Source organism: Rhizobium sp. 01N424 (assembly GCF_056399485.1).
On sequence record NZ_JBFTRK010000002.1, the window covers coordinates 669,061 to 725,043 of the forward strand.

54 protein-coding genes, 1 other RNA gene and 2 pseudogenes (2 of these 57 cut by a window edge) are annotated in these 55,983 nt (G+C 61.5%); 30 read left to right on the forward strand and 27 right to left on the reverse strand.

The genetic code is table 11. The annotated features are described in order from the left end of the window. Both AC1DNK_RS09050 and AC1DNK_RS09055 read left to right on the forward strand, forming a co-directional pair. Positions 1-62, forward strand: the 3' portion of a protein-coding gene (locus AC1DNK_RS09050; RefSeq protein WP_477940569.1) for an invasion associated locus B family protein. It extends 427 nt beyond the left edge of the window; only the last 62 of its 489 coding nucleotides appear in the window; the start codon falls outside the window, past its left edge; its stop codon occupies positions 60-62. A 1-nt stretch (position 63) separates the two neighbouring features. Continuing rightward, complete coding sequence (locus AC1DNK_RS09055) at positions 64-621, forward strand: SH3 domain-containing protein (protein WP_477940571.1); 558 nt, start codon at positions 64-66, stop codon at positions 619-621. Here AC1DNK_RS09055 and AC1DNK_RS09060 read toward each other — a convergent pair. Continuing rightward, positions 618-1,619 (reverse strand): LLM class flavin-dependent oxidoreductase, encoded by a 1,002-nt coding sequence (locus AC1DNK_RS09060; protein ID WP_477940573.1) that lies wholly within the window; start codon positions 1,617-1,619, stop codon positions 618-620. The two genes, AC1DNK_RS09055 and AC1DNK_RS09060, sit on opposite strands and share 4 nt — an antisense overlap. Positions 1,620-1,979: 360 nt before the next feature. Here AC1DNK_RS09060 and AC1DNK_RS09065 point away from each other — a divergent pair, with 360 nt between their 5' ends. Further along, entirely contained in the window at positions 1,980-2,147 is a 168-nt protein-coding gene (locus AC1DNK_RS09065) for a hypothetical protein (RefSeq protein ID WP_477940574.1), read from the forward strand. Positions 2,148-2,214: 67 nt separating this feature from the next. Here the strand turns inward: AC1DNK_RS09065 and AC1DNK_RS09070 are convergent, their stop codons facing one another. Beyond that, complete coding sequence (locus tag AC1DNK_RS09070) at positions 2,215-4,530, reverse strand: methyl-accepting chemotaxis protein (protein ID WP_477940576.1); 2,316 nt, start codon at positions 4,528-4,530, stop codon at positions 2,215-2,217. A gap of 231 nt (positions 4,531-4,761) precedes the next feature. Here AC1DNK_RS09070 and ruvC point away from each other — a divergent pair, with 231 nt between their 5' ends. The 8 genes from ruvC (at position 4,762) to AC1DNK_RS09110 (ending at position 9,123) form a co-directional block, all read left to right on the forward strand. Beyond that, positions 4,762-5,274: a crossover junction endodeoxyribonuclease RuvC gene (gene ruvC, locus AC1DNK_RS09075; RefSeq protein ID WP_112385449.1), complete on the forward strand. Its 513-nt coding sequence runs from the start codon at positions 4,762-4,764 to the stop codon at positions 5,272-5,274. 56 nt (positions 5,275-5,330) lie between these two features. Continuing rightward, positions 5,331-5,582, forward strand: coding sequence for an AbrB/MazE/SpoVT family DNA-binding domain-containing protein (locus tag AC1DNK_RS09080; RefSeq protein WP_477940578.1), 252 nt, complete (start codon positions 5,331-5,333; stop codon positions 5,580-5,582). 1 nt (position 5,583) lies between these two features. After that, a complete protein-coding gene (locus AC1DNK_RS09085; protein WP_477940924.1) occupies positions 5,584-5,997 on the forward strand; it encodes a type II toxin-antitoxin system VapC family toxin in 414 nt (137 codons plus the stop codon). Between the two features lie 10 nt (positions 5,998-6,007). Further along, positions 6,008-6,622, forward strand: coding sequence for a Holliday junction branch migration protein RuvA (gene ruvA, locus AC1DNK_RS09090; protein ID WP_112518025.1), 615 nt, complete (start codon positions 6,008-6,010; stop codon positions 6,620-6,622). 76 nt (positions 6,623-6,698) lie between these two features. After that, positions 6,699-7,739: a Holliday junction branch migration DNA helicase RuvB gene (gene ruvB, locus AC1DNK_RS09095; protein ID WP_112385455.1), complete on the forward strand. Its 1,041-nt coding sequence runs from the start codon at positions 6,699-6,701 to the stop codon at positions 7,737-7,739. A gap of 8 nt (positions 7,740-7,747) precedes the next feature. Continuing rightward, on the forward strand, positions 7,748-8,260 hold the full coding sequence (locus AC1DNK_RS09100) for an NUDIX hydrolase (RefSeq protein WP_477940581.1): 513 nt from the start codon (positions 7,748-7,750) through the stop codon (positions 8,258-8,260). Positions 8,261-8,310: 50 nt separating this feature from the next. Then, positions 8,311-8,529, forward strand: a complete 219-nt coding sequence (locus AC1DNK_RS09105) for a hypervirulence associated TUDOR domain-containing protein (protein WP_477940583.1) — start codon at positions 8,311-8,313, stop codon at positions 8,527-8,529. 30 nt (positions 8,530-8,559) lie between these two features. Continuing rightward, positions 8,560-9,123, forward strand: coding sequence for a DinB family protein (locus AC1DNK_RS09110; RefSeq protein ID WP_477940585.1), 564 nt, complete (start codon positions 8,560-8,562; stop codon positions 9,121-9,123). A gap of 9 nt (positions 9,124-9,132) precedes the next feature. Here AC1DNK_RS09110 and AC1DNK_RS09115 read toward each other — a convergent pair whose 3' ends face one another. From AC1DNK_RS09115 to gnd, 4 genes are all read right to left on the reverse strand, one after another. Further along, complete coding sequence (locus AC1DNK_RS09115; protein ID WP_477940586.1) at positions 9,133-10,512, reverse strand: virulence factor family protein; 1,380 nt, start codon at positions 10,510-10,512, stop codon at positions 9,133-9,135. Beyond that, positions 10,509-13,112 (reverse strand): bifunctional lysylphosphatidylglycerol flippase/synthetase MprF, encoded by a 2,604-nt coding sequence (gene mprF / locus AC1DNK_RS09120; protein ID WP_477940588.1) that lies wholly within the window; start codon positions 13,110-13,112, stop codon positions 10,509-10,511. Before mprF ends, AC1DNK_RS09115 begins: the two co-directional genes overlap by 4 nt. Positions 13,113-13,315: 203 nt before the next feature. After that, the gene (locus AC1DNK_RS09125; RefSeq protein WP_477940926.1) at positions 13,316-15,469 is read right to left on the reverse strand and encodes a mechanosensitive ion channel family protein; all 2,154 of its coding nucleotides are present in this window, start codon (positions 15,467-15,469) and stop codon (positions 13,316-13,318) included. Positions 15,470-15,558: 89 nt separating this feature from the next. Next, positions 15,559-16,578 carry a phosphogluconate dehydrogenase (NAD(+)-dependent, decarboxylating) gene (gnd, locus tag AC1DNK_RS09130; RefSeq protein WP_112385460.1) on the reverse strand — a complete coding sequence of 340 codons (1,020 nt, stop codon included), beginning with the start codon at positions 16,576-16,578 and terminating at the stop codon, positions 15,559-15,561. A 578-nt stretch (positions 16,579-17,156) separates the two neighbouring features. On the opposite strand from gnd, the gene AC1DNK_RS09135 reads away from it, so the two are divergent. From AC1DNK_RS09135 to AC1DNK_RS09145, 3 genes are read left to right on the forward strand one after another with little or no spacing between them, the layout of a single operon-like run. Continuing rightward, a complete protein-coding gene (locus AC1DNK_RS09135; protein WP_442210124.1) occupies positions 17,157-18,455 on the forward strand; it encodes an HlyD family secretion protein in 1,299 nt (432 codons plus the stop codon). 54 nt (positions 18,456-18,509) lie between these two features. Further along, on the forward strand, positions 18,510-19,799 hold the full coding sequence (locus AC1DNK_RS09140; protein ID WP_477940590.1) for a hypothetical protein: 1,290 nt from the start codon (positions 18,510-18,512) through the stop codon (positions 19,797-19,799). Continuing rightward, positions 19,784-21,952: a glycosyltransferase family 2 protein gene (locus AC1DNK_RS09145; protein ID WP_477940592.1), complete on the forward strand. Its 2,169-nt coding sequence runs from the start codon at positions 19,784-19,786 to the stop codon at positions 21,950-21,952. Before AC1DNK_RS09140 ends, AC1DNK_RS09145 begins: the two co-directional genes overlap by 16 nt. A 1-nt stretch (position 21,953) precedes the next feature. On the opposite strand, the gene AC1DNK_RS09150 is transcribed toward AC1DNK_RS09145, so the two are convergent. Beyond that, complete coding sequence (locus tag AC1DNK_RS09150; protein WP_112538697.1) at positions 21,954-22,328, reverse strand: VOC family protein; 375 nt, start codon at positions 22,326-22,328, stop codon at positions 21,954-21,956. After that, positions 22,325-22,819 (reverse strand): SRPBCC domain-containing protein, encoded by a 495-nt coding sequence (locus tag AC1DNK_RS09155; protein ID WP_477940594.1) that lies wholly within the window; start codon positions 22,817-22,819, stop codon positions 22,325-22,327. Before AC1DNK_RS09155 ends, AC1DNK_RS09150 begins: the two co-directional genes overlap by 4 nt. Positions 22,820-22,875: 56 nt before the next feature. On the opposite strand from AC1DNK_RS09155, the gene AC1DNK_RS09160 reads away from it, so the two are divergent. Next, positions 22,876-23,202, forward strand: a complete 327-nt coding sequence (locus AC1DNK_RS09160) for an ArsR/SmtB family transcription factor (RefSeq protein WP_112385466.1) — start codon at positions 22,876-22,878, stop codon at positions 23,200-23,202. A gap of 38 nt (positions 23,203-23,240) precedes the next feature. Here the strand turns inward: AC1DNK_RS09160 and AC1DNK_RS09165 are convergent, their stop codons facing one another. Continuing rightward, complete coding sequence (locus tag AC1DNK_RS09165) at positions 23,241-24,434, reverse strand: MFS transporter (RefSeq protein WP_477940596.1); 1,194 nt, start codon at positions 24,432-24,434, stop codon at positions 23,241-23,243. Positions 24,435-24,710: 276 nt separating this feature from the next. Between AC1DNK_RS09165 and AC1DNK_RS09170 the strand changes: the two genes are divergently transcribed. Then, the gene (locus AC1DNK_RS09170; RefSeq protein ID WP_112538695.1) at positions 24,711-25,112 is read left to right on the forward strand and encodes a hypothetical protein; all 402 of its coding nucleotides are present in this window, start codon (positions 24,711-24,713) and stop codon (positions 25,110-25,112) included. Between the two features lie 4 nt (positions 25,113-25,116). On the opposite strand, the gene AC1DNK_RS09175 is transcribed toward AC1DNK_RS09170, so the two are convergent. Continuing rightward, positions 25,117-26,037, reverse strand: a complete 921-nt coding sequence (locus AC1DNK_RS09175) for a LysR substrate-binding domain-containing protein (RefSeq protein ID WP_477940598.1) — start codon at positions 26,035-26,037, stop codon at positions 25,117-25,119. 85 nt (positions 26,038-26,122) lie between these two features. Between AC1DNK_RS09175 and AC1DNK_RS09180 the strand changes: the two genes are divergently transcribed. Beyond that, complete coding sequence (locus AC1DNK_RS09180) at positions 26,123-26,275, forward strand: hypothetical protein (protein ID WP_162698732.1); 153 nt, start codon at positions 26,123-26,125, stop codon at positions 26,273-26,275. 9 nt (positions 26,276-26,284) lie between these two features. Here the strand turns inward: AC1DNK_RS09180 and ssrS are convergent. The 3 genes from ssrS to AC1DNK_RS09195 all read right to left on the reverse strand — a co-directional run bounded on the left by ssrS (position 26,285) and on the right by AC1DNK_RS09195 (position 27,170). Then, a non-coding RNA gene (gene ssrS / locus AC1DNK_RS09185) (6S RNA) lies at positions 26,285-26,443 on the reverse strand. A gap of 60 nt (positions 26,444-26,503) precedes the next feature. Further along, a complete protein-coding gene (locus tag AC1DNK_RS09190; RefSeq protein ID WP_112385469.1) occupies positions 26,504-26,881 on the reverse strand; it encodes a cell division protein ZapA in 378 nt (125 codons plus the stop codon). 13 nt (positions 26,882-26,894) lie between these two features. Then, positions 26,895-27,170 carry a DUF4164 domain-containing protein gene (locus AC1DNK_RS09195; RefSeq protein ID WP_112385709.1) on the reverse strand — a complete coding sequence of 92 codons (276 nt, stop codon included), beginning with the start codon at positions 27,168-27,170 and terminating at the stop codon, positions 26,895-26,897. Between the two features lie 342 nt (positions 27,171-27,512). On the opposite strand from AC1DNK_RS09195, the gene tkt reads away from it, so the two are divergent. The 7 genes from tkt to AC1DNK_RS09230 all read left to right on the forward strand — a co-directional run bounded on the left by tkt (position 27,513) and on the right by AC1DNK_RS09230 (position 36,762). Further along, positions 27,513-29,486 carry a transketolase gene (gene tkt, locus AC1DNK_RS09200; RefSeq protein ID WP_477940600.1) on the forward strand — a complete coding sequence of 658 codons (1,974 nt, stop codon included), beginning with the start codon at positions 27,513-27,515 and terminating at the stop codon, positions 29,484-29,486. Positions 29,487-29,554: 68 nt separating this feature from the next. Continuing rightward, entirely contained in the window at positions 29,555-30,565 is a 1,011-nt protein-coding gene (gene gap / locus AC1DNK_RS09205; RefSeq protein ID WP_112385471.1) for a type I glyceraldehyde-3-phosphate dehydrogenase, read from the forward strand. 147 nt (positions 30,566-30,712) lie between these two features. Next, a complete protein-coding gene (locus AC1DNK_RS09210; RefSeq protein WP_477940928.1) occupies positions 30,713-31,156 on the forward strand; it encodes an N-acetyltransferase family protein in 444 nt (147 codons plus the stop codon). Between the two features lie 280 nt (positions 31,157-31,436). After that, complete coding sequence (locus tag AC1DNK_RS09215; protein ID WP_477940602.1) at positions 31,437-33,305, forward strand: potassium/proton antiporter; 1,869 nt, start codon at positions 31,437-31,439, stop codon at positions 33,303-33,305. A gap of 70 nt (positions 33,306-33,375) precedes the next feature. Further along, the gene (locus tag AC1DNK_RS09220) at positions 33,376-34,575 is read left to right on the forward strand and encodes a phosphoglycerate kinase (RefSeq protein ID WP_477940604.1); all 1,200 of its coding nucleotides are present in this window, start codon (positions 33,376-33,378) and stop codon (positions 34,573-34,575) included. Positions 34,576-34,811: 236 nt separating this feature from the next. Further along, positions 34,812-35,732, forward strand: a complete 921-nt coding sequence (locus AC1DNK_RS09225) for a fructose bisphosphate aldolase (RefSeq protein ID WP_477940606.1) — start codon at positions 34,812-34,814, stop codon at positions 35,730-35,732. A 112-nt stretch (positions 35,733-35,844) separates the two neighbouring features. Continuing rightward, a complete protein-coding gene (locus tag AC1DNK_RS09230; protein ID WP_477940608.1) occupies positions 35,845-36,762 on the forward strand; it encodes a PhzF family phenazine biosynthesis protein in 918 nt (305 codons plus the stop codon). Here the strand turns inward: AC1DNK_RS09230 and AC1DNK_RS09235 are convergent. Next, positions 36,759-36,923, reverse strand: a complete 165-nt coding sequence (locus AC1DNK_RS09235; RefSeq protein ID WP_310297279.1) for a hypothetical protein — start codon at positions 36,921-36,923, stop codon at positions 36,759-36,761. The two genes, AC1DNK_RS09230 and AC1DNK_RS09235, sit on opposite strands and share 4 nt — an antisense overlap. A gap of 174 nt (positions 36,924-37,097) precedes the next feature. Between AC1DNK_RS09235 and AC1DNK_RS09240 the strand changes: the two genes are divergently transcribed. From AC1DNK_RS09240 to rcdA, 3 genes are all read left to right on the forward strand, one after another. Then, a complete protein-coding gene (locus tag AC1DNK_RS09240; protein WP_112385475.1) occupies positions 37,098-38,378 on the forward strand; it encodes an MFS transporter in 1,281 nt (426 codons plus the stop codon). Between the two features lie 31 nt (positions 38,379-38,409). Beyond that, positions 38,410-38,601, forward strand: a complete 192-nt coding sequence (locus tag AC1DNK_RS09245; protein WP_477940610.1) for a DUF1192 domain-containing protein — start codon at positions 38,410-38,412, stop codon at positions 38,599-38,601. Between the two features lie 379 nt (positions 38,602-38,980). After that, on the forward strand, positions 38,981-39,496 hold the full coding sequence (gene rcdA, locus AC1DNK_RS09250; protein ID WP_112385477.1) for a protease adaptor protein RcdA: 516 nt from the start codon (positions 38,981-38,983) through the stop codon (positions 39,494-39,496). Positions 39,497-39,643: 147 nt separating this feature from the next. Here the strand turns inward: rcdA and rpmE are convergent, their stop codons facing one another. After that, on the reverse strand, positions 39,644-39,865 hold the full coding sequence (rpmE, locus tag AC1DNK_RS09255; RefSeq protein ID WP_007527409.1) for a 50S ribosomal protein L31: 222 nt from the start codon (positions 39,863-39,865) through the stop codon (positions 39,644-39,646). Between the two features lie 192 nt (positions 39,866-40,057). On the opposite strand from rpmE, the gene AC1DNK_RS09260 reads away from it, so the two are divergent. After that, on the forward strand, positions 40,058-41,860 hold the full coding sequence (locus AC1DNK_RS09260) for an ABC transporter transmembrane domain-containing protein (protein ID WP_477940612.1): 1,803 nt from the start codon (positions 40,058-40,060) through the stop codon (positions 41,858-41,860). A gap of 6 nt (positions 41,861-41,866) precedes the next feature. On the opposite strand, the gene AC1DNK_RS09265 is transcribed toward AC1DNK_RS09260, so the two are convergent. Continuing rightward, a complete protein-coding gene (locus AC1DNK_RS09265) occupies positions 41,867-43,087 on the reverse strand; it encodes an adenylate/guanylate cyclase domain-containing protein (RefSeq protein ID WP_477940614.1) in 1,221 nt (406 codons plus the stop codon). Positions 43,088-43,317: 230 nt separating this feature from the next. Between AC1DNK_RS09265 and AC1DNK_RS09270 the strand changes: the two genes are divergently transcribed. Both AC1DNK_RS09270 and AC1DNK_RS09275 read left to right on the forward strand, forming a co-directional pair. Then, positions 43,318-44,307, forward strand: coding sequence for a Bug family tripartite tricarboxylate transporter substrate binding protein (locus tag AC1DNK_RS09270; RefSeq protein WP_477940616.1), 990 nt, complete (start codon positions 43,318-43,320; stop codon positions 44,305-44,307). 65 nt (positions 44,308-44,372) lie between these two features. Then, on the forward strand, positions 44,373-44,561 hold the full coding sequence (locus AC1DNK_RS09275; protein ID WP_112385480.1) for a YegP family protein: 189 nt from the start codon (positions 44,373-44,375) through the stop codon (positions 44,559-44,561). A 36-nt stretch (positions 44,562-44,597) separates the two neighbouring features. Here AC1DNK_RS09275 and AC1DNK_RS09280 read toward each other — a convergent pair whose 3' ends face one another. The 11 genes and pseudogenes from AC1DNK_RS09280 to AC1DNK_RS09330 form a co-directional block, all read right to left on the reverse strand. Then, positions 44,598-46,235 carry an FAD-binding dehydrogenase gene (locus tag AC1DNK_RS09280; protein ID WP_477940617.1) on the reverse strand — a complete coding sequence of 546 codons (1,638 nt, stop codon included), beginning with the start codon at positions 46,233-46,235 and terminating at the stop codon, positions 44,598-44,600. A 121-nt stretch (positions 46,236-46,356) separates the two neighbouring features. Then, the gene (locus AC1DNK_RS09285; RefSeq protein ID WP_112385482.1) at positions 46,357-47,388 is read right to left on the reverse strand and encodes a peptidoglycan -binding protein; all 1,032 of its coding nucleotides are present in this window, start codon (positions 47,386-47,388) and stop codon (positions 46,357-46,359) included. Positions 47,389-47,391: 3 nt separating this feature from the next. Then, a complete protein-coding gene (locus AC1DNK_RS09290; protein WP_477940618.1) occupies positions 47,392-48,471 on the reverse strand; it encodes a flagellar motor protein MotA in 1,080 nt (359 codons plus the stop codon). 113 nt (positions 48,472-48,584) lie between these two features. After that, positions 48,585-49,385, reverse strand: coding sequence for an inositol monophosphatase family protein (locus AC1DNK_RS09295; protein ID WP_112385484.1), 801 nt, complete (start codon positions 49,383-49,385; stop codon positions 48,585-48,587). Between the two features lie 185 nt (positions 49,386-49,570). Then, entirely contained in the window at positions 49,571-50,668 is a 1,098-nt protein-coding gene (locus tag AC1DNK_RS09300) for a protein-glutamate methylesterase/protein-glutamine glutaminase (RefSeq protein ID WP_112518045.1), read from the reverse strand. A 12-nt stretch (positions 50,669-50,680) separates the two neighbouring features. Beyond that, the gene (locus AC1DNK_RS09305; protein ID WP_112385486.1) at positions 50,681-51,535 is read right to left on the reverse strand and encodes a CheR family methyltransferase; all 855 of its coding nucleotides are present in this window, start codon (positions 51,533-51,535) and stop codon (positions 50,681-50,683) included. A 27-nt stretch (positions 51,536-51,562) separates the two neighbouring features. After that, complete coding sequence (locus AC1DNK_RS09310; RefSeq protein ID WP_112385487.1) at positions 51,563-52,039, reverse strand: chemotaxis protein CheW; 477 nt, start codon at positions 52,037-52,039, stop codon at positions 51,563-51,565. A 2-nt stretch (positions 52,040-52,041) separates the two neighbouring features. Beyond that, a pseudogene (locus AC1DNK_RS09315) lies at positions 52,042-53,190 on the reverse strand (methyl-accepting chemotaxis protein); the annotation flags it as partial. 132 nt (positions 53,191-53,322) lie between these two features. Further along, positions 53,323-53,874 (reverse strand): annotated as a pseudogene (locus AC1DNK_RS09320) (MCP four helix bundle domain-containing protein); the annotation flags it as partial. A 264-nt stretch (positions 53,875-54,138) separates the two neighbouring features. Then, positions 54,139-55,845: a methyl-accepting chemotaxis protein gene (locus AC1DNK_RS09325; protein WP_477940620.1), complete on the reverse strand. Its 1,707-nt coding sequence runs from the start codon at positions 55,843-55,845 to the stop codon at positions 54,139-54,141. Between the two features lie 32 nt (positions 55,846-55,877). After that, on the reverse strand, positions 55,878-55,983 hold the final stretch of the coding sequence (locus AC1DNK_RS09330; RefSeq protein WP_112385490.1) for a chemotaxis protein CheW. It continues 398 nt past the right edge of the window; the window shows 106 of its 504 coding nt (coding positions 399-504); its start codon lies beyond the right edge, outside the window; its stop codon occupies positions 55,878-55,880.

Consider the following 55,983-nt stretch of genomic DNA (forward strand, 5'->3'; position numbering starts at 1 on the left):
GCTACACCTATTCGCTCGATGGCATCACAGCAGCGCTGAAACAGGTGACCAGCTGTAGCTGACATGCGCCCGTTTTCTCTTCTGCGCCGCACGATGGGGCTGCTTGCCCTCTGCAGCCTGTTTGCCGCCTGCCTGCCCAGCCAGGCATCGGCAGTCCCGGTTGAGACAAGCGCACCAAAAGGTCGGGAAACCGGTCTGCCGGTTCCCCGTTTCGTCTCGCTCAAATCGGCCAACGCGCGCATGCGCATCGGCCCGTCGCTGGATTACGGGACCAGGTGGATCTACGTGAAATCAGGCCTGCCGCTGGAGATCACCGCCGAATACGACAATTGGCGTCAGGTGCGCGATAGCGATGGCATCACCGGCTGGATGCATCGCGCCCTGCTCTCTTCGCGCCGGACCGCGGTGATCGGCCCCTGGCTGAGAGAGCCCGCTGCACTTCACACCGGAGCCCGGGAAAGTGCAGCTGTATCGGCGGCGTTGATGGCCCGCGTCCTCGTCCATGTCGGACGCTGCGACGGAGCCTGGTGCAGCATCGGCCTGCCACACCAGAATCTCACCGGCTTCGTCGAGCAGTCGGCCCTGTGGGGCGTCTATCCCGGCGAGACAATCGCCGATTAGGCGGCGGCGCTCATAAAGCTGCCGAGCCCCGCGAAGAGCTCGACCGACCTCAGCCGCGCCTCGATATCGTGAATCGGCATCGAGATGATCAGCTCGTCGGCCTCCGTCTCTTTCAGAAATTCCTTGAGCTTGGCTTCAGCCGTCTGCGGCGAACCGACGACGGCATAGCGCAGCGTATGCTCGACATTGAGCTTTTCCATCGGCGACCAGAAGCTCTCCATATCCTTCACAGGCTTCGGGAACTGGCCGCGCACATTGCGCCGGAGATTGACGAACTGCTGCTGCGCCGAAGTGAAGTGATACTCGGCCTCTTCATCGGTCGGCGCCACCGACCCCATCACGCCGGCCATCACATAGGGCTGATCGAGGACGGCGGAGGGCTGGAACTTGCTGCGGTAGATATCGATGGCATCGAGCAGCGAATCCGGCGCGAAATGCGAGGCGAATGCATAGGGCAGGCCGAGCATGGCGGCGAGCTGGGCGCTGTAGAGGCTGGACCCCAGAAGCCAGATCGGCACATGCGTCCGGTTGCCGGGCACCGCTAGGATCGCCTGGTTCTCGACAGGCTCTCCGAGCAGCTGCTGCAGTTCGACGACATCATGCGGGAAGCTCTGTGCGCCGGCATCGAGGTTGCGGCGCAGCGCCTGGGCGGTGCGCATATCCGTTCCCGGCGCGCGGCCGAGACCGAGATCGACGCGGCCGGGGAAGAGTGCGGCGAGCGTGCCGAACTGTTCGGCGATAACAAGCGGCGAATGGTTCGGCAGCATGATGCCGCCCGATCCGATGCGGATCCGCTTCGTCGCCGCACCGACATGACCGATGACGACGGCAGTCGCCGCGCTGGCAATCCCCGGCATGCCGTGATGCTCGGCAAGCCAGAAGCGCTTGTAGCCATACTCTTCCGCCTTCTGCGCCATCCGCGCGGAACCCGCGAGAGATTGGCTGACGGTCGTGCCCTCTGGAACGGGCGAAAGATCGAGGATGGAAAAGGGAATCATGAAAACCTGCCGTCGGTATGATGGGGCTACCGGCTATGTAGGTGGTAACGGCGCCGCATCCAAACCCTGCGGCGAAGAAAAAGGGCCGATCGGCCGCCTGCCATCAACGCAGATGTGGAAACCAAATTCCGGCATTCCGCATGTCGTTGTCATTGCAGGCCCTAGGCGGTGATTCCTGAGCCAGCAGTACAGGCTAAATAACCACCACCTACTATTACATATCTGCGTTGCATAATCGGAAGTAGGCGCTTGCCCGCGATGGGATCATAAGGAGCGCAGCTTATGCATATGAGAGTGTTTGGTATGGATTGGGTCCCTGTAGTCTTCGTTACATTCAAGGTTCTTGCCTTAGGAATAGCGATGTTCTTCGCCATCAAGTGGCATTATGACCGTGCGGAGAAAAGCGACAGGCGAGCGCTACTGCGATCGGGCGGCATGATGGCCGCCGTCTTCGCGCTGGCGGTACTCGGCGTGGGGCTCGCCGCCTTCCTGCTCAGCAGGAAGCTCGGCTTGGACCTGAGCCTCTGATGAGGCCGCTGTTTCAAGCGACTCCAGATCCAACTGATGGCTGGAGTCGCCTGCTCCTCTGAGGGCGTTAAGACGCGCGGCGGTGCCGGAGCACATGCACTTCAGCGCTTTGGTGGTGATGGCCCTGCGGCAGCGTGAAGTTTCCGAGCTGGCGGTCCATCTCCAGCGCCTCGCTGGCAAGACGATGGATCGCTGCCGTGCTTTCCTCGACCATCGCCGCATTCTGCTGCGTCATCGAATCCAGTTCGGAGACCGCGCTGTTGATCTGGCGCAGCGTATCGGCCTCTTCGCGGGTCGATTCCATGATATCGTGGATCTGGCCGTTGATCGCCTCGACACGGCTGCCGATACCGGTCAGCGCAACCCCCGCCCGCTCGACGAGCGATACGCCGCTTTCGACCTCATGTGTCGACTTCTGCAGCAAGCTGGCGATTTCCTTGGCGGCGCTCGAGGAGCGCTGTGCCAGTTCACGGACTTCCATCGCGACGACAGCAAAGCCCTTGCCGGATTCACCGGCACGCGCTGCCTCGACACCGGCATTCAGTGCCAGCAGGTTCGTCTGGAAGGCGATTTCGTCGATGACAGAGATGATCGAGTTGATCTGGCGCGAGGACGATTGGATCGCCTCCATCGCCGCGATCGTCTCGCGCATGATATCGCTCGAGCCGGCCGTTTCCTTCTTGGCGTCACGGGCGATCCGCTCGGCCTGCTCGGCGCGTTCGATCTGGATGCGGACCGACTGGGTGATGGCGTCGATCGCATTGGCGGTCTCGGTGATCGAGGCGGCCTGCCGCTCGGTGCGGCCGGCCAGATCATCGGCGCCGTTGCGCATCTCTTCCGAGCCTGAACGAACTGCCATCGAATTTCCGCCGATCGCCGTCATCGTTTCGCTCAGCGTTGCCAGCGCCTCGTTGAAGTTGACGCGCAGGCCCTCAAGTTCGGTCGGGAAGCGCGTCTCGATCTGATAAGCGAGATTGCCGCTGGCCAGATGATGCAGGCCCTCGTCCAGCGCCTGCACGACATCCTGAAGGCTCTTCGCCTCGGCTTCGCGCAGCGCCATGTTTTCCTGGCGGTCGCGCTCGGCACGGGTGCGGGTCTCGGCACTTGCGGCTTCGAGCTCGCGGCTTTCGAGCAGCGATTGCTTGAAACGGGCAAGAGCCTTGGCCATCGTGCCGATTTCGTCGTGGCGGTTCTGGCTGCCGATCTCGGTATCGAGCTTGCCGTCGGCGACGTCGCGGGTGTTGCCGGCAAGACGGGCGAGCGGCGAGAACAGGAGCTTGGTGATCAGGCCGGTAGCAATCGCCATAACGACGAGTGCACCGAGGCCGATCATCGTCAGCAGCGTGGCGATCTCGATCGAACCGGCATTGAGCTCACTGAGACGAACGCTCTCGACCACCAGGAAGCGGTCGCCGTGATAATCGATCCCGCGAACATAGGCCCGGGCCGAGCCATCGGCGCGGTCGAAGTCGTCGACCGTCATGCCCTGGTTGTTGGCAAGCGCATCCGGAATGAAGGTGAAAGATGCAGTATCGAGCGTCGCCAGCTTTCCGTCGGAAAGGCCGACAGCCGAACCATCGCTGGAGATGATCGCCGCCTGCGCCGTGCTGCCGGAGACAATGCCCTTCGACAGGATGCCGGTGACGATATCATCGCGAACCTTGAAGAGGATGATGCCCTTCGCGAGGCCCAGCTTGATGATCGGAACGGCATAGAAGATCCCCGACTTGCCCGCATCGACGCGCAGGCCCGAGAAGCCTGTCGGCGCGGAATCGTCGGTCGCCTTTGCCGTGTTCTCGACAGCCTTCGCATAGGCGAGACCGGCACCGGTCGCCTTCCAGGCATCGGCCTTGAGGTTTTCGGCGAAATTGTCGTCCTTCTTGTAGGAATAGAGGACGGAACCATCCATGTCGGCGATCAAGAGATCGCTGAAGGCCGTGTTCTCGAGGTCGCGGGCGACTTCGCCCTGCGTCTTCTCATGGTTGGAATAGTAGAAGCCGCTCGGCCCCTCCGGCTTCATCAGCTTTTCGCGCTGATCGGCCGGGTTCGGGTTGTTGGTGATGAAGACCTTCTTCAGTTCCGCGCGGGCATCGCCCGAGGACTTCTCGATGGTCTTCCAGCCGCTCTTCAGGCTGGTGATCGACATCTGCAGCGCTTCGATACGCGCAATCGAGTTCGCCTGGTTTTCAAGCTGCTCCAGCTGATCCTGCAGCATGTCGCCGCGGAAGATGAGAACGCTCTCCTTCGCCTTCAGCGCCTGCTCGTCGGAAATGCGGCTGCTGGCGAAATAGCCGAGCACGCTGATGGTGCTGACGGCAAGTGCCGTGAGCAGAATGAAAGTCGCAATCACTTTAAACGATAGAGACTGAAATCTCTGAGCCATAAACTAGAACCCTTCCGGAGCGGCTTGCCTGGCTTTTCGCAGCTGGCTTGACCGAAAACAGAACACTGGGGGCCTTAACCTTCCGAAAAAGGAGCCCCTCTCACATTTGATGGATTAGATTTCAGACAACTGATTTAATTCGCAGTAAACGGCGCGACACAAAAACAAGGGATGTTTTTGTTTTGTTCACATATCAATGGCAGTTATTTTGCAACTGCAATATGGTGAGCCATGCAAAACACGATTCGCATCATCGGCATCGATCCCGGCCTGCGCCGCACGGGATGGGGCGTCATCGACACGCTGGGCAATTCGCTGCGCTTCGTAGCCTCCGGCACCGTCACGTCGGACGGCGACATGGACTTGGCCTCCCGCCTCTGCCAGCTACATGACGGGCTTGCCGAGATCGTCCACAGCTACACACCCGATGAAGCTGCCGTCGAACAGACCTTCGTCAACAAGGACGCGGTCGCGACACTGAAGCTCGGCCAGGCCCGAGGCATCGCCATGCTGGTGCCGGCGCGTGCCGGACTGCAGGTTTCCGAATATGCGCCGAACGCCGTCAAGAAAGCCGTCATCGGTGTCGGCCACGGGGAAAAGAAGCAGATCCACATGATGCTGAAGATCCTGATGCCGAAGGTGGAATTCAAGGGCGACGACGCGGCCGATGCGCTGGCGATCGCCATCTGCCACGCCCACAATCGCGGCAGCAACCGCATGCGCCTGGCAGCCTTGGCGGGATGATTTGTTCTTGACTTGTTCTCAAGGTAAGGATTATTCTTACTTTGAAGGAGCAAGTCATGCGCGTTACCTCGAAAGGTCAGGTCACGATTCCCCGCGATCTCCGCGAGCTGGCCGGTATAGAGCCAAACAGCGAAGTCGTGTTCTCCATGGAAGGCGGCAAGCTGGTCGTTTCACCAAAGAGCGGTCGTAGCGCCATCGAAGATCGAACCCGCCTTGATCAAGTCCTCAAAGCGATCTCGAAGCTTGAAGGCACTGGTGATCAGGCGATCGATGCCGACGCGCTCATGTCCATGACGCGTGACCGCTGACATGGCGACCTTGATTGACACCAACGTGCTGGTAGATCTAGCCATCCCGTCATCGAACTGGCATGGCTGGTCACGGCAACGGACGATCGAAGCGTTCGATCAGGGGCCGGTGCTCATCAACCCGATCATTTATTCCGAGTTTTCAGTACGCTACCGCGATATCGATGAAGTCGATAACGCACTGCCGGAAGATGCCTTCCGCCGGGAAAACCTCCCTTGGCCCGCGGCTTTTGCGGCCGCGGCCGCATTCCGCATCTATCGCAAGGCCGGCGGCCAGCGCGAACGTGTTCTGCCGGATTTCCTGATCGGTGCGCATGCCGCCATACGCGGCTATTCACTGCTGACACGCGATGTGAAGGGCTACCGCGCCTACTTCCCGTCGCTCGACCTCATCACTCCCGAAACCCATCCCTGACGGACATATCATGATCGGCAAGCTCAAAGGCACCATCGAAGAAATCGGCGAAGACTATGTGCTCGTCGATGTGCATGGTGTCTGTTACGTCGCCCATTGCTCTGGCCGCACCCTGTCGAAGCTCGGTTCCGTCGGAGAGGCCTGCGTGCTCTTCATCGAGACCTATGTCCGCGAAGACCAGCTGAAGCTTTTCGGCTTCATGAGCGTGCTTGAGCGCGAGTGGTTCAACCTGCTGCAGAGCGTTCAGGGCGTCGGCGCCAAGGTGGCGCTCGCCGTGCTTTCGACCCTGACGCCGCCGGAACTCGCCAATGCCATTGCCCTCCAGGACAAGACGGCCGTCTCCCGTGCTCAAGGGGTTGGCCCGAAGGTTGCGGTCCGTATCGTCACCGAACTGAAGAACAAGGCGCCCGCCTACGCCGGCGAGGCGATGAATATCGGCCTCAAGCAGGAACTCGGCGAAGGCGTGGCTTCGGCTCCGGTTGCCGACGCCGTCTCGGCGCTCACCAACCTCGGCTATTCGCGTGATCAGGCCGCCAACGCCGTCGCCGCCGCCATGAAGACCGCCGGCGAAGGTGCCGATAGCGCCAAGCTGATCCGGCTGGGGCTGAAGGAACTGGCGCGGTAATTCCGCAAGGGTTTGATGCAAAACCGCGCTGCGTTCTGTATGGAATGAGTGTGTACCGAATTGGAAGAATGATGACATGAGCGACCCCGCCCGCCTGATATCGCCGGAAAAGAAGGGCGAAGATTTTGACGCGACGCTGCGTCCGCAGTCACTGGATGAATTCACCGGGCAGGCGGAAGCACGCGCGAACCTGAAGATCTTCATCGAGGCCGCCAAGAACCGTGGCGAGGCGCTGGATCACGTGCTGTTCGTCGGCCCGCCCGGTCTCGGCAAGACAACGCTGGCGCAGATCATGGCGAAGGAACTCGGCGTCAACTTCCGCTCCACATCTGGCCCTGTTATCGCCAAGGCCGGCGACCTTGCGGCGCTGCTCACCAATCTCGAAGAGCGTGACGTGCTCTTCATCGACGAAATCCACCGCCTGAGCCCGGCCGTCGAAGAAATCCTCTATCCGGCGATGGAAGACTTCCAGCTCGACCTGATCATCGGCGAAGGCCCGGCCGCACGCTCGGTGAAGATCGATCTGTCGAAATTCACGCTGGTCGCCGCCACAACCCGCCTTGGCCTGCTGACCACGCCGCTGCGCGACCGCTTCGGCATTCCGGTGCGTCTCTCCTTCTACACCGTCGAGGAACTGGAGCTGATCGTCCGCCGCGGCGCGCGGCTGATGAACCTGCCGATGACCGACGAGGGCGCCAAGGAAATCGCCCGCCGCGCCCGCGGCACGCCGCGCATCGCAGGGCGTCTGCTGCGCCGCGTCCGTGATTTTGCCGAAGTCGCCAGGGCCGAGGCCGTCACCCGCGAGATCGCAGACGAGGCGCTGACCCGGCTACTCGTCGACAATATGGGCCTCGATCAGCTCGACAAGCGCTACCTCAACATGATCGCCGTCAATTTCGGCGGCGGCCCTGTCGGTATCGAAACCATCGCCGCCGGCCTTTCCGAGCCGCGCGATGCGATCGAGGACATCATCGAGCCCTACATGATCCAGCAGGGCTTCATCCAGCGCACGCCGCGCGGCCGTGTACTCACCGCAACCGCCTGGAAGCACCTCGGCATGCAGCCGCCGAAGGATCTGGAAGCCGCGCAGTTCCGGCTCTTCCAGCAAGACGACTGAGCGCGCCGATGCCGAAGAGAACGATGATCCGGCTGGATGGCAGTGCCGGACGCTTCAACTACCGCATCGCCGGGCTCGGCTTCCGCGATGACCATGTCCTCGTTCACCGGGCCGTCCATGAGCCTTTCTGGACATTTCCGGGTGGCCGCGCCGAGATTGGCGAGACCTCGGAAGAAACGCTGCGGCGCGAGATGGTCGAAGAGCTCGGTGTGACGGTCGAGGTCGGCCGCCTGCTCTGGATCGTCGAGAATTTCTTTCATTTCGAGAAGCGCGACTGGCACGAACTCGGGCTCTATTATCTGATGGAAGTCCCCGAAAGCTTCCCCTTCCGGCCAAACGAGATCGTCCATCAGATCGAGGACGGCAAGAGCATTCTGGAGTTCAAATGGGTGCCCGCCACCCGCGAAGCGCTGAAGGCGCTCGATATTCCGCCCTATTTCATTGCCAACGAGATCGAGGCGCTTCCTCCGGCACCGCGCCACGTCGTCTGGCGCGACGGCGACCTCGACCGGGACGATTGAGGGAACTGTCCCCTTCTCCGCGCATTGCATCCTGAACAAGGAGCATCGCCATGCAGAAATACAGGACGGGCACGAGCGTCGAGTGGACATGGGGCAAAGGCAAGGGAACGGGCAGGATCGCTGAAAGCTTCACCGAAGACGTCGAGCGCACCATTGAGGGCGCCGACATCAAGCGGAAGGCGACCAGCGACGAACCCGCCTATCTGATCGAGCAGGAAGATGGCGGCAAGGTCTTGAAGAGCCACTCGGAAATCAGGAAGGTTCATTGACGGGCGATGACCGGTCCGACAGGAGATGACATGACAGTTTTCGATCCCTGCCGGGTTTTCCGCAAGCTCGCCTATAACAATGCGCTCGCCAATGTCAGATTGCTCGACGCCTGCCTCCGGCTGCAGTCGGGCGAGTTCGAAGCGCATCGCACCAGCTTCTTCCCTTCGATCAAGATGACGCTGAATCACATCATCACCGTCGACTGGTTCTACGTGGATGGGCTGGAAGGCGGCAGCCTCGGACCCGATGCATGGAAGATCGAAGAGCCGTTCGATACGCTTGAAGCGCTGAGCCCCGAGCAGCGGACTGTCGATGCACGCCTTGTTGCGCTATGCGAGGCGCTGACGCCGGAGACCTTGGCGGCCACCGTCAGGCTGGATCGCGGTGGCCGGTTTCAGGAGGAGCGTGCGGACGATATCCTCAGCCACCTTTTCCAGCACCAGACCCATCACCGGGGCCAGGTACATGCGATGCTGGCGGAATCCAGTGTCCGCCCACCGCAACTCGACGAATTCATCGTCAACGATGATGCCCGTTTCCGGGGCGACGAGATTGCCGCCCTCGGCTGGAGCGAGGAAAAGCTGATGCGTTGACCGCCAGACTCAGTCGTTCAGGCGCGACTTCAGCGCATCGACGATGGTCTTGGTCAGCAGATCGTAGTTTTCGTCGAAGTGGTGATCGCCCGCGAGTTCGACGACGGCAGCGCCGCTCTGTTTCAGATCCGGGCAGGCGACTTCGTCATCGTCTTCCTTGCCGTAGATGCACTGGATCAGCTTCGGATCGACATCCTTCAGATCGGCGACCGGATCGCCACCAGCCCCGTCAGTCTTCTGGCCGAGCCAGCCCATGACAGAGATCACGTAATCGACCTCGTGCGACAGCGACAGCAGCGAGATCTGGACGATCGACGCCTTCTCGGCCGGTTTCAGCAGCTTGTAGGTTGCCGGCACCACGTCGGCACCGAACGAGTAGCCGATCAGAAGCACATGCTTGACCTTCCACTGCTTCCGGTAGAGGTCGATGATCTTGCCGAGATCGTCGGCGGTCTCCTGCGGCTTCCGTTCCGACCAGAAGTAATGCAGCGAGTCGATGCCGACGACGGGAATCCCCTCCTTCTGCAGCTTGCTGCCAACTTCCTTGTCGATATCGCGCCAGCCGCCATCGCCGGAATAGACGATCGCCATCGTATCCATCGCCGGCTTGGCATCGAGAACGGCAAGCGGCAGGCCAAGCGGATTGTCGGCATTGCCCGATGCGTCGATCATGTCGTCGAGTGTATCGGACAGCGTCGTCTGCGCGTCGTCATCGGCATCGCGGACATCGATCGCCGGATGCGTCTTCTTCAGCTCCGCGACATGCTCGCGCCCATCCTTCGGTGCATTCGACGTCAAGGCCACCACGACGGGATCCGGCAGATTGCCCTCGGTCAGGCCGTAGATCATCCGGTCGCCGACGGTCTTCTTGCTGGCCGGCGTGCAGAGCTGCTGCGTCAGCGGAATGCCCGCCACGGGATCGATCGCGAGCGTCTGGCCGATCGTCGCATCCGGGGTCTGCGCGGCAATCGCCAGCGCCAGGGCGCCGCCCTCGCCGACACCGGCAATGATCGGCAGATGATAGGCGCTGTTGCCGGCGGCGCGCTGAACCTGCTGGCTCAGCGCCTCAATGTCAGAGACCAGATAGATGCAACCGTCATTATCGCTGGCATCGTATTTGCGCAGCGCATCCATGTAGGACGGAAAGTCGACACCGATCACCACGGCACCGGCATCCACCAGCTTATCCGTCTCGGCCTTTTCGTTGTCGCCCCAGCCGGCCGCGTCCGAGATCAGCATCACCGCACCCTTCACATCACCCTTCGGCAGAAAGATGTGCGGCGACGGGATAAGCCCGGTTTCGAAGTCCTGCGTGCTCTCGTCGGCGGCAAAGGCCGGAAACGCAAGCGCCGTGGCGCATGCTGCGGCGAGGATATATTTTCTGATCATTTCCTGACGACTCCCTTCAATCCGCCACCGATGAGAAAGGTCGCGTCCATCAACGCGATCATCGGATTGCCCCCTCCGGAAACCGCAAGATAGCGCGGTTGCCAGTGCGGATGAAACTTTGATTTGAATGCCCGAAGGCCTTTGAAATTGTAGAAGCGCTCGCCGTGTTCGAAGACGGTGCTGCCGATGCGGTCCCAGACGGGCGCCGTTTCACGCTTCGACATGCCGGAAAGCGGTGCCATGCCGAGGTTGAAGTGGCGGTATCCCTCCTCGCGCAGATATTCCATGATCTGCACGAAGAGAAAGTCCATCGACCCCTTTGGTGCCTCTGGAGAGAAGCGCATGAGGTCGATCGTGCCTTCCGATTTGGTTTCGGTGACGAGGATATTCGCGAAGGCGACGATCTTGCCGTCCTTCTTCAACACGCCGACCGGCTGCGAATTGACATAGTCAGGCTCGAAGGCGCCGAGCGAGAAACCCTTCTCCTTGGCATTATGGTCTTCAAGCCAGGAGCTGGAAACCGCGGCCAGATCGGTGAGAATGGCAGGTACGTCTTCGGCCGGTATGACCTCGAAGCTCAGGCCATCGCGCTGGGCGCGGCTGGCCGTCTGGCGCAGGTTCGCCCACTTGCCGCCCTTCATCTCGAAGGCGCCGAGATCGGCAACGGCGAGCTCGCCGAGCTTGAAGGCCCGCAGGCCCGCATCGGCGCAATGGGATAGCAGCGCAGGCGAGATCTGATAGAAGACCGCGCGGCATCCCGCAGCCCGCGCCGCCTCGACGAAACTCCAGACGAGTTCCGGAATGGCATGCCGCTCGCCGACCGGATCGAACAGCGCGATCCATGAGCGCCCCTGGCGGCCATACATGATGAAGGCATCGCCCTTCTCGGAGAACATGATGCTCTTGTCGGCCATGCGCACCAGATTGGCGTCGGCATAATCCTGCGCCTTGACGATATCGACGGCGCGCTGCAGCGCCTCGTCGCTTGCCGGTTCCGGGCGGAAGGCCGCCGGACGCAGAAGGCTGAAAATGGCGATCGCCGAGGAGATGATGGTGATCCCGAGCACGGCACGCAGACCGCGCGGCGCTTCAGCCGCGAATTCGAACTGCCACCAGAGCTCGTTGCTGTATTCGACATCGCGATAGACGAAGAGCAGGATGACGACGGCGCCGACGCAGATGACCGCAATCGCCATCAGCCACGCCGCCGTCAGCGTCTGGTTCAAAAGCGAGGCGTGGCGCGTGAACAGGCGGCGGCTGACGAACAGGCTGAAGATCAGGATCGCGAGGAAGATCGCTTCGACCAGCGCAATCGCCTTCAGCAGCGACAGGGTGAGCGCCAGAACAGCGGAGACCACCGATACCAGCCATGCGCCATCGAGACGCTGGCCAAGACCCCGCGCGGCGACCACGAGCGCCAGACCGAGCAGGCTCGACAGGAAATGGGCGCCCTCGACGATGGGCAGAGGCAGATAATTGGCAAGGAATTCGAGATTCTCGTCCGGCGTCGGCGTGACGCTCGAGAAGATCAGCATGACGCCAAGGATCAGCGCAAAGGCCGACAGCAGCTGCGGCGTCAGACGCCCGCCGATGCGGCGGATGCTCGAGGCGGCCGGATGATCGACGAAGCGGCGAAGCTCGGTCAACGACACCGCAAGCACCGCGATCAGCAGCGGCAGCACATGATAGATCAGGCGGTAGAGAACCAGCGATCCAAGAACCGCGTCGATATTCACCGCGCTGCCGAGCGAGGCGATGATGACAGTCTCGAAGACGCCGAGACCGGCCGGAACGTGGCTGAGCACGCCGAGCCCGACGGCAATCGCATAGACCGCCAGGAAGACCGGCCAGCTGATCGCCGTCTGCGGCAGGAGCACGTAGAGCACGGTGGCCGACGCGGCAATATCGAAGGCGGTGACCAGGAACTGGCGCGACCATGTGCGCGAATCCGGCAGGCGCACGGCGATCGGGCCAAGATTGACCGCCCGGCCATCGCGGCCGAGATAGACCACGAAAGCAAGTCCGGCGAGAATGGCACCGGCGATGATCCGCAGCAGCAGCGCATTTGTATTGATCAGCGGCCCGATTTCATCGGCGATGATCATCAGCGCGATCGCCGCGACGCTGGCAAGCCCCAGACCGAAGGACAGCGTGACGAAGGCGATGACGCGGCCGATATCTTCGGGCGTCAGGCCGAGGCGGGAATAGGCGCGGTAGCGGATCGCGCCGCCGCTGAGCGCGCCAAAGCCCGCCGTATTGCCGACCGCATAGGCGCTGAATGCTGTGAGCGCCACATGCGGAAAGGGCAGCTTCTTGCCAATGTATTCGATCGCATTGAGATCGTAGAAGATCAGCGCGAAGAAGCTGAGGCCAGTAAACAGCAAAGCCAGCAAAATGGAACTGACGCGCGTGTCGGCAAGCGCCTGGACGACGTCGTCATAGCGCACTTCATTGGTGAGCTGCATGATCGCATAACCGACCATGCAAAACAGGATAAGCGTCGCTGCCGCGACAAGCTGCGTACGGTAACGCCGGATAAAGCCCCGAAAGCCACCGGCTTCCTCGCTTTCCATTTCTTCCAGACTGCCTTGATTCGCCATCTTACCCCTGCCGACTGCCAGCTTGGCGTGAGTCGTTCGGCAAAGAACTAGCATATGCTGCAGGCAAGCTCTATCGGCCCCCGACAGCGCTACCCCGCTACCGCCAAGCGCGCCTCATCGGCCCGAATTGGGGCAAAATTAGCGCTGGGTGACATAGTCCTCCACAGCGCTTTTGTAGCATTCCGTCGCACCCCTTACTGATGTCAGGCCGCAGGTTCGCCGCCTGCCCGTGCCTGGGCCGCATAGCGTGCGGCAGCGGCCATCGCCTCATGGTCCCGCCCGTCGCCGGAAACCTGCACCGTCGGCACCGCGAACTCGATGCCGTTTTCCTTGAAGGCGTTGCGGATCATCGCCAGTGCGTTGCGCCGGATGACGAACTGTTCCCCGGGCTTGGTCATCATCGACAGCCGGATCTCGATGGCGAATTCTCCGAATTGCTCAACGCCCTTCATCTTCAGCGTCTCGATGATGTGCGGGCCGAAATCGGGATTGTCGAGCAGCTGCTGGCCGATCTGCTTGACGACCTTCTTGGCCTTCACGAGATCGGTGTCATAGGTGACGTTCAGGCTGATCTTGTCGATCGTCCAGTCGCGGTTGAGGTTCTTGACCGCGCCGAGCTCGCCGAAGGGGACCGTCGTCAGCGGTCCCCGGTGATGGCGCAGCTTCACGGAGCGCAGGCTGAAGGCCTCGACCACCCCCTTGTGGCTGCCGCTTTCGATATATTCGCCGACCCGGAAAGCATCGTCCCAGAGATAGAACATGCCGCTGATCACGTCCTTGACGATGGTCTGCGCGCCAAAGCCGACCGCTACACCGACGACACCGGCGCCGGCAATCAGCGGCCCGATCTCGATACCCAGACCGGACAGGACCATCAAAACGGCAATAACGGCGATGACCACCGCGAAGATATTGCGGAAAATCGGCAGCAAGGTCTGCAGGCGGGCGCGCCTAGCTTTCTCCTCATCGGAGGCCGAAGCGTCGAGCGGCGAATCAATAAGCTTGCCGTTGATATAGGCTTTGACGATGTGCCACAGCAGGTCGGCCGCAAGCAGGATGACGATGCCGCCAATGGCGCCGCGAGTGATGCGATCGACCATGGTGTCGCCTGCCGCCATCCTATCTGCCGCAAAGCCCATGATCCGCCCCATCCAGACCGCCGCTGCCGCGATGATGATGGCGCGAACGCCGCGGTCCAGCAACACGGTCGCCATCCGGCGGTTGGCGAGGAAACCCGCTTCCGCCTGATGCAGCGAACGGACCGCGGCCGTCGCAACGCGGAGAACCTTCGGCAGAAGCAGGGCATAGATGCCGAGCCAGAGCAGCAACATGAAGCCGGTAACCCACAGGAGCCAGAGCGCGAGGAAGTAGATCGTCAGAAACCAGGCTGTTGCCGTGCTGTGCCTGACGCCATCGCTGGGGCGCGACCAGACCGCTTCGACGGCAATCAGGAAAAGCCCGATCCCGAGGATGTAGGCGACGAACAAGCGGGAGCCGACTGAAAAGCCGAGCGGCTCCATGATCTGGATCACCACCCAGCCAAAGGCGAAGTAGATGGCGAATATAGCCGAGCGCCGGAACCAGTACAGCGCCTTCGCACGGGAAATATCGCGCTCGCCGTCGGCGCGCGGCAGCGTCACCAGCACGACAAGCATCCGCCCGATGGAAATGGTGAAGCGGGTCGCGATCAGCGCGATCGCAACCGCAATCGCAATCGCCTGGCTCACCGGCGGCCAGCTGAAGGCAACCAGCGGAACGATCGTCGCCATGGCGAAGACGATGGCCGGGATGACGCGATAAAAGAGATTGGCGCCAGCGTGATGCAGGGCCGCTGGCTCCTCGACATCGGAGCGTCGGACGCGCGGACGCGGCGTCGCGGCGCGAAACAGCAGTTCGGCCAAAGTGCCGATCAGCAAGAGTGTCAGGCCCTGAACGGCGATCCAGCCCGGCCCTGTCGGCTCCACCTCGCGATCGACGATGCCGTCGGCAGCCTCGACCTCCTGCGGCAGTTCCATCGCCGCGTCCGAGACCATCTCGACATGGTGGCGCGCATGAGCAAGCAGGTCTGACAGCACCGACATCTGTCCGACGTCATCGGCCGCCGCCGCTGGCGCCGTCTTCATCTGTGACGCCATCCACGTCTGCACCTCGGGCGCCTGCATCAGCTGCATCATCTGCCGCACCTTCTCGGGCGGCGTGGCGGCATCGGCTGCGGGTGGCGCCGGCGCGGTCTGCGCGATTGCGCCGCCGGAAGCGTCGAGAAAAATCGTCAACGAAAACAGGCAAGCCCAGAGGCTCCCCCTCACGAACCTTGAACCCAACACCCGACGCCCTCCGGTATGACTGGAATCAACCATATCGCTTGCGATGCCATAGGCAATGGGCACGAAAAAACCCGCGCTCGGAAAGCGCGGGTCTTCAAGACTATATGAGTACCTGTTGGGCTTTACGCCTTCGGCTTCTCGACGTGACCGCCGAAGCCGGCACGCATCGCCGAGAGCACCTTGTTGGCGAACTCGTCCTGGTCGCGCGACGAGAAGCGGCCGTAGAGCGCAGCACTCAGCACCGGCGTCGGAACGCTTTCGTCGATGGCCGCCATGATCGTCCAGCGTCCTTCGCCGGAATCCGAGACGCGGCCGGCATATTTCGCCAGAGCCGGATCCGCATGCAGCGCATCCGAGGTGAGGTCGAGCAGCCAGGAGGTGATGACGCTGCCGCGGCGCCAGACTTCCGAAACATCCTGCAGATTGAAGTCGTAGCGGTAATGTTCCGGATGTGCGAGCGGCGCCGTCTCGGCGTCGGCCTCATGCGTCGCCGCGCCGATATTGGCATTCTTCAGAATGTTGAAGCCTTCGGCATAGGCGGCCATCAGGCCGTATTCGATGCCGTTATGGACCATCTTGACGAAGTGGCCTGCGCCATGCGGACCGCAATGCAGATAGCCCTGCTCTGCCGTGCTGTGTTCGCCGGCGGTGCGGTTTTCCGACGGCTTCACGTCGCCGACGCCAGGTGCCAGCGATGCGAAGATCGGCGACAGCGACTGGACGATGCCCTTTTCGCCGCCGATCATAAGGCAATAGCCGCGTTCGAGGCCGAAGACGCCGCCGCTGGTGCCGACATCCACATAATGGATGCCCTTGGTGATCAGCTCCGCGCCGCGGCGGATATCGTCATGATAATAGGAGTTGCCGCCGTCGATGATGATGTCGTCATCATGCAGAAGCGGCAGAAGCTGGGCGATCACCTTGTCGGTAATGGCAGCCGGCAGCATCAGCCAGATGGCGCGCGGACGCGACAGTTTCGAGACGAACTCCTCCAGCGAGCTGGCTCCGGTGGCGCCCTTGCCCGTCAGGTCCGCAACACTTTCCGGCTTCGCGTCATAGACCACGCATTCATGGCCATCCCGCATCAAGCGCTGGACCATGTAGTTGCCCATACGGCCCAAACCTACCATGCCAAGCTGCATTTTATATTCTCCTGGGAATCTAATCGATATGATTCCGGAAATTAGCACTCATGCCGCCGCAGGCAAGCGAAGTCTCTGTCACATTCGGGAGATGAAACCGCGCTGCCGTCCTTTCACGCCGCGAAACGTTTCGCGCGAAAGGTGTAGCCCTGTTAAAATCGGAGTGAAAAACTCAGTAAAAGAGCCGCCCTGAGCCCGGCGGCAAAGACGTATGGTAGTTGCATTGCAGCATGCCGCAGTTACCGGCGGATGCTTTCAAGCGGCCAATCAAAGCAGTCACGAAAATTTTCTATGCCCGAAATAAAGATGATTAATCTCTTTCTTTTCATACTCTTAACTTATTGCTCATCTTCGTCACAACACTGTCCCGCAAAATTTTGCACTTGGTGAGCAGTTGCCTTGGTGAAATCTCGATGGTACTTTTTGATTAACAACTAAATAAAAAAACAACGGGGGAAGTGCCCTTCAATTTCGATCTATGATTTGTCAGTTCAGGATTGAAGACTATGAAGGCCACACCAATTAATATTCATCCAAAAGACGTACGAATACTGTCAGCTTCGCGGATTGCCGGGTATTTGTTCGCATTCCTGCTGCTCTTCACCATCGGCATGTCCATGGTACCCAACCAGTTCTTCGTCGTTTCGCCGAAGGCGGTGATTAACGCGCCCGTGCAGATGATCGCCTCACCGATCTACGGCCGCGTCGATAAGATCTCGCTGCAGGTCGGCCAGGTGGTCAATCTCGGCGACGTGACGGCAACCGTCTCCAATCCCAATCAGGATCAGACGTCTCTCACCGGTCTCCGGCTTGAGAAGCTCGACCTGACGGAGAAGCTCAACAACACGATCAACGTGGTTGCCGAACGCAATGACCAGCTGAGCAAGGTCAAGGCGCAGATATCGGATGTGAAAGACGGGGTTTTGAGCGAATTGGGGGCGGTGATCAGCAACGCCCAATCGAACGTCTCGATCTACGAGGCACGGCTTGCCGAGCAGGATGCGCTGCTGCAGCGCGCCACCGTGCTATTGAAAAAGGGGATGACCTCCGAAGCAAGTGTCGAGCCGCAGCGCCAGAAACGCAATGCCGCCCAGGGCGAGCTCGATGCAGCCCGCGGCGAACTGAAACGCAACGAAATCGTCCAGTCGCTGGTCAGCCGCGACATCTATACGGGCGGCACGGTCGCAGCCAACCTGCTGACGCTGGAAATGCAGCGCACCAAGCTCGCCGGCGACATCGCCGAAGACAATATCGAGATCAACCAGATGACCGAGCGCAAGGCGCAGGTTGAGAAACTGATCAACCGCGAGGAAGGCCGACTCGGCAAGTCGGGGGCAGCCGAGGTGGTCGCAGACCATCACGGCCAGGTCGTCAGCGTCGACGCCTCCTTCGGCGATTTCGTCATGCAGGGCCAGGCAGTCGCCAAGTCTCTCGACTGCACCGAGGCGTTCGCTGCGGCGGTCTACAGAAGCCGGGACGTCTCCTCCCTCGATATCGGCACGCCGGCGATGGTCAATTTCCGCTCGCTCGGCGTCAAGAAAAGCGGCCACGTCTACAAGATCGTCCGCTACTTCGACAGCGGCCAGCAGAACCGCTATTTCGCCAAGTTTCCGAAGGCCGAGGGCGACGAGGTCTATGTCCTCGTCAAGGTCGACGACGATCCTGTCGAGCTGACCGCTGCCGGACAACCGAACAACGACAAGTTCTTTGGATGCAATGTCGGTGAGGACGTGATTGTCTCGCTTGGAGAGACCGTCGTCGCGCGCCTCACCCGCTATTCGAAAATGGCCGTCGACAAATTGTCAGAGGCGGACGGCCTGCTCTCCGCGTCGGCCTTTTTCGACAAGGGCCACAAGATGGCGAGCCTCCAGCAGTAACAAGCGCGCTTTCGCTTCACGTTATCGAGCGGCGATAACAGGGAAGACTTTGATATGGTTTTGCGTAGAACGTTCCTAGCGGCGATGCTCGCCATGGCGGCATTTGCCTTCATCCCACCGCCTGCTGCGGCCGCAGGCAAACATGACGAACTGGCCTGCACGCTCTGCGACGGCCTGGCCGCGCTGATGACGGGTGAACCGGAGCAGGCTTTCGTCTTTCGCAGTTTCGAACCGGCGAACGGCGGATCGAAGCTGCACCCGGCGCTCGACAATACCGGCTTCACCTATGACAACGCGCTGGCGATGATGGCGCTCTATGGCTGCGGCCGCGCCAAGGAGGCCAAACGCGTCGCCGATGCGCTGGTGTTGGCGCTGGAAACCGACCGCCACTATCACGACGGACGGCTACGCAACGCCTACCGGTCCGGGCCGGTCATAACAGGCAAGGACGGCATGCTGCTTCCTGGCTACTGGAGCACGGCCAGCAATTCCTGGATCGAGGACGGTTATCAGGTCGGTAGCGCGACTGGCAGCACCGCCTGGGGCGCGCTCGGCCTGCTTGCAGCCTATTCCGAGACCAGCCAGACGGCCTATCTCGACGGCGCCCGCAAGATCATGGACTTCATCCACCGTTCGACTGCCGACCCCAAGAACCCCGGCTATTTCGGCGGCTTCTTCGGCCACGAGCCGACGCCCGACCGGATGACCTGGAAATCCACCGAGCACAATCTCGATATCTACGCTGCCGATCATTGGCTGGCGACCATCGATGAAGCCGGCGACTGGGAACATGACGGCGAAAGCGCCAAGGATTTCCTCGACGCCATGTGGAATAAGGCGGAGGGCCGTTTCTATATCGGCAGCGTTCCGGACAGCAACGCGCCGAACGTCAACATGTCCGGCCTCGATGCCGAGCTGTGGCCGCTGATTGCCGTCAAGGATTTCGCCGCCAAGGCACCGCAGGTGCTCGAATGGACCGAGGCCAACCACGGCGTTCCCGGCGGCTTCGACTTCAACAACGATCGCGACGGCATCTGGCTGGAAGGCACCGCGCAGGCTGCGCTGATCTATCAGATGGTCGGCGATGCGCAGAAGGCGGAGCCGCTGTTCCAAACGATATCGGCCCAGATCTCACCCGAGAAACTGATCTACGCCACAGTCGACGAGCAGCTGACCACCGGGCTGCAGGTCGGGCCGAACTCCGAGCCCGGCGACTTCAAATATTATCGCCTGCCCCATGTCGGGGCGACGGGATGGGCCGTGCTCGCGGCACTCAGGCTCAATCCCTTCAATGCAGATTCCTTTGCGGCCAAGAACGAGGAAAAGCCATGTCCCCAGAAGTAGTCACCCTCTCGGATGCCATCCTCTTCTCGCTGGTGACGCTTGCCCTCATTCTGGGCTGCGCACTGCTGCTCGACAGCAACAGGAGCAAGGACCGCGCCGTCTTCGGCACCATCCTGATCCTGATGCTCGCCAACTACGTCTATTTCCGGCTGACGACGACGCTGCCAGCTTTCGACTGGAGCGCCTACGCGATCTGGCCGCGCATCTACCTGGCTTTCGAGGCCGTGGTCATCCTCTACACACTGCTGTCGATCGTCTTCTTCTTCCGTCGAACCGACCATACGGGAGCAGCCGATACCAGCGAGGCGATGATCTCGCGCATGGGAAAGCCACCGGCCGTCGACGTCTTCATCTGCACCTACAATGAGGATGTCACCATCCTGGAGCGGACGATCCTTGCCGCCAAGGCGATCGACTACGGCAACTTCACCATCTGGATCCTCGACGACGGGCGGCGCGAATGGCTGCGCGACTACTGCGGCGAACTCGGCGTGCGCTATCTGACGCGCGACGACAACAAGGGCGCCAAGGGCGGCAACATCAACAATGCCATCCGCTGGTCGAAGCAGATCACCAACGCCCCCTTCATCCTGATCCTCGATGCCGACTTCGCGCCGCAGCGGCCAATCCTCAAGCGCATCATCGGCCAGTTCGTCGATCCCGAGATCGGCCTGATCCAGACCCCGCAATTCTATTATAATGCCGACCCGGTGCAGCATAACCTTCTGGCGTCCAAAGCCTGGGTCGACGACCAGCGCATCTTCTTCGACGTCATGCAGCCGTCGAAGGACGGCTGGGGCGCGGCCTTCTGCGTCGGCACATCCTGCGTCGTCAGGCGCGATGCCCTTGAACTGATCGGCGGCATGCCCGAGGAGACGGTTACCGAAGACATTCATCTCACCTACCGCCTGATGCAGAAGGGATTGCGGACGCGCTGGCTGAACGAGCGGCTCAGCGTCGGCCTCTCCGCCGAAAGCCTGTCAGGCTACATCACCCAGCGCTGCCGCTGGTGCCTCGGCACCATCCAGGTCGCGCTTCTGCGCGACGGGCCGTTCTTCGGCCGCGGCTATACGCTGATGCAGCGGCTGCACTATTTCCATGGGCTACTGTTCTGGTTCTGCCGGCCGTTCATGCTGCTTCTGATGGCGGCGCCGATCCTCTTCTACTTCCTCGGCCTTCCGGCCATCCTGATGGAGCCTGAAGCCTTCTTCCTCTATGCCCTGCCGATGGTCGGCGCCATGTGGACCTTCCACGCCTGGGTCTCCGGCTGGCGCAGCCTGCCGCTGTTCACCGAGGTCTCGCAGATGGTCTCGGCCATTCCGATCACCATCGCCATCTGCCACGCCATCGCCCACCCCTTCGGGCGGCCATTCAAGGTGACGGCGAAGGGCGAGGACCGCACCCGCGTCGATATTCTCTATCCGATCGCCTCCACCTTCGCGCTGATCATCATCCTCACCTTCACCGGCATGCTGAACGGGCCGCTGCTCAGCAATTACAGCGGCCTCGACAGCTTTAGTGTCGCCTGGGGCATGGTGGTCATGGTCTATGCGTTCGTCTCGATGCTCGTCTGCATCGAGCTGCCGCGCGAGCCGCTGGACGCCATCAGGTTTCCGGTCGGGCGCAAGACGGCAATGACCTGCAACGGCCAGGCCCTGCCCTGCACCGTCGATAGTCTTTCTCTCACACAGGCGGAAATCAGCCTGCAGCAACCGCGTATCGGCATGAATGCCGGTGTCGGCGATCTGCTTCTCTTTTCGCCCTTCCCCGGCTTCGACGTCGCCGGACGCATCGACCGCATCGATCAGAACCGGTCGTCGTTCACGGTCTCCGTCGTCGCGGTAAAGGAACGGCGCGAAAGCGAGGATATCCACGCCCATCCGGCGATCGTCCGGCGCAAGATGATCCAGCGGCTCTACAGCGAGATGCCGGAAGCAATGCCGGGCCGGGCCTATCCGCTGGCAGCGCTCCGCGCCCTCTTCAGCCGCATGTTCCAGAAGCCGTCTGCCTATGCCGGCCAGATGCGAATGGCAGCCAACACCGTCTCCGTGCGCCGCTCCAGATGGCGCCCGTCGCCGGGCGGCATCCTGGCGAGCGGATCAAGGGCATTGCCGGCCCCGGGCCAGGGATTGCTGCCGCCCGCGGCCGAATAGGTCACTCCGAGGGCGGTTCCCAGGTATCCGGCTCCCGCACCATATGGACGATGCCGGCTGGATTGAGGATCCAGCCGCCGCGAAAGCTCTCGCCGAGCGGTTCGATGGCATCGCAGCGCGTCACCCCAGCCTGGCGAAGATGCTCTGCGGCCTGGCCGAAATCAGGCGTGAAGAGCTCCAGCCAGAGTTCCGCCTGGCTCATGCCCGGGCTCTCGTCGATCCAAAGCCGGATCGGTCCGAGTTCGAAGCCGCGCGTACCCTCATTGCCGATTTCCTTCAGCCCGACGACATCACGGTAAAAATTCAAAACGGGCTGATATTGGTGCGGCGGCACCTTCATCGCGACATCGACGCCGCCCTCGAAAGCCGCGCTCATGTCCGCGCCTCGTAGTCAGGCGCTTCGGCCGGCTCGCCGCGCATCTCGCTGAGGAACATGCCGTCGCGCAGATTGATGCCGTGTTCGACGAAGGCCTTCATGCAGCACAGCATGTTGGCCCAGCCCTCGCAATTGAGATAGGTGCCGCGCCGTCCGGCTTCGTCTTCGTGCCAGCCGTCTTCGGAGATGGTCACCATCGTGCCGCCATCCTCAAGCGCCTCGAACTTCATTTCGACCGTCGTCTTGTAGCGGACCTTGTCCGCATCCGTTCCGCCGTCCCAGCGCAGCACGATCAGGCTCTCCGGCACCAGATCGACGACCTCCACCGGCGCGTCCTTCCACCAGGTCACCGTGGTTCCCTTGACAAGCGGCGCGCTCGCGCCGCCGACCGTCGTGAAATAGCCCGAGAGCTTCTTCGGATTGACCACCGCATCGAAAACCTCCGCGACAGGCCGGCCGATCCGGCCGCCGACACGAATACCGAGGGACATGGCATTTCCTCCTCTTTTCCATTGTGATCGGCGTCATTATGTTATAAAAACATAACATGTCAAGCGAATCGGAAAACGACCCTGTCTTCAAGGCCCTCGCCCATTTCCGGCGCCGCGAGATCCTCGACCTTTTGAAGGACGGACCGCGCACGACCGGCATGCTTTGCGAAAATTTTCCGGATATGGACCGCTGCACGGTGATGCAGCATCTGAAGGTTCTGGAGGAATCCGGCCTAGTGATCGCGAAGAAGGAGGGCCGCGAACGCTGGAACCACCTCAACAGCCTGCCGATCAAACATATCTACGACCGCTGGATCAGCGCCTATGCCGGGCACGCGCTTTCGATCATCGACCGGTTGAAGAGCGATCTTGAAGCGCAATAGAAAACGGGCGCCGAAGCGCCCGTTGATTGCATGACCGTTCAGGCCGCCCTGCGCATCGGCTCCGCCGCCGAAACCACCCGCCGGTCGAGAGCCGCACTCTTCAGCGTCAGAAGCAGCGCACCAACGACCAGAATGGCGCCGACCCATGGCGTCGCCTGCAGGCCAAGCGGCGACTCGACGACCAAGCCGCCGATCCATGCGCCTGCGGCAATCCCGAGGTTGAAGGCGGCGATGTTCAGCGCCGAGGCCACATCGACGGCTGCCGGCCGAACCTGCTTGGCAAGCTGAACGACATAGAGCTGCAGGCCCGGCACATTGGCGAAGGAGAGGAAGCCGAGCGCCGCCAGCGTCGGGATCGTCAGCCAGGGAGAGACGGCCGTGAAGCTGAAGAGCACCAGAACCGCGGCCTGGGCAACGAAGAGCCAGGTCAGCGCCCGCACCGGATCCCGATTGGCGATCCGCCCGCCGACGATGTTGCCGGCAGCGATCGCCAGGCCGTAGAGCACCAGGATGAGGCTAACTGAGGAAGCCGAGAAGCCGGTGACCTGCTGCAGGATGGAAGCCAGAAAGGTGAAGGCCACGAAGGTGCCGCCATATCCGAGTGCCGTCATTCCAAACACCATCAGCAGGCGCCCGCTACCGAGGACGCCCGCCTGCTGGCGCAGCGTCGCCGGTTCAGCTCTCGTCAGCGTCGATGGCAGCAGGACGGCAATCGCAATCAGGGCGATGACGCCAAGCCCGGCAACGGCTGCGAATGTCGCGCGCCAGCCGAAAGTCTGGCCGATGAACGTGCCGAGCGGCACGCCGGTGACGATTGCCACCGTCAACCCCATGAACATCATAGCGATGGCCGAAGCGCGGCGATTTTCTGGAACCAGACCGGCAGCGATCGTCGAGCCGACCGAGAAGAACACGCCATGGGCAAAGGCCGACAGCACACGGGCAACCAGCAGCGGCAGGTAGCCGGGGCTGAGCGCGGCCATCGCATTGCCGAGGACAAACAGCGCCATTAGCCCGAGCAACAGCGGCTTACGCTCGATCCGGCCGGTGAGCGCCGTCAGGATGGGCGCACCGAAAGTGACGCCGAGGGCGTAGACACTGACGATCAGGCCGGCGAGCGGCAAGGTGATGTGAAGGTCATCGGCCACGGTCGGCAGCAGGCCGACGATGACGAATTCGGTGGTTCCGATCGCGTAGGCCGCGATCGTCAAAGCAAAAAGTGCAAGGGGCATAATGAGATCCGATGTGACAGCCGCATCTGAAAGGCGCGGCAAATTCTTGTTCGGCTCACAATATGGGCGACCGCCATTGCGACGATAATCCTGATGAAAATCCCAACACTTGTGAATTCAATTCACCAAATGGACCTCACTCCGGTATGCGCGACAGCCGTCCGTTTGTAAAAATTGGAAATAGTTTGTGACTAAGTCTATACAAAACCTGATGTTTTTCGACTTGCGGCGGAAAACGACATACCGGATATTGAAGGCAACTTCGAGGACGCCGTTATGATCAGAATGATTCAAGATCCCGCCGAACTGGCCGGAGAAGACATCACTGGCAAATATATCCTGCGCAAGCTGAACTATCACTGGTTCGCTTACGGCAAGGCCGCGATCGTGACAGCCTGCAAGGGCACGATTCTGCATCTCGACCGCGAAGAGACCGTTTTCTCCGAGCGCTGGGGCCGCCGTGCGTATACCGGCAATGGAAAGCGCTATCCGGGCGGCATCTGTCCGATATCGGCCGTTGCCTGCGTCTGCGATACCCCGGAGGACGTCAACGCCGTCATCCAGCTCGATGTCGATGCACAGGACGAGTTCTACCAGCTGATCGCCAAGGCCGAAGCAAGAGTGCAGGCGCTAGCCGCCTCCTCGCAGAACACCATCTATCTGGCTGCAGCCGAATAAGAACCTATTGCTGCGGCCCTGTCTGGCTGAGCAGCCATTGCCTGAAGAGCGCGACTGACGATTTTTCCAGGGCGCCCGCCGGATAAAGCATCGCATAATTCAATGCCGCCGGCTGCTGTTCGACGAAACAGCGCACCAATTTTCCCGACTGAAGATCTGCATCCATCAACGAACTTCGAACGAGCGCAAAGCCTTCGCCCCGGCCGCAGGCTTCCAGCATCTCCTCGAATGTGTCGAAGACCTGTGCTTCCCGCACCGCTTCGCCAATATCGAAACCGGCCAGTTCATGCGAATTCAGGTCGCCACCAACCTGCTCGAACCATCGCTGCCAGTCGAGAACCGTATGACGCATGCCGCGATAGGCAAGCAGAGGTGCCGCACGAACCGCACCCCGGCGCGGAAGCCGCGCGGAGACTTCCGGCGCACACACCACGAATTCGTCGTCGAGCAATAAGGATTCGGTCACAAGCTCTGAGCCGCCATGCCCAAGCCAGATCGCCAGATCGACGCTGGTGAAATCGGGGCGCTGATAGGTGACCGCGGTGCGCACCTCAATCTTCGGATAACGGCGGCAGAAGGCCTCCAGACGTGGCGCCAGCCATTGGCTGGAAAATTCGGGTGTCGTGGCAATGACCAGCGAGGGATCGAGGCTTGCCGCACGGCCCTGATGCAGCGCCGTCTCCAGTGCGGTCATTGCCGCAGAAATGTCCGGATGAAGCTTCGCTCCGAGAGCCGACAGCCTGGCCCCATGCCGCCCGCGGTCGAAAAGCCGTCCGCCAAGCCAGCCTTCGAGCTGCGCGATCTGGTGGCTGACTGCCGTCTGCGTAAGACCCAGCCGCTCCGCCGCTTTGGCAAAGCCGCCGGTTTCCGCAATGGCGCAGAAGGCCTGCAATGTGGCGACAGGCGGCAGAACGCGATTTGGCATGAAAATCCTTCACCATTGAGCGGAGGGAGTTTCATTATACTGCGCTACTCCACAGCAGTAAATTGGCGTCATGGAAGGAAAGACCATGACCGTTTCCATGAAATTTCTGAATATCTTGCTGCGCTTGGTTCAGCCATATCGGGCCAAATCGGCGGCCAAACCGCCCCGCCCCGCCAAGGCCAACGACCTAAGCGCTCACCTGAAGAAGGACGTGGCAATCGGGGAAGGGAAACTGTGAAGGGGAAAAGTGCGATCCGCGGCAACCGGTGGATGTTTACGATCCTGGGTGCCTACAAACGTAGGTGGGCGCCATATGTCCAGGCCCACGAGCCTGGTCAGGGACAGCTCCCGTTGGATCGAGTATGGCCCCAGGGATTGTGATTCCTGTCGAGAGGCGCAGATCGCCTTCAATATATAAGGGCGTTCTCGAGGCCGCGCCAGTGGCAGAAGACAGTGTTTCGGCGAATTAATTCAGCTCGGCAGGCGTCCGGCCGTTCAGCTTTTCGGTGATGCTGCGCAGGCGGCTGGTAACTTCGCCAAGCGCCGATGCCAGCGTCTCCTCGGTGCGCGAGGTCGCGGCAAGCACCGTGTCGCGGTTGCTGCGTAGACCGTCGAGCTCCGCCTCCAGACCCGCCACCCGGCGCGTGAGTTCGGCAATCTCGTCCATCACCATGATCCCGGCCATGACAGTGATCCTGAGATCGCCGATTTCGCCGAACTGGCCCTTGAGATGGCCGACATAGCCATCGAAGCGGTTGGCGAGATCCGTCAGATGGCCTTCCTGGCCTTCCTCGCAGGCCATGCGATAGGCCTTGCCGTCGATCGTAACAGTCACCTGCGCCATGTCGCTGCTTCCTTTACCGGTCCAGAACCGCGCGAATGGTTTCCATCGCTGTTACCAGCCGGCGGGAGACCTCGCGATTGACCTCTTCCAGACGGTTCGCCCGGAATTCCGCCTGATCCAGCTCCTGCGCCAGCTTCGAGCGATCGGCATGAACGCGCCGTACCTCGCCCTCGATATCGCCCTGCTCGCGCTGGCGTTCGATGCGCATATCGACGGCGTTCTCCAGGCCTGAGATGGCCTGTTTGAGCTCGTTGAGCGCTGCTTCCATGGCGTTGCCTGTCGGCGTCATTGTCTTAAGTCCGGTGTTCCCGCAGAAGACCATTCGAATCGGCAAGCGGTGCCGGTTCAGTGTTTTCAAGAGGATATGCAGCTCGCCAACTGCCCGTCAATAAAGGCGGCATGGGGGCACCAGCCCTATTCTGTGGATGACTGAAATAGTCCCAGTCTTTGCAGTGAATTGGTCTTTTGTAAAATTTGATGGTCAAATGTTAAAAATCGTCGCACCCGTCCCGGATTCGGCCTGCAATTTATTGACTTGGCCGTTCCAACTGCTATGTGTCACCCCGCTCTCATCGATGGTCTTCAGAAGGCTCGAGGCCATCCCCCGACACCCGGAACCCGTGGAATAGCCATGACCTCTCCTGAACAACACGACCGGATGGCAAATGCGATCCGCTTCCTCGCCATGGATGCAGTCGAAAAGGCTAATTCCGGCCATCCGGGCATGCCGATGGGCATGGCTGATGTCGCCACTGTCCTCTTCAGCAAGTATCTCCGCTTCGACCCGAAGAAGCCGCATTGGCCGAACCGCGACCGGTTCGTCCTCTCCGCAGGCCACGGCTCGATGCTTCTCTATTCGCTCCTCTATCTAACCGGCTATCCGGACATGACGATCGAGGACCTGAAGCAGTTCCGCCAGCTCGGTTCGAAGACCGCAGGCCATCCTGAATACGGCCACGCAACCGGCATCGAAACGACCACCGGCCCGCTCGGCCAGGGTATTGCCAATGCTGTCGGCATGGCGATCGCCGAGCGCAAGCTGCGCGAGGAATTCGGTTCCGACCTGCAGGACCACTACACCTATGTCATCAACGGCGACGGCTGCTTGATGGAAGGCATCAGCCATGAAGCGATCGCCCTTGCCGGTCACCTGAAGCTGAACAAGCTGATCCTCTTCTGGGACAACAACTCGATCACCATCGACGGCGCTGTTTCGCTCTCCGACTCGACCGACCAGATCATGCGCTTCAAGGCGGTTCACTGGAACACGATCGAAGTCGACGGTCACGACCAGGCGGCAATCGCCGCTGCCATCGAAGCAGCCCACAAGTCCGACCGCCCGACCTTCATCGCCTGCAAGACGATCATCGGCTTCGGCGCTCCGAACAAGCAGGGCAGCCACAAGGTTCACGGCAACCCGCTCGGTGCCGAGGAAATCGCCGCTACCCGCAAGGCTCTGAACTGGGAGGCCGAACCCTTCGTCATCCCGGCCGACGTTCTCGACGCATGGCGCACGGCCGGCAGCCGCTCGGTGGAGCTCGTCAAGTCGTGGGAAGCAGGCCTCGCAAAGTCGGCTCACAACGCCGAATTCAGCCGCCGCTTCGCTGGTGACCTGCCTGAAGGCTTCGATGCTGCGATCAGCGACCTGAAGAAGAAGATCGTCGAGACCAAGCCGACCGTCGCGACCCGCAAGGCGTCCGAGGACGTGCTCGAAGTCATCAACGGCCTGCTGCCGGAAACGCTCGGCGGCTCCGCCGACCTGACGCCTTCGAACAACACCAAGACCAGCCAGATGGTCTCGATCACGCCAACGGATTTCTCCGGCCGCTACATGCACTGGGGTATCCGCGAGCACGGCATGGCTTCGGCCATGAACGGCATCTCGTTGCACGGCGGTCTGATCCCCTATGGCGGCGGCTTCATGATCTTCTCGGACTATTGCCGTCCGCCAATCCGCCTCGCCGCCCTGATGGGTATCCGCCTCGTCCACGTCCTGACGCATGACTCGATCGGCGTCGGCGAAGACGGCCCGACCCACCAGCCGGTCGAACAGGTGCCGAGCCTGCGCGCCGTTCCGAACCTGCTGGTCTTCCGTCCGGCCGACGTCACCGAGACGGCGGAAGCCTGGCAGATCGCGCTGAAGACGAAGAACCGCCCGACCGCGCTGGCGCTGACCCGTCAGAACCTGACGACGGTTCGTACCGAATATTCTGAAGAAAACCTGACGACCAAGGGCGCCTATACGCTCGCTGGCAAGGCCGACGCCAAGGTGACGATCTTCGCTTCGGGCTCTGAAGTCGAACTCGCCGTTGCCGCCCGCGCCACGCTCGAAGCTAAGGGCGTTTCCGTCCGCGTCGTTTCCGTGCCCTGCACCGAACTGTTCTTCGAACAGCCGGATGCCTACCGCAAGGAAGTGCTCGGCAACTCGCCGGTCAAGATCGCCGTCGAAGCCGCCGTTCGCGAAGGCTGGGATGCGTTCATCGGTCCGGAAGGCACCTTCATCGGCATGAAGAGCTTCGGCGCTTCCGGCCCGGCCAAGGACGTCTTCAAGCATTTCGGCATCACGGCAGACGCCGTCGTCGCTGCCGCAGAAGCAAAGCTCTGAGTTTCAGGGAGAGCGCTCCGGCGCTCTCCACTCCATCCGCAAGCCCCATGTCTAGGGAGTGAATTCAAATGACTGTAAAGGTTGCCATCAACGGCTTCGGCCGCATCGGCCGCAACGTTCTCCGCGCTATCGTCGAATCCGGCCGCACCGACATCGAAGTCGTGGCGATCAACGACCTCGGCCCGGTCGAGACCAACGCTCACCTGCTGCGCTATGATTCGATCCATGGCAAGTTCCCGGCGACCGTCAAGGTTGAAGGCGACACGATCATCGTCGGCAACGGCAAGCCGATCAAGGTGACCGCCGTTCGCGACCCGGCACAGCTGCCGCACGGCGAACTCGGCGTCGATATCGCGCTCGAGTGCACCGGCATCTTCACCTCGCGCGACAAGGCTGCTGCCCACCTGACGGCCGGCGCCAAGCGCGTCATCGTTTCGGCTCCTGCCGATGGTGCTGACCTGACCGTCGTCTTCGGCGTCAACCACGACCAGCTGACCAAGGAACACCTGGTCATCTCCAACGCATCCTGCACGACGAACTGCCTCGTGCCGGTCGTAAAGGTTCTCGACGACGCCGTCGGTATCGATCATGGCTTCATGACCACGATCCACTCCTACACGGGTGACCAGCCGACGCTCGACACCATGCACAAGGACCTGTACCGCGCTCGCGCTGCAGCCCTGTCGATGATCCCGACCTCCACCGGCGCTGCCAAGGCCGTCGGCCTCGTGCTGCCGCACCTGAAGGGCAAGCTCGACGGCACGTCGATCCGCGTTCCGACCCCGAACGTCTCGGTCGTCGACTTCAAGTTCGTTTCCAAGAAGGCAACGACCGTCGGAGAAATCAACGAAGCGATCAAGGCTGCCTCCAACGGCAAGCTGAAGGGCGTTCTCGGCTACACCGACGAGCCGCTGGTTTCCCGCGACTTCAACCACGACGACCATTCGTCGATCTTCGCGACCGACCAGACCAAGGTCATGGAAGGTAACTTCGTGCGCGTACTCTCGTGGTACGATAACGAATGGGGCTTCTCGAGCCGCATGTCCGACACGGCCGTCGCCTTCGCAAAGCTCATCTAAGCCTCGCTTTTGCGAAAAGCAGATCGAGAGAGCGGCCCGGGAAACCGGGCCGTTTTTGTTTTAAATGACGGCCGAAAAGGGGAGAACGGTATCTTGGTGGATCTCAGAATTCGAAAAGCGCGCGCAGCCGATGCCGATGAACTCACCATGCTCCTCAACGAGATCATCGCCGCTGGCGGCACGACCGCCATGGAAGAATCCTTCTCTCCCGATCAACTGCGAGACTGGTTCATAGACGGCCAGTCGGCGCTGACGTGCCATGTCGCCGAGACGGATGACGTCCTTGCGGGATTTCAGTTCCTAAGTCTCTATCCAGATCTTCCCGAGGGATGGGCCGATATCGGCACGTTTTCCCGCATGCACCCGAAGATCCCCGGCGTCGGCACCGCGCTGTTTGCGGCAACGCTCGCGGCCGCCCGGTCGCTCGATATGGAGTTCATCAACGCGACGATCCGCGCCGACAATACCGGTGGTCTGGCCTACTATGCGAAAATGGGCTTCGTGACCTACAGCGTCACCAAGGATGTTCCCCTTCTCGACGGCACGCCGGTCGATCGCATCAACAAGCGCTTTCAGGTCAATGGCCGATAAGCGCCGCCTTATCGGCAAAAGCGATGCTCATCTCAGTTTTTGCCCTGCTCTCGCCTGATTTGCCTATACATTCTTTATAGAGATTCTCTCCCGTAGCATTCGCTGGTGAGCCGTCCGGCTCTCCGTTCAGCAGCATGACGCCGCAGCCCAGCAAGGTTGAGCCGCAAGGCCTACCCTTCCGGTCTGTTTTGCCGTTTACTGGCGGAAGCGCAGCAAAGGACGAGGATCGAGCAATGGTTGCGGTTTCCGGGGGCGGGCCGCGGCGCGGATGTGAAAGGGGATGGACGTGGAAGCATTCTATATCGTCGTGCTGGTTTCGACGGCGCTGGTGCTTCTTGCGGCCTTCTCCAGCCTGCTCGCCTTCCGTTTCGGCGCCCCTTTGCTGCTGCTCTTCCTCGGCATCGGCCTGCTGGCCGGCGTCGATGGCCTGGGTATCGAGTTCAGCAACAATTATCTTGCCTATATCCTCGGCTCCATCGCGCTCGCCGTCATCCTCTTCGATTCCGGCTTCGGCACGCCGATCCAGGCCTTCAAGCTTGCCGCTATACCCTCGCTGACGCTTGCATCCGTCGGCGTGCTGATGACCGCCGCCCTTGTCGGTTTCGCCGCCACCTGGCTGCTCAATTTCAGCTGGCTCGAGGGCATGCTGCTCGGCTCGATCGTCGCCTCGACCGATGCCGCCGCTGTCTTCTTCCTGCTGCGCATCGGCGGCATCAATATCCGCGACAAGGTGCGCTCGACGCTGGAAGTCGAGTCCGGCACAAACGATCCGATGGCGATCTTCCTCACCATTGTCCTCGTCGAACTGCTGGCGAGCGGCGAAGGCTATTCCGGCATCAATCTATCGATGCTGGCCCTCTTCATCGAGGAAATGGGCCTCGGCGTCATCCTCGGCATGCTCGGCGGCATGATGATCGCCCAGGTGGTCAGCCGCCTCGATACCGATCGCGGCCTGACGCCGATCTTCGTGCTCGGCCTTGCCATGCTGGTCTTCGCCTTCACCGGCGCGGTCGGCGGCAGCGGCTTCCTCGCCGTCTATGTCGCGGGCATCTATGCCGGCAATCGTAAGCTTCCGGGCCTTGCCGCCATCAAGCGTTTCCAGGACGGCATGACCTGGCTGGCACAGATCATCATGTTCCTCGTGCTCGGGCTGCTGGCGACGCCGTCGCAGTTTCCGGCGATCATCCTGCCTGCCGTGGCGCTGGCGCTGTTCCTGATCTTCGTCGCCCGTCCGCTGGCCGTATGGCTGTCGCTTCTACCCTACGACTACACCCAGCAGGAAATCGGCTTCGTCGCCTGGGTCGGGCTGCGCGGCGCCGTCTCGATCCTTCTCGCCATCATGCCCATCCTCGGCGGCCTGCCAAATGGCCATGTCTATTTCAACGTCGCCTTCATCATCGTCCTCGTCTCGCTCCTTGTCCAAGGCTGGACGATCAAACCGGTGGCGAAGAAGCTCGGCCTCATCATTCCGCCGCGCATGGGCGCCGTCGACAAGGTCGAGATCGATCTGCCGGGCTCGGCGAACCATGAACTCCTCGCCTACCGCGTCATCAAGGACAGCCCCGTCCTGCGCGGCGAGCGCATCCCGCGCTGGGCCACCCCCTCGCTGGTCATCCGCGACGGCAAGTCGCTGCGCTATCAATATGCCGGACGCCTGCGCGAAAACGATCTGGTCTATCTCTTCATCGTGCCGAGCTACGCCCGCCTGCTCGACCGTCTCTTTGCCAGCAAGGCGCCTGTCGATGAGGATGATGCGGACTTCTTCGGAGCCTTCGCGCTCTCCCCGATCCGCCCCGCCGCCGATCTCGATGCTGCCTATGGGCCGGGTCTGCTGAATGAATCCGAGAAAGGCCTGACGATCGCCGAGCTGATGAAGCAGCGGCTCGGCGGCAAGGCCGACTATGCCGATCGCGTCCGTCTCGGCTCGATCATCCTCATCGTTCGCGACCTCGATGATCAGGATCACATCAGCTCCGTCGGCATGTCTCTGGAAGCGGTGGAACCGGCAATTACCCTGCCGATCTTCATCAACATGCGCGATATCATCCAGCGCATCCGCGACCGCTTCAAAGGCCGCCATGTAGCTGAGCCGGTACATGCGACACGGGTGCCGGAGAGCGACGAAAACGCGCGTGAAAAGCACGGCTGAACACCTTGCGTCGCGGGGCATCCTTGCTATGGTCGGCCACCTTCCAAGGCACTAACGAACGGATACTCCCATGCCAGCTTTCAAGACCCTCGACGACCTCAACGGCATCGCCGGCAAGCGCGTTCTCGTCCGCGTCGATCTCAACGTTCCGGTGAAAGACGGCAAGGTTACCGACGCAACCCGCATCGAGCGCGTCGCACCGACGATCCTCGAACTGTCGAAGAAGGGCGCAAAGGTCATCCTGCTTGCCCATTTCGGCCGCCCGAAAGATGGTCCCTCACCTGACCTTTCACTGTCGCTGATCGCAGCCGACGTCGCCAAGGTTCTCGGCAAGCCCGTTGCCACCGCCACCGACTCGATCGGCGATGCAGCATCCGCCGCCGTCGCCAAGCTGCAGGATGGCGATATCCTGTTGCTCGAAAACACCCGTTTCCACAAGGCTGAAGAAAAGAACGACGCCGAACACACCAAGGCGCTCGCCGCCAACGGCGACATCTATGTCAACGACGCCTTCTCCGCCGCCCACCGCGCTCATTCCTCCACCGAAGGTCTCGCCCATCTGCTGCCGGCCTATGCCGGACGCACGATGCAGGCCGAGTTGGAAGCGCTGGAAAAGGGTCTTGGCGAACCGGTTCGCCCGGTCGTTGCCATCGTCGGCGGCGCCAAGGTGTCGAGCAAGATCGACCTGTTGATGAACCTGGTGAAGAAAGTCGATGCCCTCGTCATCGGCGGCGGCATGGCCAACACCTTCATCGCCGCCCGCGGCACCAATGTCGGCAAGTCGCTCTGCGAGCACGATCTTGCCGAAACCGCAAAGCAGATCATGATCGAAGCCGCATCCGCCGGCTGCGCCATCATCCTGCCCGAGGACGGCGTCGTCGCCCGTGAATTCAAGGCGGGAGCGGCCAACGAGACCGTCGCCATCGACGCGATCCCTGCCGATGCCATGGTTCTCGACGTCGGCCCGAAATCGGTCGAAGCGGTCAAGGCCTGGATCGACCGTGCGCAGACGCTGGTCTGGAACGGCCCGCTCGGCGCCTTCGAAATCGAGCCCTTCGACAAGGCGACGGTTGCGGCTGCGAAATACGCTGCCGAGCGCACCAAGGCCGGCAAGCTGACCTCGGTCGCAGGCGGTGGCGACACCGTTTCGGCGCTCAACCATGCCGGCGTTGCCGACGACTTCAGCTACGTCTCGACGGCAGGCGGCGCCTTCCTGGAATGGATGGAAGGCAAGGTCCTTCCAGGCGTTGCCGTTCTCAAGGGCAAATAATCAGCCGAAGCTGATTTAACAATTTTTACATGTGGATAGGACCGCGGAAGCACCTCGCTTTCGCGGTCTTTTGCTCAGCGGGGCCAAAACTGCCCAAACTTTCAAACGATTGAAATGATTTCAATCGTTTCAATGGTTTAGCGCTCCATTCTCCCGCTCATAAACTTCTGTTATCCGCGAATGATAGCCATTGAGCCGTAGGCGCTTAGCGCGCCGATTTTTGGGATAGGAGCAGCATGGTAGACGCGAAGATGTTGGATAAGATGAGCTCTGCACCGGGTTTCATTGCAGCGCTGGATCAAAGCGGTGGCTCGACACCCAAGGCACTGCGTCTTTATGGCGTATCTGAGTCGGATTATTCCGGTGACGAGGAAATGTTCCGACTGGTCCATGCCATGCGCGCCCGCATCATGAGCGCGCCTGCCTTTTCGGGCGAGAAGGTCATCGCCGCGATCCTCTTCGAACGAACCATGGACGGCGAAGTCGATGGTCAGGCTGTCCCCTCCTACCTCTGGGAAAAGCGCGGCGTCGTTCCCTTTCTGAAGATCGACAAGGGCCTCGAAGCCGAGGAAAACGGCGTTCAGGTGATGAAGCCGATGCCCGATCTGGACGCGCTCCTGATCCGCGCCCGGCAGAAGGGCATATTCGGCACGAAGATGCGCTCGGTCATCGCTCATGCCAACAAGGCAGGGATTGCCGCCGTCGTGAAACAGCAGTTCGAAGTGGCGCGCCAGATCATCGGCCACGGCCTCATCCCGATCGTCGAGCCGGAAGTCTCGATCGACAGCCCGACGAAGCAGCAGGCCGAGGCCATCCTGCGCGACGAGATCGCAAAGGAACTCGACAAGCTCCCCGCCGGTGAAAACGTCATGATCAAGCTGACGATCCCGACCGTTGCCGATCTCTATGCGCCGCTGATCGCCCACAAGTCGGTGATCCGCGTTGTCGCCCTTTCAGGCGGATACAGCACCGAGGAAGCCTGCGAAAAACTCAACCGTAACCACGGCATGATCGCCAGTTTCTCCCGCGCATTGGCGGAAAATCTGCGCGTGACGATGAGCGACGCGGAATTCGACGCGAGCCTGACCAAAACGATCGCTCAAATTTATGCGGCAAGCGTCGATAAGTCCGACGCGCGCGAGAGCGCCCTCGTTTGATCAAATGTGGGCGGCCTTGGCCGCCCATTTTCTTTGTCACGGCGACAAGTTTGCCCCTTCTGTGACAGGCGCTCACGGCTAATCATGGCTGCCTGCCGAACAGGAGCCTGCCGTGCCCAATCTTGCCTACACCACCCTCGACGTCTTCACCTCCGTTCGTTTCGAAGGCAATCCGCTTGCCGTCATCACCGGCGCAGAGGCTCTCGACACGGCCGAAATGCAGAAGATCGCCGCTGAGTTCGGCTACTCCGAAATAACCTTCGTGCTGCCGCCGAAGGATCCTGCCAACACCGCGCATGTCCGCATCTTCACGCCGACCATGGAAGTGCCCTTCGCCGGCCATCCGAATGTCGGCACCGCCTATTTCATCGGCCAGCAAAGCGAGGTCTTCGGCAAACCGGTCAGCGACCGGCTGCGCTTCGAGGAAGCCGCCGGTATCGTCGAGGTCGATCTGCGCCGCAGCAACGGAAAGGTGACCGCAGCGACGATCCGTGCGCCAAAACCGCTGCAGGTAGGCGCAATGATCCCGGAAGCCGATATCGCCCGCTGCATCGCCATACGACCGGACCAGATTGCCACCGCACTCCACCACCCGCTTTTCGTCTCCGTCGGCCTGGAATTTGCCGTTGCCGAACTCGCGAACCTCGAGGCACTTGCCGCAGCGGTGCCCAACCCCGCCCTGTTCCGCGAAGCCGCCGGTAACCGCGGCGAGAACAACCACGACTTCTCGCTGTTCCTCTATGTCCGCTCCAGCGAGAACCCCTGGCATCTTCGCGCGCGCATGTTTGCGCCACTCGATAACGTCCCTGAAGACCCGGCGACCGGCAGTGCCTCCGCCGCCCTCTCGGCCTATCTGGTTTCCCGGACGCCCGGAAACGACAGCCAACAACGCATCACGATCGAGCAAGGCGTCGAGATGGGCCGCCGCAGCATCATCGAGGTCGATGTGACGAAAGCGGGTGGAACGATCACCGATGTCCGCATTTCCGGCAGCTGCGTCTTCGTCATGCGTGGCGAGATTCTCGCCTAGCCAAAGAACTCGCGGCCGAGCAGCGCTACCGTCCAGATCGCAAAAGCGATCAACGCAATTTTCCAGAAGTCCATTCGCCGTCGCAAACCGGGCAGCCCGAACGGCTTGATGATGTGTATGACCATGGCCAGGATGAGCAGCAATGCGAGCAGCTTGGTCATGGTTTTATTTTTCCAATATTATCATAATGTCACAGGACCGACATTATTCCGGGCGAACACAGAATTTCTTCATGCCGTAACGGCATTCCGGGGCACAATCAACACCATTGGGACTGGGCGGGACATCGTCTCGGCTTATGTCTTTTTGAAATCGAACTCGTCGAGAGTGGGCATATGAGAAGAAATCTGCTGTCCGTCGCCGCGCTGCTTTTCGGAACGCTTTTCCTCTTCATGGGCAATGGCCTGCAGGGCATCCTGCTCCCCGTCCGCGGGAACATCGAAGGTTACGCCACCACCACGCTCGGTCTCCTAGGCACATCCTGGGCCGGCGGCTTTGTTATAGGCTGCCTTGTGGCGCCGAATATGGTGCGCCGTGTCGGCCATGTGCGCGCCTTCTCCGGCTTCATCGCCATCATCGCCATCAGCGCGCTGTTCAGCGGCATCGTCATAGATCCGGTCTGGTGGATTGCGCTGCGCGCCGTCACCGGCTTCTCCACCGCCGGCACCTCGATGATCATCGAAAGCTGGCTGAACGAACGGGCGACGAACGAAAGCCGCGGCGCGATCTTCTCGCTCTATATCGCCATCACCCTGTTCGGCGTCGTCGGCGGCCAGATGATGATCCCGCTGGAAGATGTGCGCACGCCCATCCTCTTCATGATCTGCGGCGTCTTCTATTGCGTGGCCATGCTGCCGACGACGCTGTCGACGGCGGCTTCTCCGCAGCCGCTGAAGGCCGTGCGCCTCGACCTGCCGGCGCTCTACCGCAATTCGCCTGTCTCCTGCCTCGGCATCCTGCTCGTCGGCATCGCCAATGGTGCCTATGGTACGCTGGGCGCCGTCTTCGGTGCCGGTGCCGGGCTCTCGGATACTAGCATCGCCATCATGATGAGCGCCACGATCTTTGCCGGCGCCGTCATGCAGTTTCCGGCCGGCCGTCTCTCGGACCGCATCGACCGCCGCTACGTTCTGGCCGCCATGTCCGGCCTTGCTGCTCTGGCCGGTATTCTGATCGTTCTCTTCAGCCCGTCCGACCCCTTCTGGGTGATCGGCCTCGTGGTGTTCTACGGCGCCGTCGCCAACACGCTCTATCCGATCGCCGTGGCGCACGCGAACGACTTCGCCTCCTCCGAGGATTTCGTGAAGGTCTCCGGCGGATTGCTGCTGCTCTACGGTATCGGCACCGTCATCGGCCCGACGATCGGCGGCCCTGTCATGTCGATGGTGAGCCCGCACGCGCTGTTCCTGGTAACGGCGATCGCTCACGTGCTGATCGCCGCCTACGCGATCATCCGCAGCCGCCTGCGCGCTGCCATCCACCCCGACGCCCGTGACGCCTACACGACGATCCCGACGGCAACATCGCCGATGATCACGCCCGAAAGCATGACGCTTGCCGACCGCGGATCCAACAAGTCTCCCGAAAGTGGCGATCCTGCTGTAAAGTATGGTTGAAAAGCCAAACTGAACGAAAGGGAGGATTGCCATGAGCTTTTTTGACGAGGAACGGCCAGTGAAGAAGACCGCCCACGAGATTGGTGCGGATCTCTCGCTGTTGTCGGTCGGTGAGCTCAAGGAGCGAATCGAGCTGCTAAAAAGCGAGATCGCAAGACTGGAGGCCGAGTCGGCCAGGAAGGCTTCCGGGCGCGCCGCCGCCGAGGGCCTGTTCCGCACCTGACTTCAGAAAAGAAGTCACAGGCAAGCGCAAAACACGCTTCGCCCAGTCTTAATGCTGAACAGTATTAACAGGATATTAAGCTTTACGAGCTATTACTTAAACCATCCAGATTTCGTCTGGATCTCAGACAGTTTTCCATGCGGTGAATTGGTCTGATTTTTCTCCCTGTTTTACCTTGAGAGCCGCTTTTGCGGCTCTTCTTTTTTGCCTGCGCGGCCGTTCACCACGAATCTGTGGAAGTTAACCCTTTCTTAAGAAACGCCTTGCGCATTTAGGGTAATGATACCATCTTAAAGACATAAAGACCGGCCCTTGAAACTTTTACTTCAGGCTGGCGTTACCTGACCATATGTAGACGCGTGCAACAGGGACAAATTGAATGTCGGAACTTGGTTTGAATACGATCAGCTTCGCCGGACGCGCCGCCGCATCGTCGCAATTCAAGACGCTTTATGCCGAGGGCATGTCGCTTGTCGAAGAAACCGCAGCCTACCTCGATGGTAACGGCCGCGCAGCTTCCAAGGTCCTCCCCCGCATGGCGTCGGTACTTTACGCAGCGGAATCGATGCGCCTCACCACCCGCCTGATGCAGATGGCATCGTGGCTGCTTTTGCAGCGCGCCGTCAACAACGGCGAGATGTCCCGCGATCAGGTTCTGGCTGAAAAGAACAAGGTTCGCCTCGACGGCTTCAACGTCGATCGCAACGCTCCGGGCTGGGGCGATCTGCCGGAATCCTTCCGCGATCTCGTCGAGCGCTCGCTGCGCCTGCAGAATCGCATCGCCCTTCTCGACCGCGAAATCTATCGCCCGTCGGAAGCCCCGATCGTTCCCGACAATCAGAACAGCGTTCAGGCGCAGCTCAGCCTGCTGCAGACCGCTTTCGGCAACAACTAAGTTTACTCAGAAATATATTTAAATCCGGCCGGTTGCGTTCCCTGCGCAACCGGCCTTTTTCATTGGCTGAAAGCGCAGCCCAAAACCGGGCAATAAAAAAGCCCGGTAGAAACCGGGCTCTTTTCAAATTCAGTACCGCAGAAGCGATTAGAGGCCGAGGCCGCCGAAGCGCTTGTTGAACTTGGAAACGCGGCCACCGCGGTCCATGAGCTGCTGGTTGCCGCCCGTCCATGCCGGATGGGACTTGGAATCGATTTCGAGGTTCATGACAGCGCCTTCCGAACCCCAGGTCGAGCGGGTTTCGTATTCGGTGCCGTCAGTCATCACAACCTTGATGGTGTGGTAGTCGGGATGGATATCAGCCTTCATAACAATCTTCCTGCGATGCCAGGGTCCAATTTGACGCATGTCATTGCGGCAAGAGGCCCGATTGAATAAATGAAGCCGCAGTCTCGAAGGCTACGGCTTCCCATTCGGATGCGGTGCCTATACATGAAGGCCTAAAGGATAACAAGTGCCAACAAGCTGGTGATCAACGGTTTGAGGGCGATTGGAGCTGATTTGACAGACGCAGTGCAGGGCGGGGAAAAGAAGTCGCGGTCGCTGAAGCCTCTCGGGCGTCTGACGCCTTATGTCATGCGTTACCGCGGCCTGGTGACCGGCGCCCTCGTCGCGCTGGCGCTCGCCGCCGTAACCTCGCTTGCCCTGCCGCTGGCCATCCGCCGGATGATCGATCACGGCTTCACGCAGCCGGACGGCTCCTTCATCAACAGCTACTTCGCGATGCTGATGGTGATGGCGATCGTTCTCGCGATCGCCAGCGCGCTCCGCTACTATTTCGTCATCACCCTTGGGGAGCGCATCGTCTCGGATCTGCGCCGCGATGTCTTTGCCCATGTGACTCGCCTCTCCGCCTCGTTTTTCGACGTCAACCAGTCGGGCGAGATCGTCTCCCGTCTGACCGCCGACACGACACAGATCAAGTCCGCCGTCGGCGCCACCGCCTCGGTCGCGCTTCGCAACCTGATCCTCTGTCTCGGCGCCATGGGCATGATGGTCGTCACCTCGCCGAAGCTGGCAAGCCTGGCGCTCGGCGCCATCCCGCTGATCGTCTTCCCCTTGGTCGCCTTCGGCCGCTCGGTGCGAAAGCGCTCGCGCGCCGCCCAGGATACGCTCGCCGAAGCCTCCGCCTTTGCCAACGAGACCATTGCCGCGACCCGCACCGTCCAGGCCTTCAACGGCGAGGATGCCGCTGCCGCCCGCTATGGCATGGCGGTCGAATCCGCCTATGAAGCCGCCCGCTCGGCAATCCGCTCGCGCGCGTTGCTGACCGGTATCGCCATCACCCTCATCTTCGGCAGCGTCGTCGCCGTCCTCTGGGTCGGCGCCCATAACGTGCTCACGGGCACGCTGTCAGCCGGCACGCTCGGCCAGTTCCTGCTCTATTCGGTCATCGCCGCAGGCTCGCTCGGCGCGCTTTCTGAAGTCTGGGGCGAACTCTCGCAGGCCGCCGGTGCCGCCGACCGGCTGACCGAGCTTCTCGACGAAGTATCGCCGATCGCAGCACCGCCCCAGCCGGAAATCCTGCCGGTGCCTGCCCGCGGCCGCGTCGAGTTTTCAAACGTCCATTTCGCCTATCCGTCGCGCCCCGGAAAATCGGCGCTGCATGGTTTGGGCTTTCATGTCACCCCCGGCGAAACCGTTGCCATCGTCGGGCCATCGGGTGCCGGCAAAAGCACGATCTTCTCGCTGCTGCTGCGCTTCTACGACCCGCAACAGGGGATTGTCGCCATCGACGGCCTCGATGCCCGCGCCACCGACCCGGATGATCTGCGCGAGCGCATGGCGATCGTGCCGCAGGACGTGACGATCTTTGCCGCCTCGATACACGACAATATCGCCTTCGGCCGCCCGGAAGCAACGCCGGAGCAGGTCCGCGCCGCCGCGATCGCCGCCCAGGCCGACGAATTCATCGCCCGTCTCGACCGCGGTTACGAAACGCAAGTAGGCGAACGCGGCATCACGCTATCGGGCGGCCAGCGCCAGCGCATCGCCATCGCCCGCGCGATCCTGAAGAACGCGCCGGTCCTCTTGCTCGACGAGGCCACCTCGGCGCTCGATGCCGAGAGCGAGACGCTGGTCCAGAAGGCCCTCGACGGCCTGATGCAGGGCCGCACCACCCTCGTCATCGCGCACCGCCTGGCAACCGTCCTGAAAGCCGACCGCATCCTCGTCCTCGACCAGGGCCGCATCGTCGAGGAAGGCACCCACCAAAGCCTCATCCGCCACGGTGGCATCTACGCCAAGCTTGCCAAGCTGCAGTTCGATGCGGGCGCGGAAGAGTTTTTGGCGATCGCTAAGTAATGGCTTTCACCCCTGCGGGAACGTAAACACGTCCACCGGCTCTCCCAATCCGCGGAGCGGGTAGGTGCCGACCGGCTCCAGTTCGGCGCCGCATTTTGCCATGTCGACGAAAGCCTTCGATATCAGCACGGGACGGCCAACCTCCTTGGTCAGCGTTTCCAGCCGTGAAGCGACATTCACCGCCGGACCGATCACCGTGAAGTCCAGGCGCTTGCGCGAGCCAATGTTGCCGTACATGACATCGCCGACATGGACGCCGACGCCGTAGCGCAGCTCGACGACGCCGCGTTCGGCGTTGAACTTGTTGAGGTCGTTGATGGCCGTGCGGGCTTCCTTCAGCGACAGCAGCAGATTGCGGCAGGCGTCGGGATTGCTGAGCGGGAAGATCGCCAGCAGCCCGTCGCCCATGAATTTCAGGATCTCGCCGCCATGGCGCTCGATCGGCTCGGACATGGCATCGAAATAGGCGTTCAGCAGCTCGATGACGTCGTCGCGCGGCCACATGTCGGAGATCGTCGTGAAATCGCGGAGATCGCAGATCAGGATCGCCGCGCCGACCGTGCTGCCGCTGCCCCGGGTCGTGGCGCCGGCGAGGATCTGTTCGCTGGCATGCGGGCCGACATAGGTCTGTAGCAGGGTGCGCGCCAGGATGTTCTTGACGCGGATCTCGCTGACCAGCGTCAGGGCCGGGAGAAGATCGCGAAGGAACGAAATATGCTCGGCCGTGAATCCGCCCGGCCGATTGCTGGAAAAGGTGACGACATGGCGCTTGCCGAGCGTGTGCTCTAACGGCCAGGCGATATAGTCGGTCAGTCCCTCGCCGCGTAACTCATCATAGAGCGCATAGTCGCTGTGGATCTCGCCTTCCAGATTCTGGCGCACTTCTGAAGCGCCGCTGAAAATCTCGTTCATCGGGCTGCTGAGGAATTGCGGCGTGTTCTCGACACCATAGCCGAAAGTGGTGATCTTGCCTTCCTTCAGCCCCGGCCGCCAGAGAACGCGCGCGCCCATCCATTGCGGATGCAACGTGCGGAAATGCAGCGTCGCGCGGCCGAGCGGCACGCCTGCTTCCAGGAGCCTTTCATTCATCTCGACGAAGATGTTGTCGATGAAGCGTTCGCCGCGCGTCTCGTTGACCAGCCAGTCGAGAATACGGCGGCGGCGAAGCGGCCACGCGCCGTCTTCGGCATCCGTGAAAGTGGCCATCGCATCGGGGGACAGATGCATATCAAACCTCATGAAATCCGCTTGCGGCGGCAAGCGGTGGAATTCTGTTCTACCCTTAGATGGTTATCGAAGGTGCAAATGTAATATCAATCCCCCATTCCAAGGCGACTAAAGTCGCATGCCCTTGAGCAATCGCACCGGTTGCCTTTACCCCACCCTGCCCTAACCTCCTCCTGCCCGGCCAGACGCAGCCGGGCGACTGAGCTGTTGAATTCTGGGAGGAGAATCGAATGGCGCCTTTTACCTTTACCCGCCGGGCAAGTATTGCCCTCGGCATCGGATTGCTGACCGCGCTTGGCGCGGGAACGGCGCTGGCCGAAGGATTTCCGGATCGCACCATCACCATGGTGGTGCCGTTCGCCGCCGGCGGATCGACCGATGTCGTCGCCCGCATCATCGCTGAGAAGATGTCTGCCGATCTCGGCCAGCAGGTCATCGTCCAGAACGTTGCCGGTGCCGGCGGCAATCTCGGCGCCGATAATGTCGCCCGCGCCGAGCCGGATGGCTACACCATCCTGATGGGCACCGTTGCCACCCACGCGCTGAACCCGCTGATCCTCAAATCGACGCCCTACGATCCGCAGAAGGATTTCGCCCCGGTCTCGCTGCTGGTCGTGGTGCCGAACGTGCTGGTCGTCAATCCGGAACTGCCAGCCAAGAACGTAAAGGAACTGATCGCGCTGCTGAAGAACGAGCCGGACAAGTGGAGCTACGCATCCTCCGGCAACGGCACGCCGCTGCATCTCTCCGGCGAGCTTTTCAACGCCATGGCCGGAACGAAGATGCAGCACATCCCCTATAAGGGCGCAGGCCCGGCGCTGACCGACCTGCTCGGCAATCAGGTATCGATCATGTTCGACAACCTGCCTTCGTCCTCTCCGCACATCAAGAGCGGCAAGCTGCGCGCGCTGGCGGTGACGACGGCCGAGCGGGCTACATCCTTCCCGGATATTCCGACGATCGCCGAATCCGGCGTTCCCGGCTACGAGACCTACACCTGGAACGCACTCTTCGCCCCGGCCAATACTCCGGCCGATGTGGTGGCAAAACTCAACGATTCAGCCAACAAGGCCCTGAAGGGTCCTGCCGTCGCCGGGCGGATGAAGGACTTCAGCGCCACGATCGTCGGCTCGACGCCGGATGAGCTTGGTGCTCACGTAAAGGCCGAATTGGCCAAGTGGGAACCGATCGTTAAAGGTGCAAATATCCAGATGGAATAGATTGAACTTTTGCTCTAGATTGCTCTTTGTTACCGGGGCAACTTCCTGATTTTGGGAGACAATCGATGTATAAGTTCGAAGTGTACAAAGACAAGGCTGGTGAATTCCGTTTCCGCTTCAAGGCGTCAAACGGCGAGCAGATGTTCGGCTCGGAAGGCTACAAAGCAAAGGCATCCGCGCTGAGCGCCATCGAATCCATCAAGAAGAATGCGCCCGGCGCAACGGTCGACGATCAGACCAAGCCAACGGCATAATTTAAGGGAGGCGGCATCCCGAATGCGGTGCCGCCTTCACACCGCCCGCCCGGCCACCCGGCCGGAGAAAATACAACCGCCGAGGAAAGTCCCCTCCAGCGCGTTGTAGCCATGCATGCCGCCGCCGCCGAAACCGGCGACTTCGCCGGCCGCATAGAGACCGGGTATGGCATCGCCATTCGGACCGATCACCCGGGCCGAAAGATCTGTCTCCAGACCACCCAGCGACTTTCGCGTCAGGATATGCAGGCGCACGGCAATCAATGGTCCCTTGGCCGGATCGAGCAGCCGGTGCGGCCGGGCTGTCCTCAGCAGCTTGTCGCCGATATAGCGCCGTGCGCCGCGGATCGCCGTCACCTGCGCATCCTTGGAAAAGCTGTTGCCGACCTCGCGGTCGCGCGCTTCGATCTGCCAGCGGATATGCGAAACGTCGAGCAGCCTCTCGCCGGTCAGCGCATTCATGCCGTCGACCAGCTGCTCCAGCGTGTTGCGAACGATGAAATCCTCGCCCTTGTCCATGAACGACTGCACCGGCCCCGGCGCTTCGCGGCCAAGTCGCTGCAGCAGGAGCTTGATATCCTTGCCCGTCAGATCCGGGTTCTGCTCGGAGCCCGAGAGAGCAAACTCCTTCTTGATGATCCCCTTGGTCAGGATGAACCAGCTGTAGTCGTAGCCGGTCTGCTTGATCGCCTTCAGCGTCCCGAGCGTATCGAAGCCCGGCATGGCAGGGGCGGCAAACCGGTTGCCGCGCGCATCGCACCAGAAGGAGGATGGACCGGGAAGGATGCGGATACCATGGTTCGCCCAGACCGGATCCCAGTTTTTCAAGCCCTCGGTATAGTGCCACATGCGGTCGCCGTTGATGACGCGCGCGCCGGCGCGTTCGCCGATTTCCAGCATCCGGCCATCGACATGGGCGGGCACACCCGCCACCATCGATGCAGGAGGTGCCCCCAGCCGGTCCACAGGCCAGCTGCGCCGGACAAGATCATGATTGCCACCGATCCCGCCGGAGGTGACGACGACGGCCCCAGCCCGGATCTGGAACGTGCCGGAAATCATCCGCGCCGTCGCCTTGCCGCGTGGCGCACTGTCAGGCACCAGCACGGTGCCGAAAGCGCCGACGACCGTGCCGTTCTCGACGATCAGATCGTCGACGCGATGCCGGAAGGCGAAGGTGATCTTGCCCTGTTCTTCCGCTTCGCGGACACGGCGAATGAAAGGCTCGAGAACGGCCGGCCCTGTTCCCCAGGTCAGATGAAAGCGCGGCACCGAGTTTCCATGGCTATGCGCCATGCCGCCGCCGCGTTCGGCCCAGCCGACGACGGGAAACCAGCGCATGCCCTGCTGATGTAGCCAGGATCGCTTTTCGCCGGCGGCAAATTCCAGATAGGCTTCGGCCCAGAGCCGCGGCCAGTAATCTTCCGGCCGGTCGAAGCCAGCCGATCCGCTCCAGTCCTGCCGCGCCAGATCGATGCTGTCGCGGATGCCCATGAGCCGTTGCTCGGGACTATTGACGAAAAACAGCCCGCCAAGCGACCAGAAGGCCTGTCCGCCCAGGCTCTGCTCGCCTTCCTGATCGACGATGCAGACCTTGTGTCCGCGATCGGCAGCCTCGGCCGCCGCTACCAATCCCGCCAGGCCTGCGCCGATGACGAGCACATCACATTCCATCCCGAACGCCTCCCCGCATTCACGAATCCAAGGTTATGCAGTGGCAGCGTCAGCCGCAACTGCTGGATTTCACTCTCTGAAATTTGGGGCGATGGCAGGGCGGCCAGATGCCGCCCCCAGCTTATTTCTCAGTGAGCTTGAGCTCGATACGGCGGTTCGTCGCTCGCGCTTCCGGCGTATCGCCGGGTGCGATCGGCTGGAATTCGCCAAAGCCTGCGGCCACCAATCTATCTGCCGGGACGCCCTGCGAGATCAGATATTTGACCACCGAGATGGCGCGCGCCGAGGAGAGCTCCCAGTTGTCGCGGTAGCGCCCCGTGCCTGACAGCGCCACGTTGTCGGTGTGTCCATCGACACGCAGCACCCAGTTGATTTCAGGCGGGATTTCCTTGGCGAGATCGAGAAGAGCAGCGGCAAGCTTGCCCATTTCGGCCGTGCCGTCAGGATTGAGATCCGAGCTTCCCGATGGGAACAGCACTTCCGACTGGAACACGAAGCGGTCGCCGACGATGCGGATGTTTTCGCGATCGGACAGGATTTCGCGCAGGCGGCCGAAGAAATCGGAGCGGTAGCGGTTCAGCTCCTGCACGCGCTGCGCCAGAGCCACGTTCAGCCGCCGCCCGAGATCTGCGATCTTCGTCTGCGAGGTCTGATCCTTCTGCTCGGATGCCTGCAACGCCACTTCGACGGCAGCGATCTGGCTGCGGAGTGCAGCGATCTGCTGGTTGAGCAGCTCGACCTGGCTCATCGCCCGCTCGCTGACCTGCTTCTGCTCGTCGAGTTCTTTCGTCAGCCCCCCGATACGCTGCTGCGCGACGTCCTGCCCGCCGGAGCCGGCATCGAGAAGCGCCTGCAGCCGCGAACGCTCGCTCTCGGCGCCGGCAAGCGAGGCCTGCAGGTTGGCGACGGAATCTTCCAGATCCTGCTTGCTACCCTTTTCGAGCGCAAGCAGCTGGGTGAGCTCGTTGATCTGGCTGTTGAGGCGCGTCAACACCTCGTCACGGCCGCTGATTTCGCGGCTGAGGATGAACTGGCCGACGACGAAGACCGTCAGCAGGAACATGATGGAAATCAGCAGCGTCGACAGCGCATCGACAAAACCCGGCCAATAATCGACCGTACGCTCGCGGCGGCGGTTCCTGGCGAGAGCCATGGCTTACTTGCCCTCGCTCTTCTCTGTCTGATTACTGCGATAGCCACGCTCCTGCGCCCCGATCCGCTCGGCTAGCCGGTCGAGCGTGCGGCGCATCGCCTTGGCCTCGTCCTGCTGCGCCTCGATCCAGTCGCGCAACATCTGCTGCTCGTTTCGCATGTTCTTGACCAAGCCCTGGATACCTTCCGCGAGGCTCGCCATGGCGGCAACGGAACGCTGATTGCCGGCACCGCCGTCTTCCGAAACCTTCTTCAGATATTCTGAGAGCGAACGCACATCTTCCGAAGAGCCGCCTGCGGCATCGATCATTGGAACCGGCATGTCCGAACCAACGTCGGTGACCGACGACAGCCAGTTTTCCAGCTCCATGTAGAAGCGGTTCTGCGCGCGGCCGGCCTGCAGATCAAGGAAGCCGAGGATCAGCGAGCCGGAAAGACCGAGCAGCGAAGACGAGAAGGCCTGGCCCATGCCCGAAAGCGGCGTCGAAAGACCTTCCTTGAGCGTCGCCAGCACATCGCCGGAGCCATTGGTGCCTGCGTCGAGAGATTGAATGACATTGCTGATCGAACCGATCGTGCCGATAAGGCCCCAGAAGGTCCCGAGCAGACCGAGGAAGACCAGCAGGCCGATGAGATAGCGGGACGTATCGCGGGATTCATCAAGACGGGTGGCAATCGAATCCAGGATCGAACGCAGCGCCGTCGTCGACAGTGTCGCCGTCGATTTGCGGCTGCCGATCAGCGCCCGCATCGGCGCGAGCAGCTTCGGATTGCGATTCACTTTGTCGGCGCTGCCGGCGGCACGGAACGAGTTGAACCAGCGCACCTCGGGCCTGAGCGCCAGCACATGGCTGAAAACCAGAATGATGCCGACAGCGAGCACGCCGAGGATCAGGCCGTTGAGGCCCGGATTATGCATGAAGGCAGTTTGCGTCTGCCTGAAAAGGATCGCAGAAATGAAGCCGACGATCACCAGAAAGAGGACCATCGTCCACAGGAAGGACATCGGGCTGGAGAGTTTGTGCGTATAGGTACCGCTCGGTTTTTCGGTCGAGCCGAACTCCGCCGCATTCACGTTTTCCATGGTCTCGCAGCCTCCGCATTGCTTGCACTGCGAGACTAGAGCAACATTGTGCCGAATTGAAGTATGCCGCGACAGAAAACCGTGTGTTTACAACAGCCGGTTTTGATGAGGAATTACTTCGAAGGGATAGGGCGCTTGATGGTTTCGGTGAGTGCCTTGTGAATGTACTCGTTGCCCGCTACCACCGCGCCGCCTTCGACGACGTCAGCGCCGCCGTTCCAGTCGGTTGCGTAACCGCCGGCTTCGCGGATCAGCAGGATGCCGGCCGCGATATCCCACGGGGAAAGGCGGTCTTCCCAGAAGCCATCGAAGCGGCCGGCGGCCACGTAGGCGAGATCCAGAGACGCTGCACCCATACGGCGGATACCGGCGACTTCGCCCATCACATGGCGCAGCTCGACGAGGAATTTGCCGTGATTGCCGCGGCCGAGATGCGGAACGCCACAGGCGATGACGGCATCGGACAGCACGCGGCGGGCGCCGACGCGCAGGCGGCGATCGTTGAGGAACGCGCCACCGCCGCGCTCGGCGGTGTAGAGTTCGTCGGTCGCCGGGTTGAAGACGACACCCGCAACGATCTCGCCATTGCGCTCCAGCGCGATCGAGACGGCAAACATCGGAATGCCGTGCAGAAAGTTCGTCGTGCCATCGAGCGGATCGACGATCCAGCGATGCGCGCCGTCCGTGCCCTTGATCTCTTCGCTTTCCTCGCCGAGGAAGCCATAGGTCGGACGCGCCTTCAGCAGCTCTTCCTTGACGATCTTCTCGGCCTTGCGATCGGCATTGGACACGAAATCGCCCGGACCCTTGACGGAAACCTGCAGGTTCTGAACTTCCCCGAAATCACGCCCCAGCGACTTGCCTGCCTTGATGGCAGCCTGAACCATGACATTGAGAAGAGCAGAACGGGCCATGTTGGCAATTTCCTTGGAACTGGTACGGGGTCGCTGTCAGGGCGGGAAGTGTCCCTGATCGCCGGAAAAGGCAGCGCTTTATAAGATTGGCGGCCTCAAGACCACAAAATCGGGGAAATTTCAAGGGGAGACGACGCCGACCCTCGTCGCCAGACGAAAACCGGCGGCCAACGCCGCCGGTTTCTTTAAAACTTCTGCTGTGTCAGCAGCACTTCGCGGGCGATCTGATCGAGCGGCAACACCCGGCTGACGCCGCCCTTGGCGATCGCTTCCTTGGGCATGCCGAAGACCACGCAGCTCGCCTCATCCTGCGCCACGGTATAGGCGCCGGCCTGATGCATCTCGAGCATGCCGCGCGCGCCGTCGTCGCCCATGCCGGTCATGATGATGCCCATGGCGTTGGAGCCAGCAGACCGCGCCGCCGAGCGGAACAGGACATCGACAGACGGGCGGTGGCGGGAAACCAGCGGGCCGGTCTTCACCGACACATGATAGCGCGCGCCCTGGCGTTCGAGCAGCATATGCCGGTCGCCGGGCGCGATCAGCACATGGCCGCGCAATACCGCATCACCATCCGCCGCTTCCTTGACCTCGACCTCGCAGAGACCGTTGAGGCGCTTCGCGAAGGCGGCGGTGAATTTCTCCGGCATGTGCTGGACGATGACCATGCCCGGCGCGTTGGCGGGTAGCGCCTCCAGAAATTCGCGCAGCGCCTCGGTTCCGCCTGTCGATGCGCCGACACAGACGACCATCTCCGTGGTCTTCGCCATGGCGCGGCCGGTCGGCGGCGGCAACATCGCATCAGCCGTGAGCTTCTTTGCAGGGCCATCAGCGGATGCCGAACGCACCACGCCGACACCACGCCGCACCGACGGCAGACGGGCATGGGCAGCGCCCTTCACCACTTCCCGGATGCGGATCGCATCATCAGCCAGGCTGTCGGCAGCGCCGATTTTCGATTTGAGGATGATATCGACGGCGCCGGCTTCCAGCGCCTGGATCAGCGTCTCAGAACCGGTCTCCGTCAGCGACGAGCACATCACAACGGGGATCGGGTGCTGCGACATCAGCTTGCGCAGGAAGGTAATGCCATCCATGCGCGGCATTTCCACATCCAGCGTTATGACATCTGGGACGTCTTCCTGCATCTTGCGGGCGGCCATGAAGGGGTCGGTCGCCACGCCCATGACTTCGATATCGGGGTCTTCTTCGAGAATGCGGACCAGCGTCTGGCGAACACTGGCGGAATCGTCGATGACGAGGACGCGAATCTTCTTTCCCATCTCAATCCTGCTTTACGTCTTCTGGAATACCGTGTTCGAAACCTGCTTCAGCGGCAGGTCGAATCCGGTGATCGATTCCGAATGGCCGATGAACATGTAGCCGCCGTCGGCCAGGCAGTCGCAGAGCCTGCTCAGCACACCCTGCTGCGTCGGCTTGTCGAAATAGATCAGCACATTGCGGCAGAAGATGATCTGCATCGGCTCGCCGACCGGATATTTGTCGTCCATCAGGTTCATGCGCGCAAAGCCGACCTTGCTGCGCAGCGACGGTGCGATGCGCACATCACGGCGGCCCGGCTGCTTGGCGGTCATCACATATTTGCGCTGCAGATCGTGAGGTACCGGCTGCACCAGATCCTGCGGATAGATGCCGCGGCGCGCCGTCTGCAGCACATCGGTGCTGAGGTCGGTGGCCAGCACGCTGTAGGACAGCCCGGCCCGCTCCTCGACGAATTCGGAGAGCACCATCGCCATCGTATACGGTTCGGCGCCGGTCGAGCAGGCCGAACTCCAGGTGCGGATCTTGCGCGCACCACCTGCAACAAGCGCCGGAAGCGCCGTCAGCTGCATATATTCGAAATGCTTGGCCTCGCGGAAGAAGTCGGTCTTGTTGGTCGTCACCACGTCGATCAGGTAAACCGTTTCCTGCTCGAGGCCGCCATGATCGAAGAGGAAGTCGCAGTAATCGTCGAAACTGGAGTGATGGGTAGCCCGAAGGCGGCGGCGCAGGCGGCCCTCGAGCATCGTCAGTTTCGTCGGAGGCATCTTGATGCCACTATAATCGTAGATGAACCGGGCAAGCTTATCGAAATTACGCTTGCTGATCCGGTCGCCCGGCAATTGGGCTTCCACTGCTGCCATACTCATGTACGCAATACTCCAAAGGCGGCAGCGCTACGCCGCCGATTGCAATGCCGAGGCATCCTCGCGCGACAGCAGCCGCGCGAGATCGACGATCACCACGAAACCATCGTCGCGGCGGACCACACCGGCGATGTAATCCGAACGCCAGCGGACGCCGATATCGGGCGCCGCCTCGATCTGGTCCCGCCGGAAGGGCGTGACCTCGAAGACCCGGTCGGCAACCAGACCCAGCGTCAGCATCCGGCTCTCCATCGGAATGTCGAGAACGAGAACCCGTGTATGCGAGGTCGGCTGCGTCTTCGACATGCCGAGCTTCAGCCGGAGATCGATGGTCGGCACGCCCTGGCCGCGCACGTCGCGAAGGCCGAGCAGGTAGTCCGGACCGTTCGGGATCTTGAACGCTTCCGCGTAGTCAAGAATTTCCCTGACCACTTCCACCGGGACGGCGAAGATTTCATCGCCGAGGCTGAAAGTCACGAATTGAGCTTCCTGGGACGCTGTCGCCATGATTATGCGCTTTCCTTGAATTCGGCATCGCCCTCGTCGGGACCGCCCATTGACATATCAAGGGCAAAGCCCTTTGCGCGTGCCTGCTGGCTGGCAATGCTGTTGGCAGCCGGAGCCTTGGACGGCTTGCGAACGGCCGGAGCCGGGATGCGGCTGACCGACATGCGAGCTGCTGACACCTTCTGCTGACGCCCGGTCGCCATATCGACGCGGAAGAAGGCGATCGAGGCCTGCAGTTCTTCAGCCTGCGTTGCGAGTTCCTCGGAGGTCGCCGACATCTGCTCGGATGCGCCGGCATTCTGCTGGGTTACCTTGTCGAGCTGCTGGATTGCTTCGTTGATCTGCGAGGCGCCGACATCCTGCTCGCGGCAGGCAGCACTGATTTCGGAAACCAGTTCGGCGGTCTTGCGGATATCCGGCACCAGACGTCCCAGCATGTCGCCGGCTTCGGCGGCGGCCTTGACCGTGTCACCGGACATGGCGCTGATTTCGGCGGCAGCCGACTGGCTGCGTTCGGCAAGCTTGCGGACTTCCGAAGCGACGACCGCAAAGCCCTTGCCATGCTCACCTGCACGGGCGGCTTCCACAGCGGCGTTCAGGGCGAGAAGGTCGGTCTGGCGGGCGATTTCCTGAACGATGCCAATCTTCTGGGCGATCGTGCGCATCGCTTCGACGGCGCGGGTCACCGCTTCGCCGCTGATTTCTGCATCCTTTGCCGACTGGCGGGCGATCTTCTCGGTCTGCGCGGCATTGTCAGCGTTCTGCTTGATGTTGGCCGCCATTTCCCCCATGGCCGCGGAGGCTTCTTCAGCCGAGGCAGCCTGTTCGGTTGCACCCTGCGAGACCTGCTCCGAGCTGGAGGACAGCTCCTGGCTTCCCGCCGAGACGTTCTCTGCAGCCGCGATCGCATCGGCAACGACGCCGCGCAGACGTTCGACCATCCGCTCCAGGGCGATGCCAAGCGTATCCTTGTCCGACAGCGCCTTCGGCATGACCGTCAGGTCGCCATTGGCGACCTGGTCGGCTATGCCGGCCGTGTTGCGGAGGTTGGCGGTCATGGTGTTCAGCGCGTCCACCAGGTCCTTGACCTCGTCATTCGAATTGACGGTGGCCGTGGCAGCAACATCGCCGAGAGCGACCGCGCTTGCCAGCTCGGTGGCGGCGGCAAGGTTGCGCTTGATGGCGTTGGTGACGAAGATGACGACGCCGATTGCAGCCAGCGTGATCAGCAGACCGCTGATGACGGTGAGCTGGATCAGCGAATGGAACAGCGCGATGCCCTGCTCCCTGAGTTCCTTCGCGGCTTCCAGCTGGTACTCGGTGAGCTTGCCGATCCCGTCAGTGGTCGGGTCGATTGCCGGGTAGAGGTCGTTCTTCACGAAGCTGTCGAGCTTTGCGGTGTCGTGGGACTTCAGGATATCCTGCAACTCGCTGACCCCAGTGTCGGACTTGGCCATGTCGCTCTTCACCTTTTCGGCGATCAGGCTTTCCTGCGGCGTCAGCTCAGTCGAGAGATAGGCCGACCATTGGTCGGAGATCGTACGCTTCGCGCCTTCGATGCTGGTCGCGGCCTGCTGCCAGTCGAGCTTGTCAGCATGCAGCTTGTGCGTCGTATCGACGATGCTGACGGCATAGGCGTCAGAGACAAGCTTCAGCTGCTGCAATGGAACGACGCGATCGTCATAGATCGACTTCATCGATTCAGTCATTGCATTCATGCCGTAATAGGCGCCACCGCCGATGACGCTGGCAATGGCAATGCTGGACGAGATCTGGATCGCAAGAATCTTGGTGCCGATGGAACTGAAGAGTCCTTTTTTGCGGCTGGCAGTCATAGGGCATTCCTCACTAGAGATTGTCTGATTATTCCGCCGCGGCAACGCGGCGTTTGGATCGCGCCGCGGTAAGCGGCACGCATCACGAGACCATTCGCTTGTTCCAGATCATCGTCGCTTGAGCCGGCAGCCAATCAGGACGCACCCGGGCTTCGGCGACCGGCAGGCAGACATCGCCGGTCGAAACCGGCGCATCCATCACGCCGGGCATTTCCCTGCCGCGGGCCCATCAGGCCCGCGGCAATCTCATCGAAGCTTCAGCGCTCAGGCGCTTTCGCGGAAGTCGTCGTCATGCGCGTCAGGGCCGCCCATCGACATGTCGAGCGCAAAGCCCTTGGCGCGAGCCTGCTGGCTCGAAACCGACTGACCGTGAGAGAAGTGATCGTTGGTCGGCTTGCGGGCAGCAGCCGGGGCCTTGACGAACTTGGCGGTGGTCTTGACCGGAGCAGCCTTCTTGACACCGGCGCGGGTAGCACCAGCCGTATCGACCTTGAAGAAGGCGATCGAAGCCTGGAGCTCTTCCGCCTGGGCGGCGAGTTCTTCAGACGTTGCCGACATCTCTTCCGATGCACCGGCATTCTGCTGGGTCACCTTGTCGAGCTGCTGGATCGCTTCATTGATCTGCGAGGCACCGATATCCTGCTCGCGGCAGGCAGCGCTGATTTCGGAGACCAGTTCGGCCGTCTTGCGGATATCCGGCACCAGGCGGCCGAGCATTTCGCCGGCGTCGGCAGCAGCCTTCACCGTATCGCCAGACATCGAGCTGATTTCGGCGGCAGCAGACTGGCTGCGTTCGGCAAGCTTTCGGACTTCGGAAGCAACGACCGCAAAGCCCTTGCCGTGTTCGCCTGCACGGGCTGCTTCGACAGCGGCGTTCAGGGCGAGCAGGTCGGTCTGGCGGGCGATTTCCTGAACGATACCGATCTTCTGGGCGATCGTGCGCATCGCTTCGACAGCGCGGGTGACGGCTTCGCCCGATGCTTCGGCGTCCTTGGCAGACTGGCGGGCAATCTTTTCCGTCTGAGCGGCGTTGTCGGCGTTCTGCTTGATGTTGGCAGCCATCTGCTCCATCGAGGCAGATGCTTCCTCGGCGGACGCGGCCTGTTCGGTCGCGCCCTGCGAGACCTGCTCGGAAGAAGCCGACAGTTCCTGGCTACCCGAAGAAACGTTGTCGGCAGCCGACAGCGCATCGGCGACGACGCCCCGCAGACGCTCGATCATCACGTTGACGTTGCCCAGCAGTTCGCCGATTTCGTCGCGGTTGGTGATTTCAGCCGTCTTGGTGAGGTCGCCTTCGGCAACTTCGCGAACGACGGTATTGGCGCGGGTCAGACCCTTGCTGATGGTGTTGGCGATCCAGAACGCGGTGACGGCGGCGATCAGGAATGCAGCACCGGCAATCGCGATCATCGTCAAGCGGGTATTGGCGTACTGGAGGTCTGCGCTCGCATCGGCATCGCTCATCTTCTGCTTTTCGATCTGCAGCATTTCATCGAGAGCGCCGTCGATGGCATTTGCCGTCTGACGGGCATCGCCCACGGAAACGGCGGTTGCGCCATCCTTGTTGCCGGCCTGCAGCATCTGGCGGATCTGGTCATCGGCGTCGATGAAGCGCTTGGCGATACCGGCGATCTCTGCCCAGCGGGCGCGGTTCTCGGGATCGGCAATCTTCTGGACGTCATTGAGAGCGCTCGTCAGATCTTCGCGGGACGAATTGCCCTTTTCGATCGACGCCTGCATCTCCTTCGGATCGGAAGCCGCAAGCAGGTTCTTCTGCTGACGAATGGTCTCAAGCTGCGCAATGTTGACGTTCTGGGTCAGCTCCAAACGAGCTGCCGGACCGGCAAGCAGGTTGCCGAGCGTATCGTTCAGCGATCCCAGGCTCATGATGCCGTAACCGGCGGTACCCACGAGCATTAATATGATGAAGGTGAACGCAGTCACCAGTTTTGCTTTAATTGTCAGTCGCATCGTCCAGCCCCCTAGCTGATATCAACGGCGTTTCAGTGTGAGTTGCCGGCGCTGTCGTGCCGGGAGGAAAAGATTGCCTGCAGGTTGGGGATGATGATGAATTCCCCTCCCCGTTTGACGAGGCAGTTGATGTAATCG

Excerpts from the sequence above, each read along its gene's own strand:
- AC1DNK_RS09055 (WP_477940571.1), top strand. The coding sequence starts at position 64 with ATGCGCCCGTTTTCTCTTCTGCGCCGCACGATGGGGCTGCTTGCCCTC.
- AC1DNK_RS09060 (WP_477940573.1), bottom strand. The coding sequence starts at position 1,619 with ATGATTCCCTTTTCCATCCTCGATCTTTCGCCCGTTCCAGAGGGCACG.
- AC1DNK_RS09065 (WP_477940574.1), top strand. The coding sequence starts at position 1,980 with ATGTTCTTCGCCATCAAGTGGCATTATGACCGTGCGGAGAAAAGCGAC.
- AC1DNK_RS09070 (WP_477940576.1), bottom strand. The coding sequence starts at position 4,530 with ATGGCTCAGAGATTTCAGTCTCTATCGTTTAAAGTGATTGCGACTTTC.
- ruvC (WP_112385449.1), top strand. The coding sequence starts at position 4,762 with ATGCAAAACACGATTCGCATCATCGGCATCGATCCCGGCCTGCGCCGC.
- AC1DNK_RS09080 (WP_477940578.1), top strand. The coding sequence starts at position 5,331 with ATGCGCGTTACCTCGAAAGGTCAGGTCACGATTCCCCGCGATCTCCGC.
- AC1DNK_RS09085 (WP_477940924.1), top strand. The coding sequence starts at position 5,584 with ATGGCGACCTTGATTGACACCAACGTGCTGGTAGATCTAGCCATCCCG.
- ruvA (WP_112518025.1), top strand. The coding sequence starts at position 6,008 with ATGATCGGCAAGCTCAAAGGCACCATCGAAGAAATCGGCGAAGACTAT.
- ruvB (WP_112385455.1), top strand. The coding sequence starts at position 6,699 with ATGAGCGACCCCGCCCGCCTGATATCGCCGGAAAAGAAGGGCGAAGAT.
- AC1DNK_RS09100 (WP_477940581.1), top strand. The coding sequence starts at position 7,748 with ATGCCGAAGAGAACGATGATCCGGCTGGATGGCAGTGCCGGACGCTTC.
- AC1DNK_RS09105 (WP_477940583.1), top strand. The coding sequence starts at position 8,311 with ATGCAGAAATACAGGACGGGCACGAGCGTCGAGTGGACATGGGGCAAA.
- AC1DNK_RS09110 (WP_477940585.1), top strand. The coding sequence starts at position 8,560 with ATGACAGTTTTCGATCCCTGCCGGGTTTTCCGCAAGCTCGCCTATAAC.
- AC1DNK_RS09115 (WP_477940586.1), bottom strand. The coding sequence starts at position 10,512 with ATGATCAGAAAATATATCCTCGCCGCAGCATGCGCCACGGCGCTTGCG.
- mprF (WP_477940588.1), bottom strand. The coding sequence starts at position 13,112 with ATGGCGAATCAAGGCAGTCTGGAAGAAATGGAAAGCGAGGAAGCCGGT.
- AC1DNK_RS09125 (WP_477940926.1), bottom strand. The coding sequence starts at position 15,469 with ATGGTTGATTCCAGTCATACCGGAGGGCGTCGGGTGTTGGGTTCAAGG.
- gnd (WP_112385460.1), bottom strand. The coding sequence starts at position 16,578 with ATGCAGCTTGGCATGGTAGGTTTGGGCCGTATGGGCAACTACATGGTC.
- AC1DNK_RS09140 (WP_477940590.1), top strand. The coding sequence starts at position 18,510 with ATGGTTTTGCGTAGAACGTTCCTAGCGGCGATGCTCGCCATGGCGGCA.
- AC1DNK_RS09145 (WP_477940592.1), top strand. The coding sequence starts at position 19,784 with ATGTCCCCAGAAGTAGTCACCCTCTCGGATGCCATCCTCTTCTCGCTG.
- AC1DNK_RS09150 (WP_112538697.1), bottom strand. The coding sequence starts at position 22,328 with ATGAGCGCGGCTTTCGAGGGCGGCGTCGATGTCGCGATGAAGGTGCCG.
- AC1DNK_RS09155 (WP_477940594.1), bottom strand. The coding sequence starts at position 22,819 with ATGTCCCTCGGTATTCGTGTCGGCGGCCGGATCGGCCGGCCTGTCGCG.
- AC1DNK_RS09160 (WP_112385466.1), top strand. The coding sequence starts at position 22,876 with ATGTCAAGCGAATCGGAAAACGACCCTGTCTTCAAGGCCCTCGCCCAT.
- AC1DNK_RS09165 (WP_477940596.1), bottom strand. The coding sequence starts at position 24,434 with ATGCCCCTTGCACTTTTTGCTTTGACGATCGCGGCCTACGCGATCGGA.
- AC1DNK_RS09170 (WP_112538695.1), top strand. The coding sequence starts at position 24,711 with ATGATCAGAATGATTCAAGATCCCGCCGAACTGGCCGGAGAAGACATC.
- AC1DNK_RS09175 (WP_477940598.1), bottom strand. The coding sequence starts at position 26,037 with ATGCCAAATCGCGTTCTGCCGCCTGTCGCCACATTGCAGGCCTTCTGC.
- AC1DNK_RS09180 (WP_162698732.1), top strand. The coding sequence starts at position 26,123 with ATGACCGTTTCCATGAAATTTCTGAATATCTTGCTGCGCTTGGTTCAG.
- AC1DNK_RS09190 (WP_112385469.1), bottom strand. The coding sequence starts at position 26,881 with ATGGCGCAGGTGACTGTTACGATCGACGGCAAGGCCTATCGCATGGCC.
- AC1DNK_RS09195 (WP_112385709.1), bottom strand. The coding sequence starts at position 27,170 with ATGACGCCGACAGGCAACGCCATGGAAGCAGCGCTCAACGAGCTCAAA.
- tkt (WP_477940600.1), top strand. The coding sequence starts at position 27,513 with ATGACCTCTCCTGAACAACACGACCGGATGGCAAATGCGATCCGCTTC.
- gap (WP_112385471.1), top strand. The coding sequence starts at position 29,555 with ATGACTGTAAAGGTTGCCATCAACGGCTTCGGCCGCATCGGCCGCAAC.
- AC1DNK_RS09210 (WP_477940928.1), top strand. The coding sequence starts at position 30,713 with ATGCTCCTCAACGAGATCATCGCCGCTGGCGGCACGACCGCCATGGAA.
- AC1DNK_RS09215 (WP_477940602.1), top strand. The coding sequence starts at position 31,437 with ATGGACGTGGAAGCATTCTATATCGTCGTGCTGGTTTCGACGGCGCTG.
- AC1DNK_RS09220 (WP_477940604.1), top strand. The coding sequence starts at position 33,376 with ATGCCAGCTTTCAAGACCCTCGACGACCTCAACGGCATCGCCGGCAAG.
- AC1DNK_RS09225 (WP_477940606.1), top strand. The coding sequence starts at position 34,812 with ATGGTAGACGCGAAGATGTTGGATAAGATGAGCTCTGCACCGGGTTTC.
- AC1DNK_RS09235 (WP_310297279.1), bottom strand. The coding sequence starts at position 36,923 with ATGACCAAGCTGCTCGCATTGCTGCTCATCCTGGCCATGGTCATACAC.
- AC1DNK_RS09240 (WP_112385475.1), top strand. The coding sequence starts at position 37,098 with ATGAGAAGAAATCTGCTGTCCGTCGCCGCGCTGCTTTTCGGAACGCTT.
- AC1DNK_RS09245 (WP_477940610.1), top strand. The coding sequence starts at position 38,410 with ATGAGCTTTTTTGACGAGGAACGGCCAGTGAAGAAGACCGCCCACGAG.
- rcdA (WP_112385477.1), top strand. The coding sequence starts at position 38,981 with ATGTCGGAACTTGGTTTGAATACGATCAGCTTCGCCGGACGCGCCGCC.
- rpmE (WP_007527409.1), bottom strand. The coding sequence starts at position 39,865 with ATGAAGGCTGATATCCATCCCGACTACCACACCATCAAGGTTGTGATG.
- AC1DNK_RS09265 (WP_477940614.1), bottom strand. The coding sequence starts at position 43,087 with ATGCATCTGTCCCCCGATGCGATGGCCACTTTCACGGATGCCGAAGAC.
- AC1DNK_RS09270 (WP_477940616.1), top strand. The coding sequence starts at position 43,318 with ATGGCGCCTTTTACCTTTACCCGCCGGGCAAGTATTGCCCTCGGCATC.
- AC1DNK_RS09275 (WP_112385480.1), top strand. The coding sequence starts at position 44,373 with ATGTATAAGTTCGAAGTGTACAAAGACAAGGCTGGTGAATTCCGTTTC.
- AC1DNK_RS09280 (WP_477940617.1), bottom strand. The coding sequence starts at position 46,235 with ATGGAATGTGATGTGCTCGTCATCGGCGCAGGCCTGGCGGGATTGGTA.
- AC1DNK_RS09285 (WP_112385482.1), bottom strand. The coding sequence starts at position 47,388 with ATGGCTCTCGCCAGGAACCGCCGCCGCGAGCGTACGGTCGATTATTGG.
- AC1DNK_RS09290 (WP_477940618.1), bottom strand. The coding sequence starts at position 48,471 with ATGGAAAACGTGAATGCGGCGGAGTTCGGCTCGACCGAAAAACCGAGC.
- AC1DNK_RS09295 (WP_112385484.1), bottom strand. The coding sequence starts at position 49,385 with ATGGCCCGTTCTGCTCTTCTCAATGTCATGGTTCAGGCTGCCATCAAG.
- AC1DNK_RS09300 (WP_112518045.1), bottom strand. The coding sequence starts at position 50,668 with ATGGGAAAGAAGATTCGCGTCCTCGTCATCGACGATTCCGCCAGTGTT.
- AC1DNK_RS09305 (WP_112385486.1), bottom strand. The coding sequence starts at position 51,535 with ATGAGTATGGCAGCAGTGGAAGCCCAATTGCCGGGCGACCGGATCAGC.
- AC1DNK_RS09310 (WP_112385487.1), bottom strand. The coding sequence starts at position 52,039 with ATGGCGACAGCGTCCCAGGAAGCTCAATTCGTGACTTTCAGCCTCGGC.
- AC1DNK_RS09325 (WP_477940620.1), bottom strand. The coding sequence starts at position 55,845 with ATGCGACTGACAATTAAAGCAAAACTGGTGACTGCGTTCACCTTCATC.